Source organism: Stieleria varia (assembly GCF_038443385.1).
Taxonomy (GTDB): Bacteria; Planctomycetota; Planctomycetia; order Pirellulales; family Pirellulaceae; genus Stieleria; species Stieleria varia.
The window spans coordinates 1,845,488-1,903,158 of sequence record NZ_CP151726.1; the positions used below are offsets into that span (position 1 = coordinate 1,845,488).

Sequence of the window (57,671 nt, forward strand, 5' to 3'; positions counted from 1 at the left end):
GCAAGATTCACAAGAAGACATTTCGCAAGATTGTCTGATGATGGACAAGTCGCTGCGTTTCTCGGGCGACAAGGAAACCGAATTGTGCGTGCGGATTCACTTTTGCCGGCGGATCAAGGAGAAGCGAATCAGCTTCGGCGGTTGCCGCGTCAGCGAGAACATGTATGCGACTCAGCTTAATAAAATCGACAAGGCAATGGACAAGGTGCATCCCGATTTGCAGTTCGATTTCAACCCGCAACTGTCCGGACTTTGAGAGGACTGCCGACCGTCATTCGCCGCTACGTGCTCGATCTCAAGCACTTCCCCTGTCCCGAGGTTTACCGGCAGATGCATTCTTGCCCTTCTGCTCGTCGAAACGGATCGAGTTCAGGCCTTCCAAGTGCCCTATTCCCAAGCCACCTGTCCCAACGCCATCAGGCGAGATCCCGATCTGATGATCACTGTTTCAGTTTGTCACCAACGTTGCCAATCAGGTGATCATCGTCCCATTCACCTTTCAGATCATCCTTTTCGTCATCATCTGCCAGCGTCCCCAAGTCGATCAGCGTTGCAGCTAAACTCCCAGTGCCCCAGTCCGCTAGGGCGGCATCCAACAAAGCGAAATCGTCTTCACAGGCCACAGAGCCGCCGACCAGCAAGTCATCGCCACGGCCGCCTTTTATCTTGTCCCTACCAGTACCGCCGATGAGGATGTCGCTGCCGGCACCGCCTTGCAAATCATCTTTGCCGCTACCACCGATGAGCACATCGCTGCCGCGACCTCCCCGGATGTGATCGTTACCAGCACCGCCGAAGACGAACTGGGGAATCACCGCATCGGCATCGCCGTCGGATCCTCCGTCGCTGCCACCATCCGATCCGCTGCCGTAGTGGTCATCGCCGCTACGTAGGTACGTCACGATTCGATCAACTGACGACAAAGGGAATGTCTGCTTGACACGGTCGCTATTGTCATCGCGACCGCCATCAGAACCACCATCGCTATCACGCTTGTGTTTGTTTTTCCCTTTGTCCTTGCCGCCATCGCTGCCGCCCTGGTTCAGCTTCACGTCAACTTTTAGTTCGTCCTTCTTTTCGTTGAACTTCAGTTTGACATCGTCGCGGCCGTCCGTGCCGATGATGTAGAGCGTTCCATCGACGAGTCCGACACCTTGGACGATAGACTGAGTCGTCAAGGACTCGGACACGGCTCCGTCACTGTCTGCGGCGGTCACGGTCACTTGGTAGATGCCACCCTCTTCATAGTCGTGACTGTCAATGAACGTATCGGCTGGTTGATCCACAAAAATACTTTCCACCGTGCCGTCGCCCCAGTCGACGGTCACCGTATGCGTATCCATCCCGGGATCAACGAATGTGCCGCTTACCGTCACCGACCCGTCTGTAGAAATCTCGTCAACGTCATCTGCCGAGGACACGACACTAGTCAAAGTCGGCGCCACATTGTTCACCGTTAACGCAAAGTCAACCGACGTTGCATCCCCATCCGAATCGGTGGCGGTGATCGTCACCGCTTGAGATTCATCCGGTCCGTTGGTGGTATTCCACGACCAGCTCCATGTGCCATCCAGATTATCAACCACCGTACCAACCGATGCGGTCAACTTCACCACGTCGGCACCTGCATCGGAGAAGGAGCCGTTGTTTGAAGCGGTCTGAGCTTCGTACACCTCGACCGTCGCAGCCGTCGTTGTAATGCGCGGTGCGACGTTGGAAACTTTCACGATCACTTGGTCCGTACTTGATCCTCCGTCATCGTCCGTTACCGTGTACTCAACCGTGTAAACACCATTATCGGTGGGAGTGAAATGGAAGTCGTCTGAGACGCTGGCATCAATCATCTGGCCGTTGGTTGAACTAACTTGCCATAGAAAAGCATGAGTGTCGAAAGTCCCCGGATCGGTAAACGATCCAAACAAGGAGACCATGCTCCCCTCATCGACGATCAGGTCAGGTCCAGCATGAACCGTTGGGGACACGTTGTTAACATCAATTGCGGCAGTGTCGAAGCTGGTGAGCCCGGCGTCGTCCGTCACCCGCAGACGGACTATTGCGGAAGTCGGACCGTCGAGACCGGCGGCAGAAAAGTATGGAGAGACGCCAACCTCATCTCCGCGTATCGCGGCGATTCCTGTCTCGCCGAACGCACCATCGCCATCCAGATCCCACTCGTAGGAAAGCGTCGTCGAAGTCTGGTCCGGGTCTGTACTGGATGAAGCATCCAGCTGAATGCTTCCCCCCTCATCCACCGCGTACATTCCACCTGCGACTGCCGTGGGCGGGCGATTGTCCACGGTGACAATCTCGCTCGAAAACTCCGATGTGTTGCCCGAGGGGTCAGTGGCGGTGGCGGTGACGAAATGGCCAATAGGAACCACCGTTGAAAAAATCACTGAAAAACTCCCGTCTCCACCAGCGTCTGTGGTAATGATGGTGGCCCCAAGGAATGTCGCGCCCTCACCAAAACCGGAGGGATCGGCGGTTGCGTTGGAAAACAGTTCGATGGTGAAAGTCGTGCTGGGAGTGCTATTGATTGACCCCTCAATCAGAGTGGAGTTGCTCACGAAGGCCAGATCCAGCATGGGAAAGTTCAGCAAGAAGTTGGGCCCCGTGTCTCCGTCACCAGGATCATTCGACGTCACGCCAAACGCATCCTCCGCGCCACCGGTCAGATCAATGCCTAGCCCACCATTGGAATAGATGGCATTGTGACGAATGTCGTTGCCGGTGGTGTCCAAATCAGAAACTGCCACGCCGGCACCAGCATTAAAGGCAATCCGGTTTGTCTCCACGTCGTCCGACACACCGTCAGCGTTCGTGCCGATACGGTTCGACTGAGCACCAGCGACAATGAACACGCCGTTATCGCCGTTGCCCAACGGATTCATGCCAGCGGTGCCGACACCAATGAAGTTGCCGGCCACAACATTGCCAGTGGTACCCGAGTTGGCCAGCAAGATTCCCTGTGACGCATTGCCCGAGATGACATTCCGCTCACCATCGTCACCCGCACCGTCGCCGTTCGTACCGACGATGTTGAAGCTGGCGCCGCTGATGATAGCGACTCCGTTGGCACCATTGGCAATGGCAGCTGAGCCTAACGCGTCGGTGCCGACGTCATTGCCGGCAACGATGTTTCCCTCAGTTCCGGCGTGTTGGATTTTGACGCCATAACCGACGTTGCCGGAAATCAGATTTCCTTCCGCTTCGTCAGCGATGCCGTCTCCGTTGGTTCCGATGCGGTTGGACTTCGCACCACCACCGATCGAAACGCCAGCATCGTACGTGTAGGTCCCATTGCCTAATGCAATGGTGCCGGTGACGTCTGTGCCAATGTAATTGCCGGCGACCGTGTTAAACGAGGCACCGCCAAGAAGGACTCCATAGTCGCCATTACCAGAGATGAGGTTTCGTTCTGATCGGTCGGCAATATCGTCGCCATTGGAACCGATCACGTTGAATTGTGCGCCAAAGCCGAGATAGACCCCGCGAAAGCTGTTGCCGAGGCTGGCAGTGCCGGAAACGTCAGTGCCAACGTAGTTACCGGCTACGGTGTTCTGTTCTGTGCCCGGATCAGCAATGTATAATCCGAAGCGATTTCCCGAGATGACGTTTCGCTCCAATGCATCCGAGAATCCATCACCGTTGGTGCCAATGAAGTTTGACATTGCCCCTTGGTCGATGCGGACACCATCACCCAAATTGCCAAGGGCGGTCTTACCCGTGTGATCAGTGCCAATCAAATTGCCGGCGACCACATTTCCGTCGGTGCCGGTGCCTCGGATCAGCACGCCCTGAAGTGTGTTGGCGGAAATCACATTCCCTTCCGTGGCATCTCCAATTCCATCACCATCAGTGCCGATAACATTGCCTGTGGCTCCATCGAGAATGGAGACCCCGCTTCCGGCATCGCCCAGACCGCTGACGCCGTCAGCCGCGAGTCCAATAAAGTTTCCCTGCACGCGATTTCCGGTCGTTGGCAGCTGGCTCGTGGAAAACACTTTTCCGCTGATAGAGACGCCGCCCTGAGAGTGGCTGTTGATCACATTGCGTGCAGCCGGGTTGGATCCGCCAACAAGATTGTTTTGAGAGCCGCCTCCGATCCGGACGCCCGTCACGGAAGGTCCGTCAAGAATCGCTGCGCCCGACTTGTCCGTTCCAATCATGTTCCCAGCAATGGTGTTGTAATCGCCGCCGCCAATATTGATATCGGCTGCCCAATTGCCGGCAACGACGTTGCCTTCACTCGCATCGCCGACGCCATCGACGTTGGTTCCGATGATGTTGAATTTCGCCCCACTGGTTACGGCGATCCCATTCCTGCTGTTACCAAGTGCGTTTATGCCCCCGGGATCCGTGCCAACAAAATTGCCTGCCACAATGTTGGCGTCGGTGCCCATTCCGTCGATGAGTATCCCATAACCAGTGTTTCCGGAGATTACATTTCGTTCTGCTTCGTCAGCCGAACCGTCCCCATCCGTACCAACAAGGTTCGATTTTGCGCCAGAAGTAAATGTGATTCCGGAATGGTATGACTGGGTACCATTGCCAAGGTCGAGAGAGCCCGTAACATCGGTGCCGATGTAGTTGCCCGCGAAGGTGTTATGGTCCGTACCAGTTCCCGTCACCCAGATGCCGCGGTCAGTGTTCGCGGAGATGATATTTCGCTCATCTGCGTCAGCAATTCCGTCCCCGTTGGTCCCAATCAGATTGAATTGAGCACCACCGCTGATTTGGACGCCTCGGAGTCGGTTGCCCAAGGCTATCGTGCCGGAGCCGTCGGTGCCGAGATAATTGCCAGCAACAACGTTGTGTGCTGTGCCAGGGTCGGCAAAAGCGATTCCGGATCCAGTATTGCCGGAAATCAGATTCCGCTCTTCGGCGTCGGCGATTCCGTCTCCATTCGTGCCAATCCGATTTGAGTTGGCGCCGTTGGAAACTAGCACACCGTGATCAAAAGTCTGGGTGCCATTTGCCAGTCCGGAGGTGCCAGTCACATTTGTGCCAATATAGTTGCCGGCGATTGTGTTGTAATCACTTCCTATGTCAAGTACGAACACTCCATGGCGATTGTTGCCGGAGATCAGGTTTCGTTCGGCGGAATTAAAGTCATCATTGCTTCCATCGGTTCCGACGCGATTATACCTCGCTCCCTGCCAGATCGCGACTCCATCATAAACATTGCCCAGATCGATCTGCCCGGTTGCATCTGTGCCAAGGAAGTTGCCGGCCACAACATTGAAATCGGTGCCATTATTCACAATTTCAACACCAAGGAAGCCGTTGGCGGAGATTACATTTCGCTCGGCTTCATCGCGGTTGCCGTCACCATCGGTGCCGACACGGTTTGATTTTGCACCGTTCAGGAGTGACACACCGCTGCGCAGATTACCAAGCGGGTGGATGCCCGTCGCATCAGTACCGATGTAGTTTCCAGCGATCCAATTATTACTACCTCCCGGGATGCTGATTCCGTTCCCACTAAATCGCTGAATGTTTAAAGCGAACACATTGTTTTTGTTGGACGACAACTCAAGACCATGGCCACCGGCATAAATTCCATCCAGAAGAATCTCCGGACCAAACGGATTGGTGTCGCCCCCAAAAGCTGTTTGTGTCCGACCGTCGATCGTTGTGCCGCCTGTGGTGTCGGTCAGACCTGGCAGGGCGGACAGTGGCCGGATGACAAAGGCATCGCTAATCGAGTCTCCGCCAGACAGGCCTGAGTCCACATCGATAAAGCCCAGATCGGACGTTGGAATGTTGAAGAGGATCGTGTCAGGTCCCGGATGGCTGTTGGCAAATTCGATCGCTCCACGCAACGACCCTGGACCGTTGTCGTTCGTATTTGTGACTATCAAGCGGGGCAGCACAGTCAGCTCAAAATCAACAGTCGTCGCGGCATTGTCAGCATCCGTGGCTGTGATGGTGACCGTTTGAGACTCCGCCGTCCCGACGCTGGTGTCCCATGACCAGCTCCACGTGCCGTCGCCATTGTCGACGACGATTCCGATCGAAGCGGTCAACACAACCGCATCAACACCGGGATCAGAAAACGTTCCGCTATTGCCGGCTGTGGCTCCTTCATTAACTATCACCGTCGCATCAATCGCCGCCATGCTCGGTGGCAGGTTTCCGACGTCGATCAACTGGCTAATCGATCTCGCCACACCAGATTGTGTGGTGACGGTCAGATTAATTTCGTACTGGCCGTTGTCATCCGGTGTAAAGCTCCACGCCGATTCCTGGCCCGTGGCGAAATCGGGATTTGCGGATCCGTTTGCGTAGTACTTGCCGACGCTCCAATCGTACTGCAACGATCCAGCAAGTACCACAGCGTTCTCCGTTGCTGCCGCGACCAGAATCTCGGCACCTTCGTTCAGAGGGCCACTGATACCCACAATCAGTGGGATCGGTGGTGTAACGGTGTTTGTCAATTGTATTGCGTACTTCGCTGAGAGCCCCCCCACACCGTCGGAAAGTTGGACAACCAGGGTGTGGGCCAACTCGGACACCTCACTACCGCGTGTTACGTACATATGCCGGAGCAAACGTGTAACACTTTCGGATGCGCAATTCGAACGGAAATTGATGCGCAATTCTGAACTGGAATTCGCGTGGAGGGTACCAATCACCTGTCCGTCGAAAAGAATCTCGTTGTCAGCCGTAAGCTGCACACTGTCATCGTTGGTTAAGCTGATTGAATCCGCAGTACTTTGACCAACAAGTTCAACTGTCAGCCAGCCGCCAGCCAGATTGCCAGTCGCCGTATCGAGGGCTGTCGCGGCAGAGGTTAAAAATAGTGACTCCCCTGCGTCAGCAGTGATTTGTTGCGGCAGGTCGATAATTAGCGGCGCCTGGGGCGATACGCTTTGGTTTAGCAACTCGCGCAAGTAACCAAGATACGAGGTGAGTTGACTCAAGGAAGATTCCGATATCGCGCCACTCGGCAAGGCAACGATACTCTCTGCCAACTGATCTATGGCAGGATTCAACTCTGTCCAGGCTTCGGAAGCGATCAACGCTTCGATTTCGCTGGCACTTGTAAGGATCGTCTGTGCCGCACTACTGCTTATCAATCCTTCGGTCGCTCTGGCTTCGAGCAACTGTTTAAACCCCTCAAAGTCTGCAAAGCGTACTGGTTCATTCACCGGCACTAGGTATGCGAAGTTGAGATGGTCGGACACTGCATTCCAATTGTTCGTTGACAGCGCCAAACGGCGGGAGGTCGCCAGATACTCATCTACATTAGCTAACAAACCGCTCCGGGGCACACCACTGGCAAGCATCTCATCCATTTGCTGCCTATATCCCAACAGCAACGATTGTTCCTCCGGTGTCAGCTCCCTCACGGGGTAGTCGAGTTTATCGACACGAACTCGAATTGCTTCGGATAGCAGTGAAAACGACTCTGCGACACCACTCAAATAATTCGAATAGCCGATTCCGACCGCGCTACTGCTGTCGTAGCCCTCCAGGTCCTGCTCGGTAACGCTTCTTAGAGTGGCATCGATAGTCTCCAGTAATTGCGTTGACCAACCCTGTTGCAGAAGTTCATCACGGACGATGTCCAAAAGCCCATTTTGCTGTAAGCGTGTTGCCGCCACGGCTGGTGTCGCTAACAACGTATCATAGAAGGGCGAAATGGCTGACTCCTTCGCTATGGCACGCATGCGAAGTGATGCCAGACGATGTGAAAGATTTGAGGAGGCGACCAATTGTTCCGCCTCCCATATTTCTTCACTTGCCAGTTTTGCACCGTCTTTCTTGTCGATGCTGGCAAACATTGCCCGTTGTATGGTGTTTGCGTCGTTCTCAAGTTCAAGCTGCTCTCTGTACGGTCCGGCGGGCAACGACTCGATGAAAGCCAAGGGAGCAAAACCAGGCGAAACATACTGAGTAAATTCCGGATCCGGGGGGTCGACTGCTTTAGCCCACAGCTTGTCAAGATCCGCAACCTCAATCATCTCTTTCTTTATCCAGGCGCCCACTGTATTGAGAGACAAAACTGGATTGTCGAGCTGTGCCAAGTTGAACAAGAACGCATCGAACTTATTTAATAGTGCCACAAACTCGTTAAATGCGTCCAACTTGTCTTTTGGAACTGTAGCGGTTACGAAGATGCCATCCGGCGTATCAAATGTCGGAGCACCCTTTACCAGTGGTGTTGCTTCGGCATCGAACGCAATTCTGACTGACGGGTCTTGCAGATTGAAAAGGCGAAGATTCTTTTCGAGCGAGCTGAGAAAACTGGTTATCGAATAAACCTCACTGATTGCTTTCACATAGCTGCTCTTGCTAAATGAGGCAAAATCAAAAATGAGACCGGTATAGAAATCCCAACTGTCAGGATTCTGCGATTTGATGGGGTTCTCTTTGGGAATCCAGGGCCAATTCAGCGGCAGATCGCTGTTGACCACTAATGGAGTTCCGGGAATGACCAGCGTACCTGTGTCTTCAATCGGCGTGGGCCATGCCCAGTCAGGTGTGTCGGGGACAAGTTGCTGATAATAACTAACGTTAACCGGGAAAGGACTGCGATTCGAAATCACGGTACGGGCTTTCAGTGTATCCTTCAGTTCAAGCGATGTCTGATCGACTTGAAAATCTACATTGACATTCAATGCATCCAGAATGACTAGCGTCATCGCGTCGTTGTTGTTTTCGAGCGATCCCTCATCAACGGCGTTATTAACGTCGATGACTGCGATCAGGTATTCGTCATCCGGCCGCGGCGCATTCCACGAAGCGCCACCTGAAAAGTTGAATGGGTACGTTCCAGGCTCAAGCTCAGTTTGAATCCGATTTGTACCAATCGCAGGTAAATCTGATCCGTCAAAAGATGTGTCAACGCTCCAATAGAAACCAATCAAAGATGGCACATCAAGCGATCTGCCATCGATCGTATAGGTCCCCTTAACACCAGCTTGCGGATCCCAATCGAAAGATGCAATTCGCAGATCTAGTTCCGGCACTGCGGGCGTGACCGACAACGCATATTCGCTTGTCGATCTCCTACGCATATCAATGTTGCCGTCAAAATTGAAATCTGTGGCGCTGGCGATTCCGACGTAGTAGTCGCCTGTCTCCGGAAAAATGTATGAACCTCCTGTAGACAATATTTGTCCAACGCTATCGAATACCCCGACCCGAATTCCGTTTTGGATAATATTCCAAGTTAAGCGGCTGGACGCAGTCTGCTCCTCTGTGCCAGATGCAACCTGCAAAACCTGTTGCAACCTGGCGGAGGAGCCCGGCTTATAGAGTATTGTTCCGCTTTCGGTCGTAATTCCGTTTCTCGCACCAGCCACGCTTACGATGACTGTCCCACTGAAGTTCAGATCCACTTCATAAGAACTTGTCGCTTCAGCATATGCCGACGACTCTGATTCCGGATAATTTTCAACTTTACACGTTTCTGTATTCGCACCCGCATTGAGGTTCGAGGTGAGGGTGAGGTGTCCGCCTGATGGGTCAGACAGTGCTATATCGACATTCAATAATGCCTGAGACCCCGCGAAGCCAATGTCGGTATCCGTTGCCATTGCTGTATATTGTTGGTTCAGCCCATCGTAGAGCGGAATTACCTGTCTGTCTATATCTCCGACAGTATCTCCACAATACGAAGCTGAAACCAAGGCACGCGCGTCTACGACCGCATTGGAAGAGACAATGGAAACCGGAGAACCCGCTGGCTCAGTTTCCTGCGCAGACAGCTGATCCCCTTTGTTGACGCTTACCTTATAGAAATCGACGTCTGCTCGGTCATGATCTGGAGACATGCTTCCAGAGATCTGCACCAGGGCGGATTCAGGTAGAATGACTTGCGCACTACCGATGCTGTCGTTTAACTCGACTTCTTGGATGCTAGCCGCCAGCAGCAAGCGAGTTTCAAGCTGTTCAAACACACGTGCGGATTTTCGTCGTGCACGATGACGCTTCGTCGAATGTTTCGGGAGCCCAATGCGTTCGAGTAGTCTTTCAATTTGCATCTGCAAAAATCACGTGTGAGAAGGTCGTGGGATGAATCTGAGAGGTGTCCCTAGCCAAGCGTCGCCTGGTTGGTGGCTTATTCGTGAAACCGATAGTTCTGATGTCCTTTAAGACAACTCGAAATCGCGCGGACAACAGCGATGCGCAGAACTGAACTGCAGTCGACTGCGAGCTTTTCGAAAACGCGACATGATGGACTCCGTCGTGTAAATTGGTTGGGGCGGACCGTGCTTGTTGCACCCGCATGGCGTCTGAACCGAACTTGTTTGCGTTCTGCCAAACTTGGTCACGTCTTGCTGGCATACAGGACCCCGCAATCGAGTTTTGCTTTCGACTCAATATCTCCGAAAAACTTTTTCCATTTACCGCACTGGTGGCACAAAGCGTTTCCACTACACGACTTAGCGACGCTTGCCCGCCTTGGGATTGCCCCTGAGTTGTCTGCCGCCGCGTCGACAGCAACGCGATACTGCGGGGTCTGGATTGACGACGACATGAATGGACGTGATTTAGATGAACTCGACGAAAACCGACCAACTGCTCCACAGCATTGCTGGGGGCGACAAGCGGGCACTCGAAACGCTGCTGGCCGAGCATCGCGACTATTTGCGACGCTTGCTTGAAGCGCGCATGGAGCCTGGATTGCGTCAACGCATGGATCCTTCGGACATCATTCAGGAGACGTTACTGGTGGCTAGCCGCAGAATCGACGACTACATCGAACGTCGCCCAACGAGCTTCCGTCTTTGGCTACGCCGCAAGACATTGGAACGGCTAGTCGACGCAAGGCGAAAGCACTTGGCCGACAAACGAGCGATCAACCGAGAATCGCCGCTCAACGATGCCTCTTCGATGGCGATCGCAAAATACCTGCACTCGGAACGAGCGAGCGCGATTGCGATGCGGCGAGAGCTAGTCGACCAAGTCCGTGATGCGATGTTGAAGCTCTCGGAGTCGGATCGCGAAATCCTGATTTTGCGAAACGCCGAACACCTCAGTAACTCCGAGGTCGCCGAAATCTTAGAGATCGAACCAAAAACTGCCAGCAAACGTTATGGCCGAGCGATCTTGAAACTCGGCGAGCAGCTTTCCCAGATGGGAGTATCACGCGGATGAACGACAAGATCACTCGCAAGAACGTCTTGCCATCGGAGCGTTTGACCGACGACTCGCTTGATACGCTGTTGGGCGAAGTTGCTGGTGAATTCTTCGATCGGATGACCAACGGAGAGTGCCCGCAAGTCGAAGATTACGTGGCTCGCTATCCCGAAATCGCCGGACAAATTCTAGCTACATTTCCGGCGCTACAAATCGTCGGTGATTCGCGTGCCGAAAGCAACGGCAAGCGGACGGATACCGACGTCGCGGGACAGAAGAAGCTCGGCGACTTCCGGATTCTTGGCGAGCTAGGCCGTGGCGGAATGGGCGTCGTCTATGAAGCCGAGCAACTTTCCTTGGGTCGAAGAGTGGCGTTGAAGGTCTTGCCCTTTGCGGCCATGGCTCAAGACAAAGCTCTTGAGCGTTTTCGCAATGAAGTCCGAGCTGCTGCCGCGCTGGATCATCCGAATATCGTTTCCGTTTATTCGGTAGGCGAAGAACGCGGCGTCCACTACTACGCCATGCAGTTGATTCGCGGAAAGTCGCTGGCCGATGTGATCGCCGAACTCTCTAAACTAAGCCGCGGCAACGAAGCGATCACGGGCGAATCCATCAGCCGAATCGTCAGTTCTGTTACGTCCCAGCAACGATCCTTCGATGCGACGATCGCAAGCGGATCGCAGGAGGCGGTCGTGACCGTAACGTGTCGCGAGATCGACACGGTTAAGTCCGATCTCAACACCGGCACTCTATCACAGTCGACTGGCATGAACTTCTTTCGCTCGGCGGCCCTGCTTGGCATCCAAGCGGCTGAGGCGTTGCAACACGCGCACGACCAGGGAGTATTGCATCGCGATATCAAGCCGGGCAATTTGATGCTCGATTCCGAAGCACAGCTCTACATCACCGATTTCGGTTTGGCTCGTATCGAAGCGGACGTCGGTATGACGATGACCGGTGACATCTTGGGGACGCTACGTTATATGAGCCCAGAGCAAGCGCTCGCAAATCGCGTGGTCATCGATCATCGCACCGATCTTTACGCGTTGTCCGTCACACTTTACGAGCTGTTGTCGCTCCAGCCTGTTTTCTCTTCACCGGACCGACAGCAACTGCTGCAGCAAATTGCTTTCGAGGAACCGAAAAAGCTTCGTCAGATCGATCGCTCCATCCCTGGCGAGTTAGAGACCATTATTCATAAGGGTTTCGAAAAGAACCCCGATGATCGCTATGCGACGGCCCAGGACTTCGCGGACGACTTGCGTGCCTTCCTTAACGATCGCCCCATCAAAGCCAAACGCGCCACCATCACGCAGCGAACAGGCAAATTGGTTCGCCGACATCAGGCAGTGGTCGCCACCGCGGCGATCGGATTATTTGCCATGCTCGCCATTGGAGCTGGCCTGATGTGGCGATCGTGGCATCGCGAGACTGATTTGCGTGTCGCGGCCGAGAACAGTGCCGTTGATGCAATACAATCCGAAGCAAGGGCGACCAAGCTTGCCGAAGCGATGACGGCTGCCGCAGAACGCGAAAAACATCTGCGTGAGCAGTCCGAGACTAGTGAACGCCGCGCAAAATGGAATCTCTATGTCGCTCGCCTCTATCCGATGGGGCAAGCGCTGAAAGAAGGCGACTACGGACTCCTCACACAGTTGCTCGAGGAAACGATTCCGGCTGACGGCGAACCCGACTATCGTGGCTGGGAGTGGTATTTCCTGGAGGACCAAAACCGGGCGGCATCGTCAGCACTATCGAATCCGAAATCCACTCCCGCCGATTCGATTCGATGGTGCAGCACAAGCAATCGATTCGCCACCAATTCTTCAACATATTGGGGTCGGCGACTCAGAATTTGGGACGGTGCCACCCTCCAACCGATCCATCAAATCACGCTACCGTCTGTCATTTTGGAGTTTGAATTCTCACCGTCGGGTGATCGAATCGCTGCTGGAACTCAAGATGGAAAACTGCACATTGTTAATCTGGACAGCTTCACGATCGTGCAAACCATTACGCCGTTTTCACCAAACCTTGATGACCCGAAAAATACGAAGGTCAACGCGATGCTCCGAGGTCTGACGTGGAGTCCTGATGGACACTCAGTCGCCGTTGGAAACTGGTTCGGTCAAATTGCCACAATTGAACTTCAAACTGGCGAATTGCAGTTTCTTCGGCAGCCGCAAAGCCAGTCTTTCTGCGACAGCCTCGATTGGCACCCGTTCAAACCATTGATCGCGGCAGGCTTGCAATATGGTGAGCGGCGAATTTACAACATTTCCACAGGCTCCAGCATCGCACTTGAAAAGACCAATGATTCGGTTGGCGTTGAAGCCCGTTGGAATCCATCGGGGACGATTTTGGCGTTGGCGGAAAAAAATCGTGTTCGCACCGTGGATGAACAAGGCCGTACGCTTTTCCAACGTGATGCTCACGACGGAAATGTGAATGCGATTCGCTGGATCGATGACGAGCGATTTGCAAGTTGCTCGGACGACCACACCATTCACATTTGCGCCGTCGACCAAACGCAACCACTCGCGGTGGTAAATATTCATGGTGCCGGTGTCACATCAATCGCGGTGGATGCGGCGCATGAGCGGCTGTTTAGTTGCGACTCAAGCATGGACTTGCGAGTGTCGAGTATTCAGAAACATCATTCTTACCAAATTGCCCGAATTGAAGGTGGAACTGCGCGAGAAGAAAGCCGTTGGGGGAAAGACCAGGCCAACGCGTTGAATATGGTGCACCGCATTGAGTGGTCACCGGATGGGACCATGCTGGCGGCGGTTGGGGGCATCTACGTTGGCAATGGCAAGTACAGCGGCGCCGGTAGTGTTTGGAACGCCGCGACCCTCAACCGTTTGAGCGGCTGGGAAACGGGTCTCTGCAAAGGACTCAGTTGGTCCCGCGACGGGGATCGAATCATGGTCCCGAGTCACAGCAAGCAGCTAATTGTTGTGGACCCGCGGACAGCCAGCCAAGTGCAAACTCGGCCGCTGGACTTACTTGACGAATCCATTGCTCTCTGGAGTCCCGACAACAGACTCATTGCAGCCAATGCGTCAGGGCCCCACTTCTGCATCCGAAACGCGAGAACACTCGAACCGATTACTCAATGGATCCTCGCAAACCCCAAACCATTTGTGCATGGCAAATGGAATCATACAGGGAATCGGCTCCTGGAGAGCGGTTGGGGCGGCACATTCCTTCGCGACGTTGAAGGGAATTCCAAAAAAGTTGGCGATGGAATCCGAGCGGCAATGGCCTGGCATTCGACTGATTCTTGCTTTGCGTTGGGAGATCAAAATGGCCAGATCACAATCTTCCGAGCCGACAATTCCGAGCTGGTTGCGACGCTTCACGGGAACCGTGGACCAGTAACTGGCCTCGACTTCTCACCCAACGGCCGACGCCTTGCTTCGGCGAGTTTTGATGGGACGGTCAAGATATGGGACTTCGCATCGGGAACGGAACTGTTGCAATTCTCCGCCGAGGGAATTCACGACTTCACCGATGTTGCTTGGAGTCCCGACGGGCTGCAACTCGCGGTCGGCACGGGATCGCGGGAAGTAGTCGTCTGGGGCACCTCTCAAGTACGTCCAACACCGATGACGGCAACATTTGATGAAACAGGCACGATGATCGGAGCGGTCGACAGTGCTGTCGATACGAAGGTTGATTGCTTCAAGGCTGTACCCGCTCTCCCATGGCGGGTGCCACTGAATGACTTGCAGCAAGCCGCACATGGCCCCGGAGTAAAGGTCGATCGTGCGCGGTTTGAACACTTTCTAAGTCAGTGGACCGACGGAACCACCAGTCCAGATAACGGGCAGACCGATCTGATTCTTGCTTGGCGCGTCTTTATCGATGCTCAAGTCGACGACGAGTCCGCCATCTACCTCGCTGATCGACTCATCGATCATCTCGGCACATCGACGAATGAACTTCCAAGCAGCAAGCTTTTGCTCGAAACGCGTGTCCACGCAAGCCTCGCAAAAGCGGGGAGGCAACTAAAGCTTAATTGGCCGGCCGAAAGTCTGAGCACGATGGATACCGCTGAACGTGATACCGAAGCACTGGTGACTCAATTTCCACAAGATGCGACCTGTTGGCGGCTGCTCCAGAGCGTTCATCTGCAAAAATTCAATGTGGCAGTGCAAGCTTACGAGACCCTTGTGACTTCAACGGAAGCCGATGCCACAACATTGAAACAATGGCTAGATCGCGTAGAGCAACTGTTCGATCACGCCGAAAATCTTCAGGCCAGATTTCCCAATCAAGCCCAAATACTGGAACCGGACGAATCACAAGCAGCAATGGAGCCACCCTGGACGACCGAAGCTCTTACGCGACTCTGTAAGGTTCAATTGCAGAATCAGCAAACCCTCGTGTTTCTCGATCGCTTGATGCTGCGGCTTGCCGGTCGGCTCGACCAAACGGGTACGTCATGGATTCGTGATTCCTATCTGGCGAATTGTCAACTCATGAAGGCGGATGATGACGAGTACCGGGCGAACTGTTTACGAATGCTGGAGAAATATTGTGGCGAAGGAAACAAGTATTCCGAACTTGCTAGCGATAGCGAATTCGAAATGTTGACTTGGGTCGCATTTACCTGTGCCTTAGCGCCCAATGCGGTGGACGATTACGAAACAGCTTTGCAGGTAGCTCGTCGCATCGAGTCGCACGCCCTGGCGAAAGAGAACGCCGCAAGTTTTCGGGGTTACCTTTCCTATCGATCCGGTGACTATGACGTGGCGTTTGAAATCCTATCGCCTTTGATGGAACCATCCGGAGAGGCCGAGGCGTCTTGGCGTGATATGTTGTTTTTGTCGATGACTGAATGTCGACGAGGGAATCTAAACCAGGCGAAACATTGGTTCGAAATGGCCTCCTCGAGGATCGACGATCTGTTGGCAAACGGCAAGGCGGGAACAGATAAGTTCAGATGGGACTCGGTCGCGAGCGCGAGGATCTTGCGAAAAGAAGCCGCAGATCTTCTGTTCGATGAGCCTTGATCAGTCGTCGCCTCATTTTGGGAAACATTCTGAGTGCTGCTTTATCAACTAAGCAAGCCACAGAAGCCGAACGATCTCGGCTTCAAGCGGGAGCGGAAATGTTTCTTGGAAGGACGCAATCCTGGGCTGATCAAAACTTGGCGTTGACACGGATTTTGGTTTTGCATGTTTCGTTCCGCGAAGCACCTTCTGTCGAGCTTGTCTCGGCGGAGGAAACAAGAAAAATATCTTGCGCAAAACGAGTCCACAACCTCAACTTTATGGCAGTCCAGGGCATTGCGCAACGGCAGGGCATTTCAGCGCGTTTTGCCCAGCGTAGGCCCCCTCCCGGATCTTGCTTCGCTCGATCCGACCTCCCCCAGCTGCGCCGGAAGAGGTGACAGAAACTTGCGCAGCGACACAGTGCCACAACCCCAAATTTTGATCAGCCCAGCGCAATCCCAAAAAGCGACCTTAAAACCACGTAAATCACGGTCTCAAGTTGCGGTGCTATGAGAGTTTTCATTCTTGCGGCTTGTCGCTATTGGAGTCCATTGGTAGCCATCGTACGCCACCGTATGCTCGAACTCTGCAAGCTCCACAATCGCTTTGCCCCATTGATCTGAGGTCACTTGGCAGCGAACCTGGAGCATCGATTCCGCATTCTCTGTGGTCCAGAACATCGCGTTACTTTTCAGCCGCAAGTTGATCACCCGACGGATTCCACTTTCGATCGCACCACTGCCGCAGGGCGGGCCTCGGGAGCGGAACGAGACATAACTCAGTTGGCCAGCCTCACCGTGGCGACGAAGGTAAGAGATTTCTGTGCTCAACGCATCAATCGGATCATCTTCCCGCTGAAGCGAAGACAGTTCGTCAACCACACGACGCCATCGACCGTTTCGAAGAAGCGTACGGTGCTGCCGGTAAAGAGGATTTCGCTCCTCTTTGGATAAGCCCAACGCGGCCAACGTCAGCGATACGGGATGCACCGCATGGCAACAATCCAAGACCTCGACCGTTTCGACGTTTTGCAATCCTGCCGTTCTAATGATCCAACTGATACGGTCCCAGATCCACTGAGCTCCGTCAGCAACGAAGGTCACGCTGGCTCATTGCCATCCCAAAAAACACCGCGTCTGAGTCGTTGCTCGACCAGTCATCAGCCCCGCCACAGTCTTTCTGGCTATTTCGATCCGAATCGTCGGTGCTGGGGCCGCTGAAAGGGATTGGCGAGAAGTTTTGCTCTCGCACAACAAATTTGGTGGCTGTTCATCAGCAATGCTCCGTTGCTTAATAACTGCCCAGCCAGACGGTGTGGAACGTCAGGTCGTTGTTGGGGTTGATGTCCGTGATGGCCGGTGTGATGTAAAGGACCGGAACCGGTTGCGGCCCAACGCTGGCGGGATTGATCGTTGTGAGGAAAGCACGCGTCTGTCCGGCCGGCACATCCACGATTGGCTGATTCATGACCATCTGCCATGTCCCGTTGCTGGGGTAATAGAACCAAAGCTGCACGCGTCGTCCGCCGTTCTGACTGTAGTTGAAAACCCCCACGTTCTTGACCCAGCCTCCGACGTACGGTTGGCCGCTCCAGTTGAAGCCGAAACTTGAATCTGCCGCCAAATCAGCCCTTGCTGTTTCGGCTGTTGTCAGTGTTCCGACCGCGACACAAGCCAACAACGCGACCACTCTGGATTTTTGGGCAAACATGTCTGTTCCTCAGTGAGGGGTTTGATTTCGCGGAGATCACCGCACAGACAGAGGAGCACTTTCCTCAGCCAAGACCGGACACAAAAAAGAAAAAAGACGGTCACAAGTCTCATGAATCTTGAGGGAGGTCGAGCAGGGCCCGTCAATCCCATGCGAGGGTGGCCCCATCAGCAAGGGACAAATGTGCGAAAGTGTTTGGCCCAGACGATCCATCGACACCGTTCCGGCAACCAAAGGTACAATCAAAAAGCTTGACCCCTGTCCAATGGGTCACGTCTTCATCGACGGCGATTAGCTTTCGAATGTCGGACAGCGCATAACGAGTCAAGTAGCAACGATGTTCGAAGCATGATGAATCATCGATCTCAAAAGGTCATCCAATGGACTCCATTCTTTCTCGCTCGCTGTTCCTGCCGCTTTGCGTAGCGGTATTGCATTTTGGATTTGCCGACGACGGACCGAAAATCGCCGAGGACGCGTCCCCGCTCATCGAGGGCTGGGGACAAACGATCGATCCCGATGGTGATAGTCAGGTTCATCTCGATGGTCAGTGTCTGACGATTGGTTTCGGTCCCGGCCCACACGCGTTGGACGCGGAAGGAGGCCGGATGAATTCGCCACGAGTCCTACAAGATTTGGCAGGTGATTTCTCGATTGAAGTCACCGTTGACGGAGACCTGCCACTTCCCGTACTCGACGGCGTGAAAACAGTGGCGTACATCAGCGGTGGTCTCTTTCTCATTCAAGATGACAAAAACTACATCCGCTTCGAACGTGCCAGCTTCACCCGAAACGGAACCGTATGGCACTATGCGAATTTCGAACAACGCATCGACGCAAAGAGGACACGGATGGGGCTCTTTGCAGACTTCCCCTTGCAGCCAAACATACCCGTCGAGTTGCGATTGGAGGTAAAAGGTGAATCCGTACGCGCTCTTGTTCGCCACGTGGGCGACGATTGGCATGAATTGGGCATCGCCAGAATGCGGAATCGAGATCGCTTGTTGGCAGGCGTCTCCGGAGTCAAGACGGATCCGGGCAGAGCGGAAGTCAAGTTCAGGGATCTGAATGTGAGCGAAGACCTGGTGGCCGCGAAAGCCAAGTCGTCGTCGGAAATCGACCTCAATGAGATCAGGCAAATCATTCGAACGCCCCAGCCTGAAAACGTGCAATGGAGGTCGTTGATCAGAGAAGTCGAGGAGTTGCAGACCCGGGCCGAGTCGATCGGCGAGCTTTCACAGGTCGAGCAAACCCAACTGATCAACGAAGCGAAAAGAATTGGCACGATGAAGACACCAAGATTGAACTCCTACTTGGGGCCGTCCATCGCACGGCGACTGGCAGAGCGTTTTTCGGACGCCGGTCTCCCCGAACAAGCCATTCGTGTCTACCGCGAATTCGCCGAATCACTTGAACGCCTCAATGAACCAGGCCTGCGTGAGTCGATCCGGTCCTTGCGGGAATCCGCGGATCAACTCGAGCGGCAACAGACCGTCAATCAATCCGCCCAAGAGTGACGTTGCCGAATGTGTCGAAGGTCGAAGCATGGAGCGGTACTGCCAGATCCCCGACGATGATCCTCAGCAATCACGCCATCATTTGTCGACCGTGAACAAGAGCCAAAAATCGTGATTCATATTGTCTCTGCGGATGACCAATTTCAACACATCATCCTTCTTCTTGAATCTGAATTTCTCTTGAAAATGGTTCAAGCTTTGGAAACGGGAGACGCCATTGTACAGAGAGGACGGAGTTGTCGTGTTCCCTGGTGGCTTAAAATAAATCCGGTCACCGGGTTTCAGACCTGATCCCGCTGCAGGGCCTTTTGGGTCTACTGAAGTGACCTGGATCGTTGCGTCGATGTAGTCTGCCTCGAATCCGAACAAACCCTCGTCGTCCGACGCCAAAAGGATCAACGGTCCCTGCCTGCGTAATCCCGACCCGGAAAGCACGCTGTACTCATTCAACGCGTAGTTGGTGGCGATTCTCTCCAATTTCTCGGATCGATTGAGATCGCGAAGATCTAGGTTCGTATCACCTGAAGAGCTCTGAGTTTTGTCGCTGAACATGTCGGGCGTTTCGGACTTGAAGTCGAGCTTGCTCAGATCAATCATTTCCGTTGAAGACAGGTCCGCGAATGGCGGAGCATTTTTCATCGCGTCAGTGCGTGGAGGGACCTTGACGACCGCATCTGGCGTATCCAGCTCTTTTCTTGCGACGTTGTCGCGGTGGGATTGGGTGGGTGTCCGATTAGCGGACATAACCAGCAGATTCATTACGCCGCGCGCAGAGCCAATTCGCTCCGGAGTTTGGGGTTCTCCCAAATGGATTCGAGTCCACTGCTGGACACGCTTGATCGTATAGGACTCCAGTTCCAAATGATCAATTGTCCCGTCACGGTCTTGGTCTGCTTTACCCGAGAAGGCTTCGTTGACGAAGTAAAAAAACACTCCATTCTCAAGTTCCTTGTGCTCGAACGAAAACTGCGAGGCACTGCAACTGAATAGAGCAACCGTTCCGCCGCTGGGCACAGGGGGTCGCCGACTCTTTACGTCTTCGATCGTGATTCGCCGAGGTGCCTTGCGAATGTTTGACAGGGGGTCGTTGCGGCATGCATCGACCAATAGAAACTTGGCCCCTGCTTTGCAAGCGTGTAGATCTTCGTAGATCGATGAGAGCGATATCAGAGTCGACTTGTCTTCCAGCGATGCGTCTGCAGGGCAAAAGTAGTTGACAGGGTCTCCCTTGAACTGCAGTCCATGTCCCGAGAATCCGATGATGATGCTGTCTTGTTCTGTAAGTTCCGAAAGGACCATCGACAGTTCTTTGCGGATCTGACGTGAGGTTGGAGTGTAGCGTGCTTGTTTTGCCGCAGCGGTCTGCGTCATTAACGTGATGTTTCCGGTGGGGACACCCGCTTGTTGCAGGGTTGTCGCAAGATCTTCTACGTCGTTTTCTGAGTAGCTCAGAGGTGTCAGCTCATTGTTGAGCGAATAGTCTCTCACGCCCACCAGGAAAGCATATTGGTCCGCGGACGCCTGCTTTCTGGATGCGAAAACGACCAAGATAAGGAGGCATAGGCTCACCAATCGTTTGGTAAATGACTTGTCCATCACATCTCAATCTTTCAAGTTGAAATCCCAGCGGGAAATCGGTATCGAAACCGCCGTCACCAGTGGAACGTATTTAGGGGCTCAAGCTTCCCGTGTTTAGGTACGATCAATCATTTTGCAGCACAGTTCATGTGGCTCGATGTTCCCCACCGCGAGCCTCGGCGGGGATCGCCGAACCACTGATGGATTGCTGGTCCTTTGGCAACCAACTCTATCTTAGCAAGTGATTTCTGGAGAAACACTCGTCAAGTCGAGAGGAGGCTGACCGAAAGTTTCGTGCAAACCGGTCTTCCCGAGCAGGCCATTCGTGTCTACCGCGAGTTCGCTGAATCGATCGAGCGACTCATTGAGTCGGGTTTGGTGAGTCGATCCGGTCCTTGCGGGAATCCGCGGATCAACTCGAGCGGCAACAGACCGTCAACAAAGCCGCCAAGGATTGACGTTGCCAAACCAGCGGACAGGAAAATGAATCGTCATTTGGCCAGGTCCAACTGAAAGGTTGGCGAGGTCTTCAACGTGATTTCTCCGGGAATGAAGCCGGGGTCGACGAATGACGCTGAAATCACCTGCTCACCCTTGGTCAGCTTGTACTCGCCTACCTCGCGTGATTCCACAAGCGTCTCAATTTTCCAGCCCGCATCTTTGCATGATTGAATCCATTGACTCACCGCTGCTTTTGCGGTCCCTGAACGCACGGTGAACTCCAACTTTTGTTTCGTTGCCTGTCTGATGTCAGCACCGTCAGGTCGGGCAATGACGATCCTGGTCGGATTCAACAGTCGGGCTTCGTCTGCATCACGCTTCGTCTGGGCCTGGAGCACCGCCATCTTTGCTTGTTGCGATTCCCGCTCGACTTGCTCTGCCGTTTGGAACCGAAGCTGGAACCGCGTCACTGACTCAACCGTATAAAACGACAGCTCTGCCATCTCTTTTGCTTGGTTGACAAAGATCAAGTGATCACGGAAATCAATTTTTATCGGTTGCTCCGTCGTCGCGTTCCATCCCGCCTCTGTCAGCGTCTTACGATACGCGGTCGCAAACTCATCAACGCCCAGCGTGCTGTCACCATCCAAAGTCGTTGTCATATCCGAGTAAGCCACACGCACCAAATCGGGAACCATCGGCAGCGTCGATGACATCAACTCGGTCGAGTAGTGCAGCGTCGTTACGCCCGGCTGTGCGGGCGACTCGGAGCACATCACCTGCAGACGAACAGCATTTTGTCGCATGAAGAATGATACGGTCGTGTCACCAAACCACTCCCAACCAGCACCTTCGAGCAACTCGCGACAACGTACCTTGGCTTGGTCGACGGACAGCTCACAGGTAAAGATCGCCGAGGCGGGTTGTACGTAAAGCTCTTTGCTTTCCGGCTTTGGCAACCCACGCAGATTCACGTCGCCTTGATTCAGGAGGGTGACGGAGGCCACGTCCGGCATGCCACTTGGCATCACCATCAGACTGACGGTGAACCCAGACTTTTGGTAAACCGAACTGCAGTATGCATCGGTAAAGCTTGCTCCGTCGAGTCTTGTGAAACCGCGCTGTTGCATGATCTCATCGAGCTGCTTCGCGATTTTGACGGTCTCTCCGTCGCACTGATATGACTGCGAAGCGATCCTCGTTTGCGGGTCACCGATGCAGTCGATCAACGGCTTGCCCGACAGATCCAAGACCGACTTGGCCTGTTCAAGCGTCGCAGCCCTGCCGGGCACCGCCCCCTGACCCCACGACATTCCATTGACCACGACGACCAACAACACAACCGCGAAAGACCTACGCATTTTTGGAAAGCCAGTTAGGTTGACATCTGCCGGTCACAAGGATGCACCCGCGCAGCTAGCCGATATCGTATCCGAGAGCTCTCCAGCCGATCAATCTGGCAAAACACCACAAATCCGAGCTAACGTGGCATTGAGCAATCTTTGTCGGCGAGCCCTCGAATAGAATGGTGACATGGCAACCATCGACGAACCATCCAACGAATGCCCTCATTGCGGGACACCGATTTCTAATGAGCTGACAGAAGCCGTCTGCCCTCGATGCTTGCTTGCCACAGTGATCGTGGATGCAACGGATGGCGCGATTGCCGAAACGATGGACACGGGTTCAATTGAACCGTCGCAATCTACGGATTGCGGAGTTTCGCGAACTGAATCCGGATTCTATGGCGATCGCTTCGAGAATCTCAGCGAGCAGCATGACCGCACTATGCACTTCGGCGACTATGTTCTCATCGAAGAACTCGCTCGTGGAGGCATGGGAGTGGTCTACCGTGCACGCCATCAAAAGCTTGGGCGCGAGGTTGCGATGAAGGTGATCCTGAGTGGCCAACTCGCGTCGACAAATGATGTGCGCCGGTTTGAAATGGAAGCAGAGTCTGCTGCAGCGCTCGATCATCCCGGAATCGTTCCGATCTACGTGCATTTGTCTCGATCGTTGCCCAGGTTGCCGAATCGATTGACTACGCCCACCGACGTGGAATTTTGCATCGCGATATCAAACCCCGAACATTCTGCTGGATAGCAATGGCCGACCGCTCGTTACCGACTTGGGGCTGGCAAAGCGAACGGAAGCGGATAACGATTTGACGCGTACCGGCGCAGTGGTTGGAACGCCCGCGTACATGCCGCCTGAGCAAGCGTCAGCCGCCAAGGAAATCACCACCGCGGCGGACGTTTACGCATTGGGGGCCATACTTTACGAAGGACTGACCGGCCGACCACCACATCAAGCGGATTCTGCGATCGCGACTTTGATGAAAGCAGCCAAGGAGAACATTGTCAAACCAAGCGAGCACAACGCGAAAGTCGACCGAGTGTTGGAACTGATTTGCATGAAGTGCTTGGAACGTGATCCCGGTCAACGCTACGGTTCTGCCTCCATGCTGCGAGACGACCTACTCCGCTGGCTTGCCGGCGAGTCGGTATCGGTCAAGCCGAGGTCTCTGGTGGCCATATTGGGTGATCTCGTCAACCATCAACTGCGTTCAGCAATTGGGGCAATGCTGCTGGGCGTCAGTGGCGGCTTTGCATTGGGGATCCCGCTCTACAGTGGCATCGCAAACCGATTGTTTGGTCGTCCAGAATCGAGATTCAGCATCGAGGCGCTGCAGGAGAGTTTGCCGTCGTCGGCGCGCTCCACATCCTGGTGGCTCAGTCCGCCAGAGTTCCTCAATGGTCCTGCCGTGTTCTTCGGACTGTTATTCTGCCTGATGCTTGGGCTGTTGATCCGCAAACTGGTAAGACCCAAGCATGTTCAGGAAGCATTGGCGATCGGATTGGTCGCCGGTTTGCTGATGGCAATCGTAGAGTTTGGGCTGTACGGCATCGCAGCAGGCTGGCAAACGTTTGCGATTGTCAACGCGGACGAAATCGACATGCTGGCCAGCGCGGCTGTATCAAATGCTGTCGGCCGCGAGAAAGCGATAGAAGGGATCGTTGGCAAATTTCCCGATCTGCAAAACGTGCCAGAAGCACAGCGCGGAAAAGTGCTCGGCCAGATTGTATCGACGCAGATCATGCTTTCATCGCCGCCGGTGACATTGGTTTGCCTATCGGGATGCTTAGTCTTTGCCTGCATCTACTGCGTGGCAGGAACGATACATTCGTATCGATTGTCCAATCATTCGTTCTCGCGTGGAAATCGATTGCTGCGTTACGTTGAGGTCCTACTGTTGTTGACCATCGCTGGATTTCTTTTCTGCGTGTCTGTCTTCACACTTTCCGGAATGATCTCGAGCAGCGACGGACGTGTTTCGCTGTCGTTTCGCGTATGGTTCTCATGTCTGGTGGCATGCGTTCTGGTCATCCCAGGATGGATAATGTGGAGATGGCATTTTCGCTGGGCCTCCTACGCGATCGGTCTGGGCTTGATCGTGCTTGCGTTATCCTTTTGAGCACCCATTATCTTTGAGAGACGCGTTGGCGACATTGCTTTCCGCACACCTTATCTCTCCCCCTTGATCCAATGTCAAAAACCACAGGCTGCATGCTACATCTGCTTGACTTGCTCTCTATCCACGCTTGCCCTGGCGGAAGCAAAGACTCGCGAAGTCGATCTTGAAGCTGCGTGGTACGTATTCCGGCTTGAACAGCATGGCAACTGAGGTACAACGCTACCCCGGCCACGCCGGATTTCACCGTGGGCAGTCAAGAGACTACCGAAGCACGTACTCTAGGCCGAGAAATCCGCCGTGCAGAATCAGCGTGGAGTTCGTGCCGGAATCGCTAATGCTCTGGTAGGCGGGAAAGCTCTGCACGGTTGCGTTCTGAGCGGATAGGAACTCGCCAGCCAGTGAAAACCCGGAATACGCCTGAACCAAATACCCAGCACGCAATGCCCAACGCTCCGTCAATTGAGCCGTCCCAGTGACGCCGCCGCGAAGCATCACGCTGAATTCTGACGCGTCCGCAGTATCGTCGAATGCGGGATTACCATGACCTGTGTCGGTAAAACGCAGTTGTGACCGACTGGAGTTTCCGCCAATGGCGGTCATGCCGTGCAACTGCAGGCCGAAGAATCCGAGTTGATGGGCTGATTGAATGCCCAGTTGCGGCCCAAAGAAGTCATTGCTCGTGTCGGACGACGTGTAATCCGAGCCGAAGATAGAAGTGCTTTCGATCTGAAACTGCTCGTTGAATCGAGTGTAGTTGAGTCCAAAAAGGACATCGAGCTGATCTCCTTCTCCGTTCCGCAAGTTGTGACGCAAGTTCAGCTCGACGTTGTGGAGCGAAGCGTCTTGTCGCAATGTGGTGGAAACATTGGAGTCACCGTGCCCTGATGCCGTGAAATCTGACACGATCGAGCCGCCGCCAACGATCGTCCGTGACTCTGGCCAATCCCAGACTCCCAAGTAGCTTGCCTCAACCGCAACGGTATCGTTGAGGGGCAGGCCGTACAGGGATCGGTATCCCAACTCGGTGTCTGACGATTCGGCAGAAACGGCGTTGCCACCGATCGTTCCAAAATCAAACGTCCCGGACTTACGGGAAAGAAACATCAGGTCCCGTTGCGAGTAAAGCTGGGCTTCGGCTGGTGTGGCACCAACAAGAGCGGCGGTCATCAGAAATGACAAACAAAATAGGAGTCGCATGGGTTCCTTCCCGAATCTCGACAACATCATCCATGAACATCACTGCGTTGAAGCAGCGGTGCGGGATGTTTCGCACCTGACATCGATCGTCGTGACAGTGGATAAGTTCGAGAGAATCGACAAGATCCCTCACAGCCAAACCGTCGCATTCGATCGACCGCGATTTGAGGAGGCTTTCCGTCAAAATCGAACTACGACGAGAGCCGTTTCGATCCGACTGCCCACACCGGATGGCCGAGCGCTGCAGTGGCCGAGAAGTCGCCCTGGAAGAGAAAAGGATTCCAGACGAGAAAAAGAATCCAGAACGCGTTTCTGACGCTATCGAATGCCGTTTAAGATGCCACTAGCCGTACAGATGAGTGGTCCGTGTCTCGTCATGCACAGCATGACCTACGAATACTTGAGTCTTTTCGAAAAAAGACATGTGAATTCGCTGATGTGGATTGCGTCGTTTGGGGAAACAATTCCTGCTGATTCGAGTAGGCATTTCGCTGTGATTGAGCGGGCGGAGTGGTAGTGTTCAGCGAACGAGTTTCCAAATCACAGGGGAGAATCACGCATGACACGACTGCTCATTATCTTGGCCGCCGTTGCAACGATTTGTTGTAATGAAGCCCAGGCTCAAGTTTTTTTCAGGGGCGGATTGCTGCAGCGCGAGTTCGGTACGCGTGGGGTTGATGCCCGACGGCCGCAGGCGCCCAACCGCTATCGAACACCTTACCCCACATCCTCCCAGGGAATCAGCATCGGTGTCGGCAGTTACCCCTACTACAACTACCCACGTCCGGGGCAGTTTGATCCTTATCGTTTCGACAACTACGTTCACGATCCCTATGCAACCGGCAGCTTCAAGGCTCCTGATCTGTTGAACGATCCGTACTTCCGTGAACGCCATCGCTATGACAGTCGGTTCCCCGGACGTTATCGTGTCCCCGCCGTTCCCTCACCTGAGGTTCCTTATCACCCTCATCAAGCCGTACAGGAACCACGGAGCCATTCGCACTACGCACCGGCTCCTCGCCAGATCGCGCCGGCCGAACGAACCAACAACCCAACCGGATTTGACGCCGGCCCAGAGCAGCTTGCCCGCAGTTTGATGAATGGACGCGACAGTGACCTTTGGTTGGAGTTCTTGATGCCCGATCAAGTCAGCGCGATGATCGCCGAGGGAAACGAGGAGCAGTTGCGAGACTTGCTTGGCCGCTACGAAGGGATTCAGAATAGTGAAGAACTCGAATGGATCACAAAGCTGGACGGATTTGCCGCAACGAAGGCGTTATTGCGAAGCCACGTGAGCTTGCCCAACCAATCCCTCAGTCTGTAACGTCGAGGCATCGGTCGGAAGAAACTCTTGCTGCAGGGACAAGAAGCTATGTTTCCTGCTGATGACCAACTCGTCCAGGGACGCGTCTCCTGCAAAGAATCGTCGCGCTGTTTCGATCGCGTGTCGCGGGCGACCATCGTCGTCAACGTGACGCTCAAGAACGGGCAACACATGCTCGACACAGTCACATTCAAACCGGCGGCAAACTTCCGAGGGTAGCGACTTCATGGTCGAGCGAATCTATTTGCCATCAGCATCGACGTGTTTCCCTGTGGCATCCAACAACAGTCGGATAAACTCGTCGTGCGTCATAGCTCCTCAACCACTCCCCTTGTCCTTTTCGTCCTGCGAAACCCGGTAGACAATCCTGAGAATTCGGACACCCACTAACCGATTCTTGGCCGCGGGAGAATGGTATTGTGCCCAAACCGATCTTCACCGTGCACCTGCATGCAACCAATACCGTCCTTGGCGAACTGGTGATCGCCTTCAGGGGTAGTGAATATGTCTCCATCGTGAACGGCGGTTACTCTGACATCGTTCGTGGTGTACCGCCCCGCGAGGGCCAGCCTGGTTTCTGTAGCTGTGATGTTTGGGTAGGAGGCATGCATGTTCATTGAAGTGAAGATGACGCACTGCCCAGCTTTCATCTCGATGTCCTCGATCACCGCATGTTCGAACAGGTCGGGAATCCTCTTCACAATGACATCAAACAGAAACTGAGCCTTGGTGAAGTTGCCCGTCGTGTGTTTCATGGCCCAAACTCCGTTCATCAGCTCCTCGTAGGAAAGTCCACGAAGTGCGCCGAATTGGTTGTCAAATAGTTCGTATGCCATCCGTTCAAAGCGACCATCTTCAAATGAGCATGGAAGAAATCTCAGGCAACCATTGGCGACAGCACTGTCCGTCAGCGCCACCCACGCGGTCAATTGCACAAGACTCGGGTCGGTATCCGCGGCGGGAACAAGTTTCTGAGCCTTTGAGTTCTCTCGAAATGTCCCCGTCTGATGCCAGAACGTTCCATCGGCGCCTGGCTTCTTTTCGAAGAATTGCGAGCGCCACAAGATGAGGTCATCGCCGAGCAGGCTTGCCAATCGATGCGTGATTGCTGGATGGTGGAGGACCGCGGCAAACTCCGGAAACCGTAGTGCTTGAAACATCCCGCTGTAGTTGATCGACCACAGGCCAGCCCGGCGCATAATCGGAGCAATCTGATTGCCGATCAGGATTTTCCCGTCAAAATCGTTTTCATGGAGGTCCTCAGCACGATGGGAAAGGGCCGCCGAATCTTCCGTACTCAACACATCGAATGGACCAACGATACCTGTTTGTTCGAATGCCGCTACGTCTTCTCGTGACAGATAGAAGCCGCCCTTGGTCTCTGCAAATGAGGAGCCCTTCGTTTGAACCTTGAATCCGCGTGCTTCGCTAACGGTCGACGTAACCTGCCGCCATCCCGCAAGTTGTCGAATCTGAACGAACTGCTTCAACAGAAGGGCGAGCACCGCGCTACATGTCAAGCGAAGCTTGGTACCTCGCGAAAGCTGGCAACGACGTCGTTGGTCTCCGATCGGGACAAAGCCACGTAGCATTTCTAAAACGACTTCGTCACGATTACTCATCGCGCGTGCGCCATTTGCTTAAGAAGAGCATAGTGATCTGGCATCGACGACGCGACGGTTGCGTTTTTAGCATGAATCTCATTCAGCAACGCATCGCCTTGTTCATAGCCGACGTGTTCAACAAGTGGATTCGGCACCGTCGGCAGCATTCCACACCCATCGAGAATGCACGTGTAATTGAATGCCCAAAAGATAGAGAATCTCATGTCGTCAAAAACCGGAAGGTTGCTCTTGAAGAACTCGAGTTTGCAATTGAGTGAATCTGGGACGTCGGTCTCGTTAGCAACTGCATTCCAAAAATCGGTATCCCTTCGCCAAGGGCATCATTTAAAAGTAGCCCGCGAAAACCGGTGCAATCGATGAACAAGTCAGCCGAAAGGCGGTTTTCTTGCTTGGTTTCGACGGCTGTGATAAACCCATTTCCCCCATGTTCAACGTTTGTGACGTGGCCCACCACCCGTTTTACCCCACGCTTCGTCGCCACTTGTCGAAGAAATTCCCCCAGTCGTGTAACGTCAAGATGGTAAGCATATTCCTGGCTGAGTTCAGGCATCAATGGATTTATGGGTGCCTTGTGCTGTTCACAAAGCGACTGGGTCGGAAGCAACATTTGCTGAATTGCTCGCGACTCTCCGTCTAAGCGATGCTTCAACGCGTAATGCAGCAGCGATACACGTTGTCCGATTCCCATCGCGAAGGGGCAATGGTAGGGAAGCACTGACGGTTCAGGTCGGGAAATAAATGGATGCCAGTATTCGTGCGTGGCCCCGCCTGGACCGCAAGTGCACCAATTCACGAACTTGATCGCCGATTTGTATGTAGCTCCGACCTCTGGCATCCAATCCGAATCACGGAACCCGAGAAATCCCATTGTCAGCCGCAGGGACGGAATCGTTGCTTCTCCCACGCCGATTGGGCCGATCGCATCGGATTCCACGACTGTGATGTGAACGCTGCCCTTAAGCGCTTGATTGAGGTAGGCAGCAGACAACCATCCGGCGGTACCACCACCTACAATGACAATTCTATCTATTGGTTCGAAAGTGCCAGTGTATGACGTCATCCTTCGTATCTCCCTGGTGCTATGACACGATTCGGATCCCAGAACGCTTTCAATTCCTGCATGACCTCCGATTGATCCGCTGTCCTGGAAGGGCCGTGGTCCATGGAGTCCACACCCAAGCGTATCGGAAAGTAGCCGTTGTTTACTAACTCTGAGTTTGTTCTGTGAAAGCAACGCGACGCGGTCGCATCCTGTCCGGCTTGAGTTCGGTCGTACACCAGGCAACCCAGCATTCGCACGTGTCGTCCGGAACAGAATGCCAACGCGACATTGTCTTCAAACCCGCATGCGGAGAAATGCCGCTTCACGATCTCCGTTGCCCGAAGCACATCGTTGGCGCGGTTCGGCAACTCATGACAAAGCCACCTGACCCCACATGCGTCACGATGCGGATCGACGTCATCTGGTGCGGAAAACGTCTTTCGCCAATACAGACTTTTTAGGGCACCCGTCGTCGGATGACCGAGGAACACGGACCGCTTAAGAAGTGCTTCCACGACAGCAGAATTCACATTCTGCCGCGAACTGACCAACCGTTTGATGCTACCGAATGCATTCAGTGCCCAAACACGCCGGTCATCGAGGAGCATGAAACGATTGCAGGCAGGTTTAATACGAGACTTTAGATAGGACTTCTTCGCTCGGCCGACCGCGGACGAACCAGACCCCACCCCGCCAAAAAGCATCCATTTCATTCCGCGAAATGGCCTACCAACGGAGCCGACCCATTCTTCGATATCGAGTTCGCCCGTACGGGGATTTGGATGTTGACTCAAGGCGGCAGCAAATTTGGCAGCACTCCATATCGCCGCACTGTAGGGGGGAATGATTTGTTGCTTAATCAGGCATCGTAGTTCTTCAACACAGTTGCGCAACTGTGACTCCGAAGTGATCACAGCAACGAAGGAAAAGAAGTCTCTTGGGGTTGGTGTCAACCAAACAGTTGATTCTGTTACAACACCGAAATTTGATTGAAAAAAAAGTCCGTCGAGCGAGGGTCCGACGCCCCAATTCGTAGTGGATGACAGCGTCGCGGATGGATCCATTTGACTGAATCCAGTACGTACGATCTTGGAACGCCCCGTTACAACGGTTAAGTTGCAAATATGACGTGGTCGTTCTCCTGATGGGCCGAGCCCAGTTCCACGTTCTAGACAATTCCCAAGAACACTCGCATCAGGCGGACCACCGCCGACTGCCAGATAATGAGTCGCGGCAATCTCTTGTTGGTAATCATAAACCTGTTGAAACGTTACACCGGGTTGCAGGGTGACGTATCCGAGTTCATCGTTGAACTCAATGATCCGATTCATCCGCTGAAGATCCATCAGCACGCAATCCGACTGGACCGGAACCTTTGAGCCCAGGCCCCAGTTCCGCCCGCGGCTGATGGGATAGATCGGCGTGCGGAACTCATTGGCGATTTGGACGCACCGCTTAACGTCCTCCGTGCTGCCCGGGTAGATGATCGCCGGAATCCGTTGATCGGTCGGGAACGTGCATTGCTCCGCCTCACGTCTTGCGGAATCAACGATCGTGACGTATTGATCGCCAAGCGCGACTGTCCAGGCGTCGATAGCACGTTTTAAGTGATCACTTGAGGTGGAGTGCATCATTGCCGAACAACCTCTCTTGGTTGAGAAGATTCGTTCTCGTTGAAACGCTTCCATTCCTGCATTCCAGGCTTAAAATCCTCGATGAGATTGCATTGGCGAAGCACGCTGACCAGGTATCGGAACGTCAGTTTTCGCTCAACGATTCGATCTGGGTACGTCTCTTTCAAGTGCCGATAGGCGAGTCTGAGGTTGTAGTGTGGAATCGCAGCACAGACGTGATGAGGAACGTGCCAGGAAATGTCATGATTCAGCAGATCAACCCACCACGGGTAAATGACGTGGATCGAGCATTCCAAACTCGCTTTCTCCCTGGTCCAAACATCTGGTGCCATGAAGGTCACATCGGGTGTAGTGTGATGCAGCAGCGTGAACAGGCTGAGCCAGAAATGGAACACAAATTGGGGAATCACAAACAGCATCAAGAGCCCGTACCAACCCGCGATGAGATACGAAACGCTGGCGTACACGGCACCAGCCAGCGCAGTGATCAGGACTGAAAAGAGAACTTCACAATGCTCTTGACTGGAAAGCCCCTTTCCTCGGACATAATCGCGAACCACCGTAGCCGTGAAAATGATGGAACCTAAGTAAAATAACCACGTGCGCGCATATCGATAGATCATTCGATCCAGCCACGCGAGACGTTTGTAGATGAAGCCCGGCGCTGGCTTCCATGCGACTTCCTTGTGGACGTGATGCGTGTGGCGGTGATGCGTGTTGTGACTGAGCCGCCATATATGAAAAGGCCAAAGCACCCACGATGTGGTGATGTGCCCAATGAAGTTGTTCCAACGACGTGAGCGGCAGAACGATCGGTGACCGGCATCATGCCCCAGAATGAACAAACCTGAGAGCACGGTTCCCAAAACACACGAGATGGGAACCGCAATCCACCAAGATTGCGCCCATAGGATCGCGGTGACACAGAGGCCAATCAGTAGCCAATCCCAAACGAGCCAGGCGAACGCCTTGCGATAATTCCGTTGGTAACACTCTCGAGGAATCGTACGGAGTATCTGTTGCAGCGTGATCGGTTCGTCCCGAGCAATCTCAACAATCGAGACGCTTTGTTCAGCTTGCATCAGGACCTCCCACGATCTTGTCTGCTGCGGGAACTTTCACGTTCCAAGCCAAACCACAGAACTGCAGCAGGCGGATGACCAACCAGCCAAAATCGAATTGCCACCAACGCAATCCAAACCGAGCTGATGTCGGAAAGGCGTGATGATTGTTATGCCACGATTCGCCGCAGGTCGGCACACAGATCAACGCGACATTTCGGCTCTCGTCGCTGGTATGGTAACGTCTGTACCCAACAAAGTGACAGACGGAATTGATCGCCCAGATAAACTGGCTGGTTAGCGTCAATCGGACCGCGCCAGTCCACAGTAACCCCAGCCAAACGGTTTGCCACGAGGGATCAAACGCGACCAATAAGGCAACTGGCACAAACAGCCCGACCAACATGACGCGGTAATAGTGTCGACTGAACCACATCAGGTCGGAATCTTTCAGGATGTCCGGTGTGTAGAACAACGGATTGGGCATATCGTGTTCCACCATCCAACCGCAATGGGAATGCCAGAATGCGCGCAGCTTCGCCAATCCGCCTTGAGCCTCCGTCACCGGCGAATGCGGGTCACCTACATCATCGCTACAGTCATGATGTCGTCGATGCGTTGCGACCCAGGATGCAACGGGCCCCTGTCCGCCAATCGTGCCAAAAATCGCTAATATCAGCTTCACTGGTCGAGCGCACTCGAACGACCGATGTGTAAAGCAACGATGAAATCCAACACTTCCGCCGACTCCGAGTGTCAACGGCCACAGCACTACCAACGCAATCAACGTGGCAGGTGTCGGCGGATACCAAGGAAGTAACGCAAAAGCGATCAACGTTCCAATAAGCGGTAGAACGTTAACCAACAGAACGTGCTGCCTCTGATAACGCACAAATCGCCGCGCCGGAAGCGTCTTCTCGAAGCCATGTCCATCCGCGTTAACGGTGCTCATGTGGGCACCTCCCTCGTGTTTTTCGGTGACACGATTTCAGGGTCTCCCTTGAACGGGACTCGGACAATGACATCCAGTGACTTGGCGAGGAAATGATTTCGACAGGCGCGACGGCGAATCTTTCCACTGGTTGTTCGCGGGAAAGTCCCAGGCCGGAGAAATACGATTTCCCAGATATGCAAGTTCATGTTGTTCCAAACCGTTTGACGAAATGTGTCGATATCATTAGTCAATTGCTCAACATCTCCATGTCTCGCGTCTCGATATAATCCGCGCGACGTTTCCGCGACAACGACGACTTGTTCGCACGCGTCCACTTCCAAACCGAACACAGCCGTGCCATTCTTCACCGATGCGCTGACAACCGCTTCAAATTCGGCTTCAATGTCCTGGGGGAACACGTTTCGACCGTTGACGATGACCAAGTCCTTGTGACGACCAGTCACGAATAATTCACCGTCATGTAGGAATCCAAGGTCGCCCGATCGCATGTACCGCGCGCCAGGATGATCGGGAATGGTCACGCCGAAGTCGCTGGCAGTCGCTTGAGGGTCATTCCAATACCCTTTCGCGACGCTCGGGCTATCGATCAAGATCTCACCGATTTGGTCGTCAGCGGTGACTCGTGAGGTTTCAGGGGCAACAATTTGGACGTCACTCTCTGGATCAGGACGCCCACTGCTCACCAATTCCGTCGTATCTCCCGTGCCACCCTCATCGGAAAACAGAACGAGACCGCTTTCCAATGAACGCCGGTCGAGCCGCAAGCGGGGCGATTCAAAACCCGCTGGCCCGCCGCTGACAAACAACGTCGACTCGGCCAGCCCATAGCATGGGAAATGCATCGTGCTGCGAAAACCGATCCGACCAAAACGCTCAGTGAAGCGGTCGAGTGTGGATGCCCGAATCGGCTCGGCCCCGTTATACGCCACTTTCCAAGAGCTGAGATCAAGGCCGTCAAGCTCATCGTCAGCGATTCGATCTACGCAAACCTGAAAAGCGAAGTTTGGTCCACCCGTCACCGTGCCGCCGTATTTGCTGATGGCTCTAAACCACATTCCCGGCCGCGCGATGAAGTGGTTGGTCGCGAATATGACATTTCGGTACCCGACAAAAAGGCATTGCAAACCGCTGACCAGTCCCATGTCATGAAACATTGGGATCCACATCACACCAACACTGTCTGTCCGATTGCCGAACGCGTCCCGAATAGCTCGATTGTTGGCAACGAGATTTGAGTTTGTGATCATCACGCCTTTGGGAGTCGACGTGGACCCCGATGTATATTGTAGATAAGCAACCGAGTCAGGCTTGGCAAGACAAATTACATTCGGGGACTTCTCGCCACGAAGTTCTTGCAAAGCGATTATCCGCACGTCCGTAGATTGCGCCGCGATAGGATCGCGGTCGTTTTTATCGCACAGAACTGCAATCGGCTGACAATCGGACATCATCGCTGTGAAGCGATCATCTTGCCGATTGGTTCGCGGCGAATAGGCGGGCACCGCGATAATGCCCGCGTGCAAGCACGCAAGAAACGCTTGCAAGTAATCGATGCCGAATGGTAACGCCAACATCGCCCGCTCACCGCTCGGCACCTGCTCTCGCAGCGCTGTTGACAATTGACGCACTCCACGAGCCAACTCGGCGAACGTGCACTGTTGTTCAACCGCTTCGTCGCGTCCAAGCAACGAGCATGCGATTGCGTCCCCCTGCGATTGTTCGTGCGCAAAGATAGCGTCAAGAATGGTTGCGATGTGCGACTCAGGCATGCTTTCCCTCCACTACGGCAATCAGCTTGGGGACTAGCGCGTCGATCGTCTTCGCAGAGAACATCAAATCTGATTCGATAGGAACTTCGAGGAAGTTCTCTAGCTCTGAGGCGATCGCCACAAGTGTCATTGAGTCGATATCGAGTCGGTAGAACGGACTGTTGGTGGAGATGGTGTCCGGCGAGGTGCCAGTGATCTCAGCGACACGTCCGACAAGGAATTCTTTGATTTCGCTGGCGTTTTTCATAGTCGCTTGGAAACTCGATGCTGATTGACAGTCCTTGCGAGTCCGCAGATTCGCAGAAAGAAAATAAATACGTATCCGACATCAAGTTGCCACCAGCGAAAGCCGAAACGCGCGGAAGTAGGATCAGCATGATGGTTGTTGTGCCAAGATTCACCCAACGTAGGCAGTGACAACCATACATTGTTGCGACTGTTATCGCCCGTGTCATAGGGTTGAACGCCGATTGCGTGGCAGATCGAATTGATGGTGAAAATCAAGTGTGATGTTACAAACAGCCTAACACCACCGGCCCACAGTGCCACAAGTAGGAATTCGTGGAATGACACGCTTGAGATTCCAAAGACCGCTGCCGGGAGGAACACACCAGCCAAGACCAGCGGAACATAGAATCGACTGCAGAAAATCAACGCACGGTCGCGAAGCACATCGGGTGCGTACACCAAAGGATTTGGGACATCGTGCGTGCTCAGCCAGCCAACGTGTGCGTGCCATAGCCCCCTCAAAAATCGCCAGTTACCCGATGTCAGTGCGGGTGAATGCGGGTCGCCATCGACATCGCTGCGCTCGTGATGCCGACGATGAATGGCCACCCACGCACTGGCAGGTCCTTGTCCCGCCATTGAGCCTGCAACGGCCAGCATCCAGTGAACCGAGCCACTAGTCGCAAAGCTGCGATGCGTGAACAAACGGTGATAACCAACGGTGACTCCCAGTCCGGTGACAAACCAACCAGCAAATGCCAAGTACAAATGCGAAAGTTTTGGTGGATACCAAAATGAAATTGCAACCGCGATCAGGGTCGCAATGGCGGGCAAGATGTTGAATAGGAGCACATGCGTTCGGTGTTGACGTCGAAACGACCGCGATGGCAGCACGCGAGGAATTCCGTCGCCTTGAAACTCGTGAAGTTTCGTCGCCGCCTGCCGCGAGACTTCCGATTGATCACGTGTCCGACTCATTTGATACCTCGCTGTTGACCCGTGCATTTGGATCATGAGTCAGAAACAATTCCACTGTGGTTGGGTATCCAGTTCGATACAATCCAGGATGCCCCTCTCTCCAGTAGCCAGGGTACTCGTCGAATAGTTTGCCATGTTCCTCGTTCAACTGAATTCCCGCCGCCTGGACCACGGGAACGTAACAATAGTGCTTAATAAACATGGCGACGTGAAGCGGTAGCACCGCCCAAAGCTGATTGTATCCGTACTGTTCGAGTAGCAAATGCGACGCATTGTGCAGTCGGCGAAACACTGTGATGCGTCGCAAAACGGCTTCGTCCGTGTTTCCGTCACAAGTGTCCGAGTAGGCGAAGCGACAAGACTCTGCAGCAATCCGTGCATCAAAGCCACATTCAGAAAACGAATCCCACCCAACATCAGGCGTGAGCAATTCCATGAATTCCAGTCGATGAGTTACTTCGTTCCTCAAACGAACCGATGCCGTACCAAGCGCTTGAACTTTCGAGTGATTTGAGGTGGCACCAACTGCAAGCAACACTCGGCTGGACCTTAGGGAAGACGCGAAGTATGAATGCGAACGATCATGCGAGAGTGATGGCGCGTAGAGTTTGATGTATTGGCGCACACACATCCTGATCGCCAAATCCAAGAGTTGCGGGCGCGTCGTGACGTCAATAACCCAAACATCCTCCGGAGGCATCATCGTTTCCCAAGTCGACATGTGCGTGTCTTGAACGTTTTGCTTTAGACTTGATGGGGAGGCGAGCTATTTTGACTGTTTCGCGATGTTCGGCAGGAAAGATTCGTGGACTCGGGCATTTTCGTATTCAGGCGTAAGGGACCGGTCAGATTCAGGATTGGCTGATGCGAGGGAAGAAATTTGGTGGCTCCTCGCCTCTATATGAGACACGCGAAGTGGCCAGCCGGACCTTCAAAGATTCCGCAAATTTCTTTGGATCGGTTCCAAAACTGCGATTTCTCAACTGATCTGGGCAGCGCCCGGTCGAGAGAACTGATGGCCACCAGCAAAAAGTCGGGCTAACCTATAGATCCCTGCGACGGACCCGCGACGGTAGACAATTCCATTTCCAGAACCGTTGACCAAGAGCCGTCAACCCAGAGCCGTCAACACTGGGCCATTCGCCACTGGACCGTCCTCACCACGCTCACCAATGAACTTGCCCCCATGACTCTCCAGCCAGCATCGGTCAGCCTGCTCCTGCAGCAGTTGAAGACCGGTGATGAATTCGCCTCCACCGAAATCTGGAAGCGCTACATCGAGCAGTTGTTGCCGCTGGCCCGTGAGAAGTTGAAGGGGCTGCGAAGTAGTTGCGCTGACGAGGATGATATACTGCTGTCGGTCTTCGATCGTTTTTTTCGAGCCGTGAAAGAGGAGAGGTTCGCACACCTGCAGAATCGAGAAGACCTTTGGCAAGTCCTGCTGGTGTTAACGGACCGACGTATTGCTGACCAGTTTCGAAAGTCACATGCCCAGAAACGTGGTGGCGGGAAGATTGTATCTCTCGATGATGTGATCCTCAGCGAATCAACTCACTCGGACAATTTGATGGAGCTTGCTGACCGAGGTCCAACGCCTGAATTCGCGACCGCCTTTGCGAATCAACTTGAAGTTGCCCTCGAACGACTTGATGAGGGATCGAGTCGCGAGGTGGCGGTGTTGAGGATGGAGGGATATAGCACGAAAGAAATCGGCGAGCAGCTTGGCATCAGCCTCAGTGCCGTCGAACGCAAACTGCGAATGATTCGAGACGTATGGAGCGAGATACTCGGGCAAGACCCTGACGCGGAAAACTGATTGGCAATCCAAGCTGCAGACCTGAGATGGACATACAAGAAATCGACCGTTTATGCGACGAGTTTGAACGGCGTGTACGTGGGGAATCGCGATTAAGTGTGGAGGATTTCCTAAGAGACGTTGAGGGCGGCGACTGCGAGGAGTTGATTGTCGAATTACTGAAGATCGAAGCTGAGTTAGTGACTCCATCGATCCGGCTAGGCTTGCAAGCGAGTGAACGATTGCAGTCCGCGCACTTGACCGATAAACAGAGCGAACGAGCGATGAAAATCGCGAGGCTGAGAAAATCGCTTGCGTTCCAGATGTCGGAAACTTTCAAATCGGGTCCAGACAGCGAGAGCGTGCGTATCGATCCACCAAACAAGTCGTTTGGCGAATATGAGATCGAAGAAGAAATCTCGCGTGGCGGAATGGGCATTGTCTACCGCGCGCGACACACAAGGCTCAACCGAGTTGTCGCACTCAAGATGATCCTCGCCGGACAACTGGCTGGCGAAGTGGATGTTCTGCGTTTCCAGGCTGAAGCGGAGATGGCCGCGCAACTTGATCACCCCAATATCGTCCCGATCTTCGAAGTCGGCCAGCACGACGGACAACATTACTTTTCGATGGGATTTGTGGAAGGCGAAAGCCTCGCCCAACGCATCAAAGAGGGTCCGTTTCCATCCGCCGAGGCAGCGGAAGTGACACGGATTATCAGTGAGGCCATCGCCTACGCCCATCGCCGCGGCGTCATTCATCGCGATCTGAAGCCTGCCAATATCCTCCTTGCTACCAAAGCCGATCCACTCGGCTCGGATACCTCGCGTCTCGCATCGCCCCATTCCTCACGCCCCTCCTCCACGCATTCGTCGCGTCCCCCATCCACTCGTGCCCGTCACTTGTCCTACTCGCCGAAAATCACTGACTTCGGTCTTGCCAAGAAGACGGCAGAGGACCAAGGTCTGACCGCGACGGGGCAAATTCTTGGCACGCCTGCTTTCATGCCTCCCGAACAAGCCTGCGGCGAGATTTCGAAACTGACCGAGACTGGCGATGTCTATTCGCTTGGTGCGATCCTCTACACACTGCTTGTCGGACGCCCCCCGTTCCAGGCGGCCAGCACGATGGACACGATTCTGCAAGTTCGCCACTCCGCCCCGGTCCCGCCGCGACAATTCAATCCCTCAGTCCCTCGCGATCTTGAAACGATCTGTTTGAAGTGTCTCGAAAAGGACGGTCGCAAACGTTACGGCTCGGCAACGGACTTGGCCGACGAACTGCAACGTTATCTTAACGGCGAACCGATCCTTGCTCGGCCCGTCTCTCGGTTCGAGCACGCCTGGCGTTTGTGTCTTCGCAACCCAGTCATCGCTACTTTGTCGGGGACCGCTGTCCTGCTATTGGTCGTCGGAACGATCGTTTCAGCTTACTTTGCCGTCAAGTCGCGACGCGAGTCTGCGACCGCAGTCTCCCAAACCAATTTCGCACTTGAAAAAGCCGAACAAGCTCGAATTGCTGAAGGCCTGGCGAGGGAACGGCTTGAGCAAGTAGAGGCCGCCAACGCGGAAACGGAGCAGGCGTTCTTTCAACTCAATACCTCACTTGGTTTGACGTACGCCCAGCAGAATCAGCCGCGCGACGCAATGTTGTGGTTTTCCAACGCGGCAAGGATCGCGCGGCCCAATTCGCCACAAGCCCGCGCAAGCCTGGTCCGCGTCAATACCTGGCAGCACGCCTCCTCCAAGCCCTTGCGGATGTTGTGGCACGACGGGGAGGAACTCCAGCAAACGATTGTGAACCCGCAACGCCTTCAAATCGCCACATTGACGTTGCAGCATCGCTGTACCCTCTGGGATCCCATTGAGAACATTTCGCACGCTGTTTCCCAAGAGGCGTCCGCAATCGATTGGAGCCCCGATGGTTCACTATTGGCCGTCGGTTGCACCCACGGCAATGTACTACTTATCGATTCTCAAACGAAGAAAGTCGAGGCGACGATCTCGCTGAACGAAGGTTCCGGCGACCCGATCACCGCTGTTCGATTCGGTCCTGATGGTTCGCGGATTGCACTTGCCAATTCGATGGTGCGTGTGTGGGACATCGAAAGAGAGGTGTTCATCACGCCACCGCTGGTTCATCCCAAGGCCGTGCAGTCCGTCTGCTTTTCTTCGACAGATCCGCTGATATCGACTGCCTGCGAGGACAACTATGTGCGGCTGTTTCCTATCGATCCCAATATCGCCGATCCTGCCTTAGAACCGCTTCATCACATGTTACGAATCTGGCCAATGCAACCTCCCTACGACCCGTGTTTCGTGGGCGACGGTCGATATGTGGCTACCCTGCCAAGGTCAAATGCCACAGCACTTGTCGATGTCAAAACGGGGAAAGTCGCCTTTGAAATCCAGCTTGATAGCGCCGCCATTACGCGTCAAAGGCTCAGCAGAGACGGTCGATTGCTGGCCGTCGTCAGTTCCGCGGGCGCTCAGGTTTGGGACTGCCAAACCCGCTCCCAAATCAGCTCCGTAGATGCGAACCTTCGTCTTCTAGCCATACGGCCTGATAATGCGGAGCTGTTAGTCACCACCGATACCGAAGCGATCGGCCAATGGTCAATCGCGGAGCAGAATTGGACCGCAGAAGGTATCGCGCCCGAGTTAACCGGAATAGAAGACATCGCCTATACGTTCGATGGCGAACGCTTCGTAACAAGTTATCCTGAAGGCATGGTTTGCTTGTGGGCCATGCCGCTCGGCGAGGCTCGGAACCGGAGCATCCAATTGGCCGGTGGCGGCTCGGCGATGAAACTCAGTCGCGATGGACAATACCTGCTTCCGACAGGTGCCGGCTGGTTCTGGGGAAACCTTCATCAGACTCAATTGTGCTCCGCTGCCGATCTCTCAACCCTTGGCCGGCCTCTGACCGCAAACGCCCTGCTAATCGACTGCGATATTACTTCCGACAATGAAACCGTCGCCACGGCCAGTTATGACGCCATCGAATTCTGGAACTGGCGAACGGCTGAGCGAATCACACCGACGATTCCCCTCGAATCTGAACCACTCGCGATCGGCTTTCCGTTGAATAGCAAAGACTTGATCGTCGTTCGCGCGGATGCCACCATCTCGAAATTCGACACCAAGACGGGAGAATCAATCTTTGATGTTACGCACGGCGAGCAGCAGGAAGTGCGTATTAAACGCTATGGAACAGGGAGCCATCGTTACCAAGATAGCGATGGCAGAGCGACAGGGTATCCGAAGACAACGCGCAGTCTCCATCTCAGTGATGATGGCGATTGGTTCGTCAGCGGAGCTCTTAGTGACGAGGTGCATGTCCGACGCGTGCGCGACGGATCACTAAGATACCCACCCTTGCCACATGACCAGCCGGCCACTGCAACCGGGCTCAGCGCCGACGAGCGGTTCTTGGCGACAGCCAGCGGCAACAACGCCTACGTCTGGGATTTCACCACCGGCAGCTGCATCTCACCTCCGTTGCAGCATAGTAGCCAAGTGAATCATGCCGTTTTCAGTTCCCAAGGCGACCAACTTTTGACACTAACGAATGACGGTACGGCGCTGCTATGGAACTGGAGAACGGCTGTCGTGGATATCCCTCCGCTCAACCATGAAGAACCGATATTCGACGGCGCTTTTGTCAGCGATGGCGAGTGGCTGGTAACGGTCGGCCGAAGATCGGCCAAATTCTGGAGTCGACAAACCGGTCGTATCGTGACGCCACCGGTTACTCTCAATGTGAACGTCACCGCACGCGTTCTATCGTCTCGCGACGACACCTGGGTGTTCGTTTCTGGCGGAGCCGGATCGAACAACGCAGCAAGAAACGAAGGCAGGTCGATCACCGCAATCCCACTTCACGACTTCGAAATTCAACCCGACGACAAACTCATTGTCGAAATTGGAGCGTTCGCAGAGCTCATCGCCAACAAACGAATTGACGACGGCGTGCCCGTACCTCTCAATAGCCGCGAGTGGCGCGATCGATTCACGGAACTCTTGGTCAACCGGCCCGAATGGTTCGACTCCATCTATTCGCCGTAATCGTTTGTCCTCGGCACCGACGTCTCGCAGTTGACGTCGCCGTGGAGGCTTGTTGATCAGCGTTGGGGAAATCCGCTCATTCGGCAAACGGGTTGCTCTGCATTGAGCTGGATGACCCGCCTGAGCTAGAACGCCCTTTGGCATGATCCTGGCCGACATGCCACGACGACGAGGGTTCGCCTTTGATGGCTCTTTTGATTCTCTCAATCCGAAAAATGATGCCGAACGCTACGAGTACGATGAGGATGGTGTTTCCAATCAACTTCATGGTGCAACCTGCAGTAAAGTCCAGCGTCTAGGGCGATTGATGAAATCTGGCACGTTCCAGCGAACTGGATGCTGAAATCTAGGTCAAATAACCGTGGGTTTCGCTCCTACCACCGAAAGTGTCTCTAATGAGCGAGTGTTCACAAAACCACGTTACGTGGATGGCTGTTTGACCTGCTGCCAACTTGGCTGAGGTCAGTAGTGGCTATTGATCGCGTTCCTTGCGTTGGACGCTCAAATAGTTCATGTGGAGGGCAGTTCCCCCACTCAGACATCGGATCTGCTGTGACTTAAACAGTTCCTCAATGGTGCAGATGACATGGCGTTGACTTGCGGCGATTTGGAAACAGGATTTCGATCAAGCGTTTGCTTTGAGATTGACGACAGCTTTATCGCCGGCGGATTTCACAATCGACTCGATGGCCTCTAAGGTACCTTCCCCATCGGCGGAATGCACACACACACTTTCTCCATCAGTGAACTTGATGTCGGCTTGCAGGAAGTCTCTACCTTTCTTTCTGACTTCACAAACACGAACCGATTCGATGAATTGAAAGGAACGCGAGACCTGCCGAATTCCCTTCATGAATTGAATCCAATGAGGATTTTGGATCGTGTAGCGGATCTCGTAGACCAGGTGCAAGCCACTTTCGTATACCGAGAGACGGGAACTTAAGTAGACGCTTCTGACACAACGTCGAACAAACCTCAGTACAAGGAATGCCACCACGAAGAAAACGATGCAGACGACGCCCATGCCGATCAGTCCGATCACAGGCCTGTCAGGTGCTTGCGCCATCCAAGCAATGCATACTTTCGCCAATAGCCACAGTGACAATGGCGCAAGAACGGTCAGGACGGATGTTACAACTGCGAGTAGTGGCAAGCTGAGCGTGGGCGTTCGAGCGTCGCAGCTTGTCTTGAGCTGTCCAAATTGAGGTCGATAAGGAGCCTCGTAGTATTCAAGGTGATTCATTGCGATCTACTTGTTATAGCCTTCTGGGTTTTCGACGATGTAGTGACAGCGTGTCATGAAAGCTTGAAATACACCTTCGACGTTTCCTTCGAAACTCGAAGCCCAGTTGACGGCTGACCGTTTGCCATATCGCGCATGAAGGAAAAGTTGAGGCTTAAGTCCATGGCCTCCGGAAAAACTGCTCACGGTCACGCGGCTGAATTCTGACCAAGGAATTCTTTTCACAGAGTTTCTTTTGACCACCTCCAGCCCGTCCTCGTAAGCCGCCAACCCGAAACGTCTTTGCAGCCCCCACAGCGTGACAAAGACCAACCCAATGACGACACCGAATCCCGCGATAGCTCCACCACACCAACTCATCCGATTCAAGAATTCGTCTCGCGTCAGGTTTTCAGGAACCGATCCAAGAAAACCTAATCCGACAAGCAGAAGGCCAAGGCAAATAAAGAGCAGAGGAATGAGCAATGTGGAAATTCCACCCAGGTCAGACTTTGAAACGCAGCACGCCAACGGCGCATCATGATCCTGTTGCGAGTCAGTCGACGGTTCAGGGATCTCTTGATTGATGGAAACGAAATTGACATCAGGGAAATCCTTCTGATCAGCGTTCAGAAACGCTGACGAGACCAGTGGAACATTTGACACGGCTTCATTCATTATTTCGATTCACCTGCGTGGTTTGCTGAACGACCCTCAAAGAAGTTCGGTGAAGGATAGCTCTCTGCTATGCAGTGCTCTCCCCAGCATCTTGAGCCGGCCCAAAAAATCTCGAGATTCGAAATCGTCAAGATCGGCAAGACACGAGCGACGCCCAAACGCACCCGAACTCACAGCCACACTGCTGGATCGGTTTTTCTGCGAGTTTTGCGGATGAGACGTTTTGTGTTGAATGATCCGTTGAGGCCACACCGAGTGGGATACGTGCTCATTTCCGAACAGTAAGAAGTTCCATGGGATGTTGGTCACTGCCGGACGAGATCCATGGATCGAGAATGTGCAGTTCAAGGAGAATGAGCTGACCGTGGCCTGCTGACCGTTATTTTGAACGACGGCCACTCGCCGCCGAATCGACGGTTCATAACAGTCATTCTCAATGGTTTCGTCCGTGACTCTTGAGGCTGCGAATCGGTGAAGTGGCGTTTTGCAACCAACCGCGGTTGTCCGTGGGGACGCACGGAGGTGGGCTGGAGCATTGGCAATCGTCGATGATTGGGTCGTTGACCTGTCGTGGTGGAATCACCCGAGCAGGCGGAGTGGCTTCGATCGCTGGTGCGGGCAGTGACCCTGCTTCACTCGCCGTCGTGAACTGATTGTTGCTCACGTTTCCGGCTCGAAAGGGGTTCGCATTTGCGAACGTCGTCGACATCTTTAGCAATGCTTCTTTGATCTCCGCGACAGTGGGAAATGTGTTTCCGAATCCCGGCAGTGCCAGTAGGGAGCACATGATGGCGACAACGCACACGCGGATGAGGGTTTGCATGAAGACACCATGGAAGCCCCGTTCGAATGTGGGGTTGTCGATCGAAGAACGATTCTTCCATCGAAAAAAGAGACCAAACACATCGAAGGAAATTCTAAATCTTCTTTTTCGTTCTTCTTTCTCCGGATCGCGACAAATGATCAGTCGAAGGCGTGCTTGGCCACCTGAGATGACTTGAGCGGGAGTCGCTGCAGTGACCGGAATTCGATGTCCGTCTACTCGGAGTTTGATTCTCGACTGTCGATTTATCTTCCTCGCAGATTTTTGCGGCAAGCGGATCATGAATCCCGTCTGTGACGCTTGACGAATGAGAACGGGAATGCAATGCCGTCCAAACTCAAGCTTTGCTCGGATTTCGTTGCGTGGACGGGAACGATGGGCACGTATTGTTCGCACGGGTATGACCCTTGGGTGTGTCGGTGTACGAAGTGATGGAAGTTCCGATTGCTTCATGCCCTTATTTTTTGCGCTCACCGACCTGTCACGATCCTCCATTTCGAGGGCGTGCAACGACAGCAACGCCGCGTCGCTTGAATGCAGCACACAGTCAACTCACCGTGGCAAGCTTCACGGAGCCCGACAGAGGGGGCGCAGTAAGTGAGTACCGCCCATCGGGATGGCGTTCACTACTCATCAATAGGCCAGCCCTAACCAAATGACGGTAAACCGTCAGTTCATTGGCAAAATATCAGGAAGCCTACTTGCCGTTTTTTTCCGGACAGATGTCGTCATTGGAACAACCGGTCGAACCGGACGACGAAGAGTTGAAGCATGTACACTTGAGGCGTTTGGAGATCCGCACACTGCGATTTCGAGATGAAGTCGTCGATGAGATTGGCGGCGGGAGGACACGGGCGTCATCCATTGAGATAGGAATTCTCACGCATCTTCTCGCCAAGTCGATGTGACCTCTCGTCGGAACCAGTCCGGCTTGGGCGTGCGTACGGCGATGAACCTCAACTGACAAACACGTCTGCCCAGGGGCCTGTGATGGCGAAGGTAATGCCTGGGGTTTGAATGTTGACAAACATCCAGTTGCCGTCAGGGCTGAAGGTTGCCCCGGCCCATTCTTTGGTTCGGAAATCGCCTTGGAAACCGTTCTTCTCTCCCTGCAGACGCACGTTGTTTTCCGCAAACAATCCCAACTTGCCATCGGGTGAAAGCGAAAAAATACGTTGCGGGTACTCGTTCGCGCCGTAGTCATTGTCTTCGCACAGCATCAATCCGCCTTGAGGGCTGACGCACAGGTTGTCGGGCATGTTCAACGTCGGCTTGTTGGGTGATTCGAACAGCAGTTTCAGCTTTTGTTGTTTCGGATCAAACTGCCAGATCTGCCCGGCCTCAGCCGCACCACCGCTGGTGGCATCAAAGTAAACGAGTCCGTTGCCGAACCAGCATCCTTCCAAGCGAGAGAACATCGAACCACCGGCCCGCTGACCTTGTTTGAAAACACCCAATTCGTCACCGATCGTGAACCGAGATGTCGCTTCGATCTGCTTGCCTGCTTTCCGAGCCACCTCTTGTTTTCTCAATTCCGTTTCCCATTGCCGAGGCGTCGGGACCACCGAAGTGCCTTTGGTGTGCGCCAACGACGGATCATCGATGCGATGCCAGCGGACATCGAACTCGGCCCCGTTTGGGAATCCGCCACGCAAGTCGGGTTGGCCGACGACCTCGGCCATCTCCAGCGTGCCTCCGGCGGCGAGTTTGCCGGGGACGTTGGGCGTAAAACGATAGAACCCCGATGTCGCTCGGTCCTCTGTTTCGTAGACGATGCCCGTTTCATGGTCGATGGCGATCGCTTCATGCACAAAGCGTCCCATGTCCCTGATCGGTTGTGGAGTTGTCGCCATCGCTTGTCCATCAACGTTCACTTCGAAAACCCAGCCGTGAGTTTTCTGGAATTCTCGAATCACGCCTGATTTGTAGTAGTCGCGGTCGTTTGGCCCCATCACGGTTTCCTCCGCAGTCAACCATGTCCCCCAAGGCGTCACACCGCCGGCACAATTGCGGCTGGTTCCCGACATGGCCACTCGACTGCTCAGCCATTGCCCTAGTTTGGTGTCAAAGGTCAGTGTCGTACAACCGCCGCCGGCCATCGGGTCGTAGGCGTGTCCCAGCGGATGCGGTATGGCTTGGCAGTCTTCGCTGATTTCATGGTTTCGACAAAGGGTCAGAACGTCACCGTCAACCCGGATCACGCCCATGCCATCGTGAGCCTCTGGTGTCGGGACGCCGTCAACCATTGGATCGCCGGTCCATCCAAAGCTTCGATAGCGAAATCCAGGAGGCAATCTCAGCAGCGGCAATCCGGTTGTGTCGTCAATCGTTTCGGACAAGTCACTACGATGGCTCGCGGACTCGCCGAGTGCGAATCGAGACCCGAGCGAACCGAATGCTCCGGCGACGGCGAAACCTGCGGCGGCGGAGAAATTGTCAGAAAGAAATTTTCGGCGAGATTGTGCGGGCATTGTCGCCCTCCGGTGGATGAACGATAGAATCTCGCGGTAGCTTAATGATCCGTTGCCAATGTCAAGAGTGACCCGGCAAGACGTGCGTCCCAGAAAGTCTGCGATTGATAATTTCATAGCCGCTTTCGGGGCATGAACCTCAGATGAAGATCTGGTTAAACTACTGTTCGCGTGAATTGCGCCCGCTCGCCTCGTTTTCGGAGTCTCATTTTTGCCGCAAGATCACACGCAACACAGCCTCATGGTTGAGGGTTTGCCATCCCCCAAAGCTACCCCTCAAGCACTTGCGATTTACCTCGGCGCTGTTTTGCTGTGGAGCGTTCTCGCGGCGTTGGGTCACACGCAATCGGCAACAGAACCCCCTGGAAACGTAGAAGTCTCTGCTGCTGCGTCAGGCGATGTCTCGCAAGATGCGACTTCACAGGCCGATGCGCCGCGGGGCGTCTCGATGGCCGTCAGCCCGGGCGGGTTGCAACGGCATGTTGCTGGACGTTGGTCGACGCTAATGGTGTCCGGAGCCAACCGGACCACGGAAGATGCGGAGGACACGATTGTGGTCTCGGTGGGCGACGAGATTGGGCTGCAATATGCCCGGCGAATGTGGATCCCGGCCGGTGCACGCAGACAGTCATGGTTGCCCATTGAAATCCCCGCTGACATTCCCGCTGATCAGCTTCAGGTCGACGCCAAATCGATGCGATTGACTCAGGCGGCGGACGGCGAGCAGTTTCAATCCAACTTCGTGGGTGAACCCATTTCTCGACGTTCGTTGCTGATCGATCACGATCAATCCACAGCGGCCATCATCCTGGATCGGGAAATGCCCGATCAGCCGGCCCACTCGGTGACTGAGTTTCAACGCAGTTTGGTCTACGCGGCGCGCCAGCGTCTGAGACTCTCACAGCAGGATCTGTTGCTGCCTGAATTTGCATCCGACTGGATGCCGCCCACGCCCAAATCGCTCGATGCGATCGACCAATTGGTGATCGGATCCGATCGGCTTTTTTCAGACTCAGGCTTCGTCGCCCAGCTGGCTCGTTGGGTGCGCGGCGGAGGCCGTCTGTGGATCATGCTGGACCGTATCGATCCTGATGCGGTGCATCAATTGCTTGGCGACGACCATTGTTTCACGACAGTGGATTCCGTCGAGCTGAACAGGTTCCGTGTGGAAACGGTGGACTTGATGGATTCAAAATCACTGCAAAAGGCGGAGCCATGGGAGTCAGAAAGGCCAGCCCAAATGCTGCGAATTCTTGCTCATACCGACGACGTCAGTGCGCGCGTGGACGGATGGCCGGCCGCATTCTGGATTCCATTCGGCGATGGCGAAGTCTTGATGACGACATTGGATGCCTCCGGATGGTTTGTCGACGGTGACCCCGAAGGCGGCATCACGACCGCGATGCACACCGTGGCGCTTCGGTTCTTTGATCGACGCGTTGAACCACAGAGTCATCTGGCAGCAGTGACCCCGATGGTGGACAAGCAGATCGGATACACGATTCCAGCCCGATCGATGATCGCAACCATTCTTGGGCTTCACTCGGTCGCCCTATTGTTCGTTGGCGTCTGGCTGCTGCGTACTCGCCGGTTGCAACTGTTGGCTGCCGTGGTGCCGACGATCGCATTGGTGGCGACGGTTTCACTGCTGGTGATCGGATATCGGAAATCAAGATCGATTCCGCCGACAATCGCGAGTGGTCAGATTGCGATCGTTTCCACGGATGGCAGCAGCAGACGTACCGAAACGGTTTCCGCTATTTACCGAGGCGATCGTCAACCGCTTTCGATCGTTTCGCCACCGAAATCGACCACTGAGTTGTTGACGGATTCATCCGACAGCCAAACCAAACGAATCCTCTGGGACGATGCCTGGCAAGAGACTTGGCAGTTCGTTACCCAGCGCCCGGGCGTCGTGCAACATGCCAGGACCATTTCGGTCTCGCATCATGCTCAACCGTGGATCGCCGATGGGACCTTTGATGAAAACGGCTTCACGGCAACCATCCATGGCGTCGGTAACTTTGCAGATCCCGTGGTGGTCGCACCGTCGACACCCACTCTGTCGTTGACAGGATCGACCGACAGCTCGAATCAAGTCCGCGGCTCGATCGATGATGTCCTACCACCAGGACGGTTCATCAAAGACAGCTTGATGTCACAATCGCAACAGCAGCGTCAGCAGTTCTTGCAACAGACGCAAACGACAGACACCAGTCAAATGCTGACACAGGACGCTTCGCGGCGACGACAAGCTGTCTTGGCCTGGACCGATATGACCGACTCGCCCGTTTCATTCAGCGGCGACTATGCACTGAAAGGATGGTCGTTGGTGTCGATCCCCATTCACTTGCGTCGCCCCGCACCTGATCGCACCTTTCAGATCCCCGCGACCTTTGTGCGATTGGATACGCTGGCCGGTACGGAGGGAGCATCACTGGTCTTCGATCCTCGAACCGGAAAATGGCTCGCCGAATTGACGGGAGCCAAGCGAGTGGCATTGCGTTGCGTCCTGCCGGATGAAATCCTGCCGTGCCGGATCACCAAGGTTTCGGTCGCGATCAAGATCAGTGCGCCCTCACGAACGCTGTCCGTCGAGCACGCGTCGGGGGAAGAAACCGTTGTGATCTATGAAAAAGCAAACCCCACGGGGCTTCAAGTATTCGAATTTGATGACACATCGGTGTTAGACCAAGCCGCTGCCGGGGAGTTGAACCTGTCTGTATCCGTCTCCGCAACTGATTCCGAAATCGCAGCTGGCCAAATCGCAGCTGGCCAAATCACGAGAACGCCTGCGACAACCGATGAATTGAGCTCTCGCTCCCCCATCAACCCCGCCGCCTCCGCCAGTCAAAGCACGTGGAGTATTCAGTACATGCACGTGAGTGTCCACGCTACGAGTGAATGAACCATGAACCAAATCCAATCTGCCAACAGAGATGTCGAGCCGGTGGTCGTCATCAAAGACTTGACCAAGCGATACGGCGAGTTCACCGCGCTCGACTCATTGACGATGCACGTCGGTCGTGGACAGATCCTGGGTTTCATCGGACCCAATGGTGCCGGCAAGACGACGACCATCAAGATTCTGGTCGGATTGCTCAAGGCAACAAGCGGTCAAGCGTCCATCGCAGGCGCGGACTGTTTGCGTGATTCCCGCAAGATCAAACGAATGGTCGGGTACATGCCGGATGACTTTGGCAAGTACAACAACATGCGTGTCGCCGAGTACCTGGACTTCTTTGGCGCAGCCTATTCGATCGGTCGACGAGAACGCAACATTCGAATTGATGAAGTGCTGGAGATTGCCGGGGCGACTCACATGAAGGATTTGTTCGTCGACGCATTGAGCCGAGGAATGCAGCAGCGGGTCGCAATCGCACGTACTTTGATGCATGATCCTCAAGTCCTGATCTTGGATGAACCGGCCAACGGGTTGGATCCTCAAGCACGGATTGACATGCGAGTGATGCTGCTGAGGCTCGCTGAGATGCAAAAGACGTTGATCGTGACCAGTCATATCTTGCCCGAGTTGGCCAGGATCTGCGACACCGTCGCGATGATCACCAAAGGCAAACTGCGTGCATTCGGCACCGTCGACGAGATCATGCGAGACATTCAACAACGACGGACTTTCGAAATCTTGCTGCCCGACGATGTGTCGATCGAATCGGTCGGCCAACGCGTTCGGACTTGGTTGGACTCTCATGCCCGAGACACGCAAGCCGACGATGTGCAGAACGCGACCGCGGAAACGATGGTGCGTTTCAAGACAAGCCTGAGTGATCAGGAGATCGGCGGGCTGCTGACACACTTGATCCAACAAGGAGACACCGTGTTACAGTTCCGTGAGGTCATGGCCGACCTGGAAGACGCTTTCTTGTCAGTTGCGGGCGATGCGTCTGAGGCAGGTTCCGATGTAGAGCGATCAACATCAGATACAAACGAGACGGTCGGGAGTGGATCGGTGGGAGAAACCTCGTGATCAACCCCGTCATCCAACGAGAGTTCTTTGGGATCCTGCGATCACCCAAGACACTCTTCATGCTGCTGGCGTTGACGACCGTGTTTTCGCTGACGGTGTTGATTCGGTGGCCGGCGGATTCCGCCGTGGACCTCAGCGGCAGTCAGTCGCGTGAAGTGTTCCGGATTTTCGGTTACGCGTTGCTGGGCGGGATCGTCTTTCTCGTCCCCGCGTTTCCCGCGACTTCGGTCGTGAACGAACGCAACAGTGGCACATTGGCCTTGCTGCTCAATTCGCCGCTGAGTAGCGCTTCGATTTATTTCGGCAAGATCTCCGGCGTGCTGCTGTACAGCTTTCTGGTTCTGCTGTGCAGCCTGCCGGCGTCGGCCGCTTGTTTCGCGCTCGGCGGGATCGATTTGAGCAGCGAATTGGGAATGCTGTACCTCGTGCTGACCTTGCTGGTCATTCAGTATGCGACGTTGGGCATGTTGGTCAGCAGTTATGCGCAATCAGCCGATGCAGCGGTTCGTGTGACCTACATGGCGATCTTGGGTTTGTTTTTCCTGACGCTGGTTCCCGCCGCATTCTTGCGAGGCACGGGGCTCTGGGAATCGAGTCCGGTCATCGCGTCGGTTGGCGGATGGATCCGCAGTCTCTCGCCGTTGCCCGCAGTGATGGAGATCATGGGACAAAGCGACCTCGGATCGTCGGGTCTCAAGACGGCATCTCATACGATGAGTTTTGTGATCTGCACCGCGATCAGTTGTGTGGTGTTCGCCGGAATCACGATTTCGCGATTGAACTATCGCATTTTTGATCGTTCACGATCTCAAGGCGTGATGACGAACGAACGCGGTTTGATGGCGAGGACGGTTCGACGATTGGTTTACATCGTTGATCCGCAACGACGCAAAGCGGGCATCCCTTGGTATCTCAATCCGGTGATGGTCAAGGAATTTCGCTGTCGCAAGTTCGGCCGGTCCCAGTGGCTGTTGCGTCTGGTTTCCGTGTGTGCGGTCACCTCGATGGTGTTGACTTTCATGGCCGCCACGAGCGCGACCTCTTGGGGCGTGGAGACGATCGGCGGGCTACTGGTCTTGTTGCAAGTCATCTTGATCGTCGTGCTGACACCGAGTTTGGCGTCCGGGTTGATCAGTGGCGAGCGAGATGGCGGCGGCTGGGAACTGTTGCGTTTGACGCCTTTGTCAGCCATAGCAGTGGTCAGCGGAAAGCTGCTGAGTGTGTTGTGGACGATGTCATTGGTCTTGTTGGCCACGTTGCCGGGTTACCTGGTCATGATCTGGATCGAGCCCACGATGTGGTTGCAAGTCAACCTTGTCTTGATCTGCTTGGCCGTCACGATCGTTTACGCCCTGGCTGTCAGCGCGGCCGTGGGTTGCTTGTTCCGCTCCACGGCGGTGTCCACCAGCGTGGCGTACATCGTCGTCATCTTGTTGTTCCTGTTACCGATCCTGGTTTGGCTCTCGCGTGATGCGCCCTTTGGCTATTCCACCGTTCAAACGGCGTTGACGCTTACGCCGCTGGGTGCGGCGTTGAGCGTGATCGGTACACCTGGTTTTGAAGTTTACAATTTGCTGCCCGCCGCTTGGTGGGTCGCCGGTGTCGTCACGACGCTGATGTTTTTCGTTTTGGGAGCTCAAGTATGGCGACTGACCCGAGCCGTTTGATGCGGTTTCTGATCTCGCTGACGACGATCACGTCAAGGGCATCGGTGCTGCGGTGCACCGTGACTTTGTTGACTGCTGGATGGATCATTTGCGGTGCGGGTGACATCACGCACCTGTCTGCTGCCGATCCGTTTGCTCGGTACGAGATGCAAATGTATCACCGACCCGAATTGCCCACCCAGCAGCAACGAGAGCGGTTTCCGGAGGGGATTGTTGAGTTGTGGGCCAAAGCATTGCAGCGTCCCGATCCGCAACTGCAGAGAATGATGGTCGACCAGATCGCCGATGCGTATCGTCGGGGGATGCCTGGCCTGGAGTCCTTCATTCCCACGATGGTGGAGCTTGCCGAAAAACCCGATCAGTCCCTGGATGTGGTTCGTGCGGTCGCGCAGACGCTGATCACGATGGAGGCCAAAGATCACACGGATCGACTGGCGCGATGGGCCGTTCGATATGGACTGCCCATTGGAAAACACGTGGAACCGGTCTTGGCGCAGTGGCAATCCACGGCAATGCGTGAGCAGTGGATCGCACGGATCAATCAGTCCGCAAACAACGACTCCGAGTTGTTGCTTGCGATCAACGGTGCCGGCGCAATCGGTCTCGACTCAGTCGTCAACCAATTGACCCAGTGGGTGATCGACGAATCACAGTCGCCATCGATCCGAATGGCCGCTGCTCGCGCTCTGGCAAGCATCGATCACGAAGGTGTCGCGGCGACCGCAGGCCAGATCTTGCAGGGAACCAGGCAGAATCCCATGTTGGACGAGATCTTGGCTGTCGAACTGCTTCGCAAGCAAACGGACAAACAGTTGATTCCCCTGTTGTCTCGTTTGGCCGACAGCAAGACATCGGCGGTTCAAGCCGGTGCGTTACAGATTCTGATCGCGATCGACCCCGAATTGATCGATCCGTACGTGGACTCAGCCATTCTCAGCCCCGACGTCAACTTGCGGTGGGTTTGTGTTCAAGGCATTGCCCAGGCTCCTCAATCGAATCGAATGGTCCAGCTGGCTCGACTGCTGGATGACCTGAATCCAACCCTTCGACGCGATGTGGCGTCCCTGTTGGTCCAACTGGCAGACGACGAGATCTTGTCCGACGAAATCATCGCCGGAACAAAGGCCGTGTTGAATGAAAACAGTTGGCGTGGATGCGAGCAGGCTTGCGTGGTGATGGCCAATCTGGATCACAAAGCGGCCGGAGTTCGAATCGTTGAGCTGTTGCCGCACCCGCGAGGTGAAGTCCGAGTGGCCTCCGCGTGGGCGTTGTCGCAGTTGGGTGTGGAAACGTTGATGCCCGACATGGTTGAGCATGGTGAGGAAGTGCTGCAGAAGTTCAAGGACGGGACGTTTACCAACTTGATGCCGGGCTACGTCGAGCAAATGGCCCACTTGTTCATCGCATTTGGGAAACAAGGCTACCGACCGGCTCGAGGACTGATGTCCAAGTACATGCCCAAGGACTACAGCTTGGGAACTCATGCCAGGGCCGCAGCATGTTGGGCACTGGGCATGATTTACGAAGGTGAACTCGACAAAGACCTCGTGAAAACGATGGAGGATCAGTTGCTGGATTCGGAATCGATGTTTCCCGAAGAAGTGCCTGTTCGGCGAATGGCTGCGATCGGCTTGGGCCGCATGAACGCAGAGTCCGCGATCCCATCGCTGCGGAAATACCTCAAGGGTTACGGTGAGGTGCCCTTGGGATGCCACTGGGCATTGAACAAGATGCTGGGCGAACCCATCCCCACGATCCCAGATAGCATCGTGGAAATCGACGGATGGATCCTTTCGCCGGCGAAGTGATGCTGACATCTTAAACAACATAGCCTGGGGTCGCGGCGAAGCCAGCGCACCCCGGGTTAGCTCCGATAGCTGCGGAGCAGCGACAGCATACAGCATGGGGTGCCATCCCCATGTTTCCGCAAGCGAGTCCGCCGAGAAGCTGCGGAGCAGCGACAGCATAAAACGTTTGGTGTAAGCCCACAGCACGCGGTGGTCCGGATGCAATCTGTCGCCGCTCCGCGGCTTGTTGGCGGCGTCGGGCGTTGTTCACCTGGGGCTCGCGCCCTCTTTATCCTACACATCTCCGATGAGCCTTTTGTAGGCGAGGAAAGCTTCGTGGTACGACTCGATTTTCCGCATTCCTCGCCAGATCGTTGTGGAGCCGGGCGGGCCTTGGCCTTTCTTGTCCAGATAGCCGCCAAGCTTGGCGACCACCAGCATCCATTCGCCGATCGTGGGAGGTGTTTCGGGAACCTCACGTCCGGCAAAGACCACGAGGTACGTCGCCTTCCAAAAACTGGCATCGTAGAAACGCTCGCAACTGACTTGCGGACAAACTCGATTGGCGGTCTTGAGTTGCTCGACTCGAAACCCAGTGATCATCAAAAGCGTCACCGCACGCACGTATGTATCGATCTGCTCGTACTTCAGCTTCTCAATCTTCATGCCGCTCTTGAGCGTCTTGAAATACAGTTCGATGTCCCAGCGGCGACAATAAGAACCAATGACTCGTTCGATTTCCGAGATCGTCGAAATGGGGAGCGATGTAAAAAGTAACCAGCGGATCGGCTCTTCGCCTTCGGGTGCGTCCGTTTCGACGGCCTCGACAACATTGATCGTCACGTCGGGAGCACGACCACCAGGGCGTGCCGGGCCGCGTAAAGTGACCTGCCGGGCACGAATCGAAATCGATGCTACCCGGGCACTGCGACTCATCCGACGAGCACGCGTTTCTCCGATAATTAATGACTTTCGCTCGCTTAAATCGATTTCACGCTGAAACTGAAACTCCGTCTCCTGCATCACTTCGGAGATCGTCCTGGTTTCACCTTGATCGAGCACTGTGCGATCTTGGCAACCACGAATGACGTAGTCATAGTTGGCCGCCAGATCATCGGTTTGCGCTAGCAATTCATAAATATCAGACTCGCTGTCCGAGACGCCAATGTAGTGCGTCTGGGGATGAGCCAGTGCGATTTGCTCGCCACTTTGAAACATCTCCAGCCAACGGTAGCTTTCTTTTTCTTCAAAGGCTTGCTGGCGTCGCAGGTTGACTTTTTCTGTTTTGTTCAGATCCGTCTTGATGTCATCACGCGTCCAAATGCACTGATCGACCGTGCCCAGAACAAGTCCATCCTCGGTGATCGCATAGAGTGGGTGCAGAAAGAAACCGAATTTGTCCCGACTCTCCAACGGCCCGGCCCCGCGGACTTGCCGCTGTGGTTTGGTGAGATCACAGACGGTGGTATCCTGGGATAGGATGACGACCGGTTGCTCGGCGGTGCGAGCGATTGAAGCATCATTGTGGGCTTTGAGAATGCCGTCCACAGGGATATTTCGATTGTTTACCAAACGGTAGGTTGCCTCAAGTTTCGCGTTGTCCTTACACGCACTGGGCGTAGATTCGGCAATCTCGGACTGTTGCTCAAGAATCAGGGCGACACGTCGCTCCCGCCGCTTATCACCTAAATCCAAAGTCCGAAGCTCATCTTTTATCCAGCTTGCCATTGTCCCGATCCCTGGGGAAGTGTTTTGTCGACTCCAACCGACCAAAGGGTAGAAAAAAAGATGTGTAGGATAAAGAGGGCTCGCGCCCCAGGCTGTATGCTGTCGTCGCATCCGCGACTGAGGGGATTGCTGGGAACGTGAAGAATGAACCGGCGATGATCGCTGCGCTCTATCGCCAGCTACCGTCTGTGACCGCTACACGGTCATATGCAGCAACAATACTTTTCACGTTCCTCGGGACGTGCGATTAATAAGTTACCGCTTGCGGATTGTCGTTCAACGGTAAGGATATCCGCGGACTTCCGCCTCTGGGTCAGCCTTCAATTCTCGGGGACCAAACCGGACGGAATACGTCCCGTCACCGTGAAATGTGACACCCTGGCAATTCAGGTAGATGTATTCCGGAAAGTACCGAGGATTCCGTTCTTTTTCAAAATCAGGAGAGATTCGCAGGATCATCTTGTTGATGGTGTACGAATCACGCTCGATGGAGAGATCCAGACGCGTTTGAGTATCGACAGCGTAGAACTGCTCTCGGGGAGGAAGCGGATCGGAAAGCTTTTCACGCGTGATGTACCCGATTGCACCATTGTCCCTCGTCCTGGCCACTTTTGCGTCACGAAGCACCTGTTCTGCTTTGTCTTGCTTCATTCCTATCGTGACGGATAACGTTGCATTCTCGTCCCCGCTGACACTTGACTCAGTGAGACATGGCAGCAGAAGAACAACGAGTAACAATCTGAATTGCATCAGCGGCCTCAATAAAATTATTGCGGTGGAACGATTGAACGAAAGCAGCTGGGCGGATCACCACCGG

Annotated in this window: 37 protein-coding genes and 1 pseudogene; 15 read left to right on the plus strand and 23 right to left on the minus strand. The window is 54.4% G+C overall.

Going from position 1 to position 57,671, the window contains the following annotated elements; all coding sequences use genetic code 11:
• Positions 1 to 37: 37 nt before the first annotated feature.
• Complete coding sequence (locus tag Pla52nx_RS06380; protein ID WP_231742770.1) at positions 38 to 256, plus strand: hypothetical protein; 219 nt, start codon at positions 38 to 40, stop codon at positions 254 to 256.
• 184 nt (positions 257 to 440) lie between these two features.
• Here the strand turns inward: Pla52nx_RS06380 and Pla52nx_RS06385 are convergent, their stop codons facing one another.
• A complete protein-coding gene (locus Pla52nx_RS06385; protein ID WP_146523353.1) occupies positions 441 to 9,995 on the minus strand; it encodes a PKD domain-containing protein in 9,555 nt (3,184 codons plus the stop codon).
• 514 nt (positions 9,996 to 10,509) lie between these two features.
• Between Pla52nx_RS06385 and Pla52nx_RS06390 the strand changes: the two genes are divergently transcribed.
• Positions 10,510 to 11,112 carry a sigma-70 family RNA polymerase sigma factor gene (locus Pla52nx_RS06390; protein WP_146523354.1) on the plus strand — a complete coding sequence of 201 codons (603 nt, stop codon included), beginning with the start codon at positions 10,510 to 10,512 and terminating at the stop codon, positions 11,110 to 11,112.
• Positions 11,109 to 16,115 carry a WD40 repeat domain-containing serine/threonine protein kinase gene (locus Pla52nx_RS06395; protein ID WP_146523355.1) on the plus strand — a complete coding sequence of 1,669 codons (5,007 nt, stop codon included), beginning with the start codon at positions 11,109 to 11,111 and terminating at the stop codon, positions 16,113 to 16,115. The genes Pla52nx_RS06390 and Pla52nx_RS06395 overlap by 4 nt, the downstream gene beginning before the upstream one ends.
• 476 nt (positions 16,116 to 16,591) lie before the next feature.
• Here the strand turns inward: Pla52nx_RS06395 and Pla52nx_RS06400 are convergent, their stop codons facing one another.
• A complete protein-coding gene (locus Pla52nx_RS06400) occupies positions 16,592 to 17,200 on the minus strand; it encodes a hypothetical protein (protein WP_146523356.1) in 609 nt (202 codons plus the stop codon).
• A gap of 187 nt (positions 17,201 to 17,387) precedes the next feature.
• Positions 17,388 to 17,807 (minus strand): hypothetical protein, encoded by a 420-nt coding sequence (locus Pla52nx_RS06405; RefSeq protein WP_146523357.1) that lies wholly within the window; start codon positions 17,805 to 17,807, stop codon positions 17,388 to 17,390.
• Positions 17,808 to 18,187: 380 nt separating this feature from the next.
• On the opposite strand from Pla52nx_RS06405, the gene Pla52nx_RS06410 reads away from it, so the two are divergent.
• Entirely contained in the window at positions 18,188 to 19,324 is a 1,137-nt protein-coding gene (locus Pla52nx_RS06410) for a hypothetical protein (RefSeq protein WP_146523358.1), read from the plus strand.
• Positions 19,325 to 19,402: 78 nt separating this feature from the next.
• Here Pla52nx_RS06410 and Pla52nx_RS06415 read toward each other — a convergent pair whose 3' ends face one another.
• The gene (locus tag Pla52nx_RS06415; protein WP_146523359.1) at positions 19,403 to 20,920 is read right to left on the minus strand and encodes a caspase family protein; all 1,518 of its coding nucleotides are present in this window, start codon (positions 20,918 to 20,920) and stop codon (positions 19,403 to 19,405) included.
• A gap of 473 nt (positions 20,921 to 21,393) precedes the next feature.
• Positions 21,394 to 22,704 (minus strand): hypothetical protein, encoded by a 1,311-nt coding sequence (locus Pla52nx_RS06420; RefSeq protein WP_146523360.1) that lies wholly within the window; start codon positions 22,702 to 22,704, stop codon positions 21,394 to 21,396.
• A 172-nt stretch (positions 22,705 to 22,876) separates the two neighbouring features.
• Between Pla52nx_RS06420 and Pla52nx_RS06425 the strand changes: the two genes are divergently transcribed.
• Both Pla52nx_RS06425 and Pla52nx_RS06430 read left to right on the plus strand, forming a co-directional pair.
• Positions 22,877 to 23,446 carry a hypothetical protein gene (locus tag Pla52nx_RS06425; protein ID WP_146523361.1) on the plus strand — a complete coding sequence of 190 codons (570 nt, stop codon included), beginning with the start codon at positions 22,877 to 22,879 and terminating at the stop codon, positions 23,444 to 23,446.
• A gap of 25 nt (positions 23,447 to 23,471) precedes the next feature.
• Positions 23,472 to 24,818: a serine/threonine protein kinase gene (locus Pla52nx_RS06430; protein ID WP_231742772.1), complete on the plus strand. Its 1,347-nt coding sequence runs from the start codon at positions 23,472 to 23,474 to the stop codon at positions 24,816 to 24,818.
• A gap of 261 nt (positions 24,819 to 25,079) precedes the next feature.
• On the opposite strand, the gene Pla52nx_RS06435 is transcribed toward Pla52nx_RS06430, so the two are convergent.
• On the minus strand, positions 25,080 to 25,985 hold the full coding sequence (locus Pla52nx_RS06435) for a BBP7 family outer membrane beta-barrel protein (RefSeq protein WP_231742773.1): 906 nt from the start codon (positions 25,983 to 25,985) through the stop codon (positions 25,080 to 25,082).
• 589 nt (positions 25,986 to 26,574) lie between these two features.
• Here Pla52nx_RS06435 and Pla52nx_RS06440 point away from each other — a divergent pair.
• On the plus strand, positions 26,575 to 27,339 hold the full coding sequence (locus Pla52nx_RS06440) for a hypothetical protein (RefSeq protein ID WP_146523364.1): 765 nt from the start codon (positions 26,575 to 26,577) through the stop codon (positions 27,337 to 27,339).
• On the opposite strand, the gene Pla52nx_RS32875 is transcribed toward Pla52nx_RS06440, so the two are convergent.
• The 11 genes and pseudogenes from Pla52nx_RS32875 to Pla52nx_RS06495 all read right to left on the minus strand — a co-directional run bounded on the left by Pla52nx_RS32875 (position 27,292) and on the right by Pla52nx_RS06495 (position 37,067).
• Entirely contained in the window at positions 27,292 to 27,567 is a 276-nt protein-coding gene (locus tag Pla52nx_RS32875; RefSeq protein ID WP_390620421.1) for a putative immunity protein, read from the minus strand. The two genes, Pla52nx_RS06440 and Pla52nx_RS32875, sit on opposite strands and share 48 nt — an antisense overlap.
• 158 nt (positions 27,568 to 27,725) lie before the next feature.
• Positions 27,726 to 28,844 carry a phytanoyl-CoA dioxygenase family protein gene (locus tag Pla52nx_RS06450; protein WP_197455090.1) on the minus strand — a complete coding sequence of 373 codons (1,119 nt, stop codon included), beginning with the start codon at positions 28,842 to 28,844 and terminating at the stop codon, positions 27,726 to 27,728.
• Positions 28,845 to 28,957: 113 nt separating this feature from the next.
• A pseudogene (locus tag Pla52nx_RS06455) lies at positions 28,958 to 29,184 on the minus strand (hypothetical protein); the annotation flags it as partial.
• A complete protein-coding gene (locus Pla52nx_RS06460) occupies positions 29,164 to 30,024 on the minus strand; it encodes an FAD-dependent oxidoreductase (protein ID WP_146523367.1) in 861 nt (286 codons plus the stop codon). The pseudogene Pla52nx_RS06455 and the gene Pla52nx_RS06460, both read right to left, overlap by 21 nt.
• A complete protein-coding gene (locus tag Pla52nx_RS06465; protein ID WP_197455091.1) occupies positions 30,021 to 31,640 on the minus strand; it encodes an FAD-binding oxidoreductase in 1,620 nt (539 codons plus the stop codon). Before Pla52nx_RS06465 ends, Pla52nx_RS06460 begins: the two co-directional genes overlap by 4 nt.
• Complete coding sequence (locus tag Pla52nx_RS06470) at positions 31,637 to 32,722, minus strand: fatty acid desaturase (RefSeq protein ID WP_146523369.1); 1,086 nt, start codon at positions 32,720 to 32,722, stop codon at positions 31,637 to 31,639. The genes Pla52nx_RS06465 and Pla52nx_RS06470 overlap by 4 nt, the downstream gene beginning before the upstream one ends.
• Complete coding sequence (locus Pla52nx_RS06475; protein ID WP_146523370.1) at positions 32,712 to 33,653, minus strand: acyl-CoA desaturase; 942 nt, start codon at positions 33,651 to 33,653, stop codon at positions 32,712 to 32,714. Before Pla52nx_RS06475 ends, Pla52nx_RS06470 begins: the two co-directional genes overlap by 11 nt.
• The gene (locus Pla52nx_RS06480) at positions 33,650 to 35,425 is read right to left on the minus strand and encodes a fatty acyl-AMP ligase (RefSeq protein ID WP_146523371.1); all 1,776 of its coding nucleotides are present in this window, start codon (positions 35,423 to 35,425) and stop codon (positions 33,650 to 33,652) included. Before Pla52nx_RS06480 ends, Pla52nx_RS06475 begins: the two co-directional genes overlap by 4 nt.
• Positions 35,418 to 35,672, minus strand: coding sequence for an acyl carrier protein (locus Pla52nx_RS06485; RefSeq protein WP_146523372.1), 255 nt, complete (start codon positions 35,670 to 35,672; stop codon positions 35,418 to 35,420). Before Pla52nx_RS06485 ends, Pla52nx_RS06480 begins: the two co-directional genes overlap by 8 nt.
• Entirely contained in the window at positions 35,669 to 36,631 is a 963-nt protein-coding gene (locus tag Pla52nx_RS06490) for an acyl-CoA desaturase (protein ID WP_197455092.1), read from the minus strand. Before Pla52nx_RS06490 ends, Pla52nx_RS06485 begins: the two co-directional genes overlap by 4 nt.
• Positions 36,615 to 37,067 (minus strand): hypothetical protein, encoded by a 453-nt coding sequence (locus Pla52nx_RS06495; RefSeq protein WP_146523374.1) that lies wholly within the window; start codon positions 37,065 to 37,067, stop codon positions 36,615 to 36,617. Before Pla52nx_RS06495 ends, Pla52nx_RS06490 begins: the two co-directional genes overlap by 17 nt.
• A gap of 750 nt (positions 37,068 to 37,817) precedes the next feature.
• Here Pla52nx_RS06495 and Pla52nx_RS06500 point away from each other — a divergent pair.
• The 3 genes from Pla52nx_RS06500 (at position 37,818) to Pla52nx_RS06510 (ending at position 42,836) form a co-directional block, all read left to right on the plus strand.
• The gene (locus Pla52nx_RS06500; protein ID WP_146523375.1) at positions 37,818 to 38,447 is read left to right on the plus strand and encodes an ECF-type sigma factor; all 630 of its coding nucleotides are present in this window, start codon (positions 37,818 to 37,820) and stop codon (positions 38,445 to 38,447) included.
• A 26-nt stretch (positions 38,448 to 38,473) separates the two neighbouring features.
• A complete protein-coding gene (locus tag Pla52nx_RS06505; protein ID WP_146523376.1) occupies positions 38,474 to 42,493 on the plus strand; it encodes a WD40 repeat domain-containing serine/threonine protein kinase in 4,020 nt (1,339 codons plus the stop codon).
• A 157-nt stretch (positions 42,494 to 42,650) separates the two neighbouring features.
• Entirely contained in the window at positions 42,651 to 42,836 is a 186-nt protein-coding gene (locus Pla52nx_RS06510; RefSeq protein WP_146523377.1) for a hypothetical protein, read from the plus strand.
• Between the two features lie 282 nt (positions 42,837 to 43,118).
• Here Pla52nx_RS06510 and Pla52nx_RS06515 read toward each other — a convergent pair whose 3' ends face one another.
• The 3 genes from Pla52nx_RS06515 to Pla52nx_RS06525 form a co-directional block, all read right to left on the minus strand.
• Positions 43,119 to 43,736, minus strand: a complete 618-nt coding sequence (locus tag Pla52nx_RS06515; protein ID WP_146523378.1) for a hypothetical protein — start codon at positions 43,734 to 43,736, stop codon at positions 43,119 to 43,121.
• A 6-nt stretch (positions 43,737 to 43,742) separates the two neighbouring features.
• Positions 43,743 to 44,393 carry a hypothetical protein gene (locus Pla52nx_RS06520; RefSeq protein ID WP_146523379.1) on the minus strand — a complete coding sequence of 217 codons (651 nt, stop codon included), beginning with the start codon at positions 44,391 to 44,393 and terminating at the stop codon, positions 43,743 to 43,745.
• A 433-nt stretch (positions 44,394 to 44,826) separates the two neighbouring features.
• Positions 44,827 to 45,216 carry a hypothetical protein gene (locus Pla52nx_RS06525; RefSeq protein WP_146523380.1) on the minus strand — a complete coding sequence of 130 codons (390 nt, stop codon included), beginning with the start codon at positions 45,214 to 45,216 and terminating at the stop codon, positions 44,827 to 44,829.
• Positions 45,217 to 45,917: 701 nt separating this feature from the next.
• Between Pla52nx_RS06525 and Pla52nx_RS06530 the strand changes: the two genes are divergently transcribed.
• On the plus strand, positions 45,918 to 46,124 hold the full coding sequence (locus Pla52nx_RS06530; RefSeq protein WP_197455093.1) for a hypothetical protein: 207 nt from the start codon (positions 45,918 to 45,920) through the stop codon (positions 46,122 to 46,124).
• A 48-nt stretch (positions 46,125 to 46,172) separates the two neighbouring features.
• On the opposite strand, the gene Pla52nx_RS06535 is transcribed toward Pla52nx_RS06530, so the two are convergent.
• Positions 46,173 to 47,687 carry an alkaline phosphatase PhoX gene (locus Pla52nx_RS06535; RefSeq protein WP_146523382.1) on the minus strand — a complete coding sequence of 505 codons (1,515 nt, stop codon included), beginning with the start codon at positions 47,685 to 47,687 and terminating at the stop codon, positions 46,173 to 46,175.
• 241 nt (positions 47,688 to 47,928) lie between these two features.
• On the opposite strand from Pla52nx_RS06535, the gene Pla52nx_RS06540 reads away from it, so the two are divergent.
• The 4 genes from Pla52nx_RS06540 to Pla52nx_RS06555 are packed head-to-tail and all read left to right on the plus strand — an operon-like array spanning position 47,929 to position 55,147.
• Positions 47,929 to 50,595 carry a hypothetical protein gene (locus Pla52nx_RS06540; protein ID WP_146523383.1) on the plus strand — a complete coding sequence of 889 codons (2,667 nt, stop codon included), beginning with the start codon at positions 47,929 to 47,931 and terminating at the stop codon, positions 50,593 to 50,595.
• Positions 50,596 to 50,598: 3 nt separating this feature from the next.
• Entirely contained in the window at positions 50,599 to 51,672 is a 1,074-nt protein-coding gene (locus tag Pla52nx_RS06545; RefSeq protein ID WP_146523384.1) for an ABC transporter ATP-binding protein, read from the plus strand.
• Positions 51,669 to 53,339, plus strand: a complete 1,671-nt coding sequence (locus Pla52nx_RS06550) for an ABC transporter permease subunit (RefSeq protein WP_197455095.1) — start codon at positions 51,669 to 51,671, stop codon at positions 53,337 to 53,339. The genes Pla52nx_RS06545 and Pla52nx_RS06550 overlap by 4 nt, the downstream gene beginning before the upstream one ends.
• Complete coding sequence (locus Pla52nx_RS06555) at positions 53,315 to 55,147, plus strand: HEAT repeat domain-containing protein (RefSeq protein ID WP_146523386.1); 1,833 nt, start codon at positions 53,315 to 53,317, stop codon at positions 55,145 to 55,147. Before Pla52nx_RS06550 ends, Pla52nx_RS06555 begins: the two co-directional genes overlap by 25 nt.
• A gap of 273 nt (positions 55,148 to 55,420) precedes the next feature.
• On the opposite strand, the gene Pla52nx_RS06560 is transcribed toward Pla52nx_RS06555, so the two are convergent.
• Both Pla52nx_RS06560 and Pla52nx_RS06565 read right to left on the minus strand, forming a co-directional pair.
• Positions 55,421 to 56,854, minus strand: coding sequence for an IS4 family transposase (locus Pla52nx_RS06560; RefSeq protein WP_146523889.1), 1,434 nt, complete (start codon positions 56,852 to 56,854; stop codon positions 55,421 to 55,423).
• Between the two features lie 276 nt (positions 56,855 to 57,130).
• On the minus strand, positions 57,131 to 57,505 hold the full coding sequence (locus tag Pla52nx_RS06565; RefSeq protein ID WP_197454921.1) for a hypothetical protein: 375 nt from the start codon (positions 57,503 to 57,505) through the stop codon (positions 57,131 to 57,133).
• Positions 57,506 to 57,671 lie beyond the last annotated feature (166 nt).

Coding starts and splice junctions, on each gene's coding strand:
- Pla52nx_RS06380 (WP_231742770.1), top strand. CDS start 38: ATGATGGACAAGTCGCTGCGTTTCTCGGGCGACAAGGAAACCGAATTG.
- Pla52nx_RS06385 (WP_146523353.1), bottom strand. CDS start 9,995: ATGCAAATTGAAAGACTACTCGAACGCATTGGGCTCCCGAAACATTCG.
- Pla52nx_RS06390 (WP_146523354.1), top strand. CDS start 10,510: ATGAACTCGACGAAAACCGACCAACTGCTCCACAGCATTGCTGGGGGC.
- Pla52nx_RS06395 (WP_146523355.1), top strand. CDS start 11,109: ATGAACGACAAGATCACTCGCAAGAACGTCTTGCCATCGGAGCGTTTG.
- Pla52nx_RS06405 (WP_146523357.1), bottom strand. CDS start 17,807: ATGTTTGCCCAAAAATCCAGAGTGGTCGCGTTGTTGGCTTGTGTCGCG.
- Pla52nx_RS06410 (WP_146523358.1), top strand. CDS start 18,188: ATGGACTCCATTCTTTCTCGCTCGCTGTTCCTGCCGCTTTGCGTAGCG.
- Pla52nx_RS06415 (WP_146523359.1), bottom strand. CDS start 20,920: ATGGACAAGTCATTTACCAAACGATTGGTGAGCCTATGCCTCCTTATC.
- Pla52nx_RS06420 (WP_146523360.1), bottom strand. CDS start 22,704: ATGCGTAGGTCTTTCGCGGTTGTGTTGTTGGTCGTCGTGGTCAATGGA.
- Pla52nx_RS06425 (WP_146523361.1), top strand. CDS start 22,877: ATGGCAACCATCGACGAACCATCCAACGAATGCCCTCATTGCGGGACA.
- Pla52nx_RS06435 (WP_231742773.1), bottom strand. CDS start 25,985: ATGACCGCCGCTCTTGTTGGTGCCACACCAGCCGAAGCCCAGCTTTAC.
- Pla52nx_RS06440 (WP_146523364.1), top strand. CDS start 26,575: ATGACACGACTGCTCATTATCTTGGCCGCCGTTGCAACGATTTGTTGT.
- Pla52nx_RS32875 (WP_390620421.1), bottom strand. CDS start 27,567: ATGAAGTCGCTACCCTCGGAAGTTTGCCGCCGGTTTGAATGTGACTGT.
- Pla52nx_RS06460 (WP_146523367.1), bottom strand. CDS start 30,024: ATGACGTCATACACTGGCACTTTCGAACCAATAGATAGAATTGTCATT.
- Pla52nx_RS06465 (WP_197455091.1), bottom strand. CDS start 31,640: ATGATGCACTCCACCTCAAGTGATCACTTAAAACGTGCTATCGACGCC.
- Pla52nx_RS06470 (WP_146523369.1), bottom strand. CDS start 32,722: ATGCAAGCTGAACAAAGCGTCTCGATTGTTGAGATTGCTCGGGACGAA.
- Pla52nx_RS06475 (WP_146523370.1), bottom strand. CDS start 33,653: ATGAGCACCGTTAACGCGGATGGACATGGCTTCGAGAAGACGCTTCCG.
- Pla52nx_RS06480 (WP_146523371.1), bottom strand. CDS start 35,425: ATGCCTGAGTCGCACATCGCAACCATTCTTGACGCTATCTTTGCGCAC.
- Pla52nx_RS06485 (WP_146523372.1), bottom strand. CDS start 35,672: ATGAAAAACGCCAGCGAAATCAAAGAATTCCTTGTCGGACGTGTCGCT.
- Pla52nx_RS06490 (WP_197455092.1), bottom strand. CDS start 36,631: ATGAGTCGGACACGTGATCAATCGGAAGTCTCGCGGCAGGCGGCGACG.
- Pla52nx_RS06495 (WP_146523374.1), bottom strand. CDS start 37,067: ATGGAATTGCTCACGCCTGATGTTGGGTGGGATTCGTTTTCTGAATGT.
- Pla52nx_RS06500 (WP_146523375.1), top strand. CDS start 37,818: ATGACTCTCCAGCCAGCATCGGTCAGCCTGCTCCTGCAGCAGTTGAAG.
- Pla52nx_RS06505 (WP_146523376.1), top strand. CDS start 38,474: ATGGACATACAAGAAATCGACCGTTTATGCGACGAGTTTGAACGGCGT.
- Pla52nx_RS06510 (WP_146523377.1), top strand. CDS start 42,651: ATGCCACGACGACGAGGGTTCGCCTTTGATGGCTCTTTTGATTCTCTC.
- Pla52nx_RS06515 (WP_146523378.1), bottom strand. CDS start 43,736: ATGAATCACCTTGAATACTACGAGGCTCCTTATCGACCTCAATTTGGA.
- Pla52nx_RS06520 (WP_146523379.1), bottom strand. CDS start 44,393: ATGAATGAAGCCGTGTCAAATGTTCCACTGGTCTCGTCAGCGTTTCTG.
- Pla52nx_RS06525 (WP_146523380.1), bottom strand. CDS start 45,216: ATGCAAACCCTCATCCGCGTGTGCGTTGTCGCCATCATGTGCTCCCTA.
- Pla52nx_RS06535 (WP_146523382.1), bottom strand. CDS start 47,687: ATGCCCGCACAATCTCGCCGAAAATTTCTTTCTGACAATTTCTCCGCC.
- Pla52nx_RS06540 (WP_146523383.1), top strand. CDS start 47,929: ATGGTTGAGGGTTTGCCATCCCCCAAAGCTACCCCTCAAGCACTTGCG.
- Pla52nx_RS06545 (WP_146523384.1), top strand. CDS start 50,599: ATGAACCAAATCCAATCTGCCAACAGAGATGTCGAGCCGGTGGTCGTC.
- Pla52nx_RS06555 (WP_146523386.1), top strand. CDS start 53,315: ATGGCGACTGACCCGAGCCGTTTGATGCGGTTTCTGATCTCGCTGACG.
- Pla52nx_RS06560 (WP_146523889.1), bottom strand. CDS start 56,854: ATGGCAAGCTGGATAAAAGATGAGCTTCGGACTTTGGATTTAGGTGAT.
- Pla52nx_RS06565 (WP_197454921.1), bottom strand. CDS start 57,505: ATGAAGCAAGACAAAGCAGAACAGGTGCTTCGTGACGCAAAAGTGGCC.